This window comes from Candidatus Vogelbacteria bacterium, assembly GCA_021414225.1.
In the GTDB taxonomy this organism is placed as follows: domain Bacteria; phylum Patescibacteriota; class Minisyncoccia; order Phycocordibacterales; family XYD1-FULL-46-19; genus JAIOOX01.
On the sequence record JAIOOX010000004.1, the window covers coordinates 55,822 to 113,492 of the forward strand.

Genomic DNA, 57,671 nt, shown 5'->3' on the forward strand with positions numbered 1-57,671 from the left:
GAGTGTTTTTGACCGTGAGTTCGAGGGCCACCATGGAAACCATGACGCTTAACCACACCTTGGAAACCCTTACCTTTAGATATACCACTCACCTCTACCACGTCTCCTTCAGCAAAAACTGAAGCATCAATAGTTGTACCTAAAGTAGCATCGGTAGCCACCGCAAATTCTCGCAAATGAGCAAAACCAACTTCATTAGCTGAAGCTTTACTCACATGACCACGAACCGCCTTGGATACATTTTTACTTTTTTTAGAACCAAAGCCAACTTGAACACCATCATATCCATCAACTGCTTTGGTTTTAAGTTGAGTCACAACAATAGGACCAGCATTAACAATAGTTGCCGGAATAGCCCGACCTTTATCGTCGTATATCTGGATCATTGCTTCTTTTGTGCCGAGAATAAATTTCATAGTAGTAGTTACAGTAAGCTAGATCCTTACATCATTTTAACGTCAATATTAACACCTGACGGCAAGTTAAGATTGGTTAAACTCTCAATAATTTTTGGTGAAGGGTTCAAGATATCAATCAAACGCTTGTGAACTCTCATCTCAAATTGTTCTCGAGAATTTTTGTCGATAAAACTGGAACGATTAACGGTATATTTTTTGATCTCAGTCGGCAAAGGAATCGGACCATTAACCTTACCGTCATAGCGAATAGCAGTATCAACAATCTGCTTAACAGAAGCATCTAACACTTTGTTTTCATAAGCTGACACTCTAATACGAAGTTTTTGAATCTCCATAGAGGGTGTCTTGGCCTTAGCAGTTTTAGTTGTTGATCCAGTAGTAGTCATAGAGTTTTTAATATCCCGAGTGTTTTATTTAGGCTACGATTTTAGTTACCACACCAGCTCCAACTGTCTTACCACCTTCACGAATAGCAAAGCGGAATTGATCTTCCAAAGCAACCGGGGCTACCAATTTAACTTTGAATTTAACAGTGTCTCCAGGCATAACCATTTTCACATCGTCATCCAAAGTTACTTCACCAGTAACATCGGTAGTTCGAACGTAAAATTGAGGTTTGTAACCAGTAAAGAATGGAGTGTGACGACCACCTTCTTCCTTCTTTAAGATGTAAACTTCAGCTTCGAAATCAGTGTGAGGAGTAACTGAACCTGGTTTAGCTAGAACTTGACCACGAGTGATGTCATCTTTCTTAAGACCGCGAAGTAGGATACCAGCGTTGTCTCCAGCCATACCCTCATCAAGTTGTTTGTTGAACATTTCAATACCAGTCACAGTAGTCTTAACAGTATCTTTCAAACCGACAATTTCAATTTCTTCACCAACTTTGACCATACCGCGTTCGATACGACCAGTAACAACAGTACCACGACCTTCAATTGAGAAGATGTCTTCAACTGGCATCAAGAAAGGCTTTTCGATTTCTCGAACTGGTTGTGGGATATAAGAATCAACAGTATCCATCAATTCCAATACTTTCTTAGCCCATTCATCTGAACCATCCTTAGATTCAAGGGCTTTTAGACCTGAACCACGGATAATTGGAGTGCCTTTACCATCAAAACCATTCTTTTCCAACAAATCTCGAACTTCTTCTTCTACCAAGTCAATCATTTCAGCATCATCAACCATATCAACCTTGTTTAGGAAAACGATCAATTTAGGTACACCTACTTGGCGAGCCAAAAGAACGTGTTCACGAGTTTGAGGCATCAAACCATCAGTAGCAGCTACCACCAAGATAGCACCATCCATTTGAGCGGCACCAGTAATCATGTTCTTGATGTAGTCGGCGTGACCTGGAGCATCAATGTGAGCATAGTGACGATTAGCTGTCCAATATTCACTGTGGTGGAGAGCAATAGTGATCCCTCGGGCTTTTTCTTCAGGAGCGTTATCGATACCATCAACACCCTCAACTCGGGCGCCATAGCCTTTGTCTTTATTAAGGTCTAATACATGCAAAATAGAAGCTGTTAAAGTGGTCTTACCGTGGTCGACGTGACCAATAGTACCAATGTTAACGTGAGGCTTCGAACGATCAAATTTATCTGCGGCCATACGAAAATTATTATAATTTGTACCAGTTTTTACGCTTCCAATAAGCGCCCCACTGGCCTCCAGATCCTGCCGACTGACAGAATCCAAAGCTATTAATATAGTTGACTAAATAAAAAACACGCGGGATGCGTAACGACTATACTAAACAAAAAACGGCTAGCCGTCAACCCTAAACCACCCTATAAGGGTTTTCCTCTACAAACAGACCTAAAACTGAAGCAAATCTACCTCTTATTTTACACCCCAAACCCCGTTACTTAGCCCCTTAAACACAAACCTAATGAGGACTTTTTTACTTAGTTTTTACCGCTTTAACCTTAGGAGCGGCTGCGGCAATACATCTAGTTTTTATCCTATTTTCACAAGTGGTGTAGTTTGAGGTACAACGAGCAAGCAAAGTAGTCGTCTTAGTACTAAAAGCTGTCTCACAGGTAGCTTGTTTAGCTACCTGTTTCGCTAAACAAGTTTTAGCGGTATTAAGATCTCTCTCTTGAGAGACTTTGGCCGAAAGCTGACATAGACCAAATCTAGTCTGACAACGAAGGTTTTTAGCAGCAATATTGGTAGATAGACAAGTAGTTAAGTTTGTCTGACATTTAACCAAGTAGGTGGCACTTCTAGTCTCATAGCGCTTACAGTTAGCGGCAGCGGTATCAAATTTAGCCTGACAGGTGTTCACTAAGGCTTTAACCTTTCCAATACAAGTTGTTTCTTGATTATTACAGGTCACAATATTTTTTTCTACACAAGCGGTCACCTTAGGATCTGTTGGCACCACCACGACCGGTGGAGTACCGTCGCCAGTTGTCGAAGTAGCTGTATCATTAGAATCTGAAGTAGTTGTGCCGGTGGAATTGTCATTTGAATCAGTATTATCAGTACCATCATTGGTAGTAGTACCTGTATTACCATCCCCAGAACCAGTCGAGTCACCACCCGTGTCCCCAGTCGTGTCTGTGTTAGGGTCTTGATTGTCACCATTATCGCCAGTGTCATCGGTGGTTGGAGGAATAGTTACTGGTTGCAGAAGACCTCGTAAACGTAACAAGTCAGCAAAAGTACCTTGTAGTTCCAGTCTAGAAACCCCCAAGCTGGATGTGGCCTTATTCATCAAACCCTCTAAATACAAGGTAGTTAAGATGCTATTTTGTTTAGACCGAAAGGCTAAAATAGCGGCGGTTGTATAGTCCTCATTTTGGTAAGACTGCACCGCTCGATCAAGTAAAGCTTTGGAAACCTCCAACTTGCCCGAGATTTCACCTAAAGACACCTCCATTACTACGCCAGAATTAATTGGAAGAGAACCCTGTTGTTGGATCTCACTTAATTTCAAATCAATTAAAGTCATTGTGCTTTCAGCTTCTTTAATTAATTTGTAAGCTTGCTCACTAGCCAAAGTAGCCTGTTGAGCATAAACAACCACCTGACTCGGTATTAAAATCGACACAAAAACCAAACCGGCCATTAGAAAACTAGAGAAAATATGTTTCATCATAAAATTTAAAATATTAAAGAGTCTATCTCCATGTCTAAATTATAACACCGATTGGTCGCATAAAAAAATAAACCCCTGTGGAATAAGAACCACCGGGGTTTATTTAGTTAAGAAAAGATAATTCTAAATTATTTTCTACCTTCAATGATAGTCTGCGCTACGTTTGTTGGAATAATTGCGTATTCAGCAAATTCCATTGCAAAAGTACCACGACCTTCAGTCATAGAGCGTAAATTGGTCACATAACCAAACATTTCTGACATTGGTACTTTAGCTCGAATAACTTTTAAGTTACCTCGATCTTCCATACTTTCGATTTGGCCACGCTTAGATGATAAGTTTCCAGTAATATCTCCCATGAATTTTTCTGGGACCACCACTTCCACCTTCATGACTGGCTCTAGCAAAACTGGTTTAGCTCTTTTAGCGGCATCTTGTAGCGCCATCGAACCAGCCATTTTGAAGGCCATTTCTGAAGAGTCCACATCGTGATAAGAACCATCGTAAAGCTCAACGGAAACGTCCACCAACTTGAAGCCCGCTTGGACTCCCCGCTCCAAACCTTCACGAATACCTTTTTCTACCGGCGTAATAAATTCTTGAGGAATAGCACCACCTTTAATCGAGTTAATAAATTCAAAATCAGCCTCTCGAGTAGTGTTTTTAGGTGCATCTTCAATCTTCAAAGTCTTATCAAGTGGTTTAATTCGAATCCGAACGTGACCATATTGACCCTTACCTCCAGATTGTTTGATGTACTTACCTTCTGCTTCTGATTCACCAGTAATAGTCTCTTTGTAGGCTACTTGTGGTTTACCAACATTAGCTTCCACATTAAACTCTCGCTTCATACGATCAACGATAATTTCTAGGTGCAGTTCACCCATTCCAGCAATCAGAGTTTCCGCTGTTTCTTGATCAGTCTTCACTTTGAAAGTTGGATCCTCGTCAGATAGTTTCTTAAGAGCCATACCCATCTTTTCTTGATCGGCTTTAGTTTTTGGCTCAATCTTCATAGACACAACCGGTTCTGGGAACTCAATTTTATCCAAAATAATTGGACTGGTTTCATCACACAAAGTGTGAGAAGTTTTAGTATTTTTCAAACCAACAACAGCAGCAATTTCTCCAGCATAAACATTTTCTACTTCTTCTCGATGGTTAGCGTGCATTCTAACTACCCGACCGATTCGTTCTCTATCACCAGTCGTTGAATTGTAAACATAAGAGCCAGCCGACAAAACACCTGAATATACTCGGACGTAAGTTAACTGACCAACAAAGGGGTCACTTTGGAGTTTAAAAGCTAAAGCTGCCAATGGCTCTTGATCAGAAGAGTGACGAACAATTTCTTCGTCGGTTTTTGGATCAACTCCTTTAACTGGTGGAATATCTAATGGTGACGGTAAATAATCAACCACCCCATCGAGTACTAATTGCACTCCTTTGTTTCGGAGAGCGGAACCACAGAAAACTGGCACCAAAGCCACTTTCAAAGTAGCCTCACGTAAAACTCGTTTCAAATCATCAAAACTAATTTCCTTACCCTCTAGGTAGTCATTCATCAACTTTTCATCCTGTTCAGCGATTTTTTCTACCAAAATAGCTCGATATTTCTCAGCCTCAGCTTGAAACTCTGCCGGAATTTCGGCTTCAATAATTTTCATACCCATATCCCCTTCAAAGGTATATGATTTCATTCTAAGTAGATCAATCACTCCGTTATGAGCATCATCTTCACCCAAAGGAATTTGGACTCGAACAGCATTCTTGGTCAATCGGTCAATAATCGAATTGAAAGACTTAGTAAAAGAAGCACCCATACGATCCATCTTGTTTATAAAACAGATTCGAGGGACATTGTATTTATCAGCTTGACGCCAAACAGTTTCTGATTGTGGTTCTACTCCAGCCACTCCATCAAACACCACCACTCCGCCATCCAAAACTTTCAGACTTCTCTCTACTTCCGCTGTAAAATCCACGTGACCAGGAGTATCAATAATATTTACTCGGTGTTTTTTTGATTCATCACCAACGGCATAGGTTGGAGTCCAAAAAGCCGTAGTGGCAGCTGAAGTAATAGTAATACCTCTTTCTCGTTCTTGTTCCATCCAGTCCATAGTCGCTTCTCCTTCGTGTACTTCACCAATTTTGTGAGAAACACCTGTATAGTACAAAACACGCTCTGAAGTAGTAGTCTTACCAGCGTCAATGTGGGCAATAATTCCAATATTACGAACCTTCTCTAGTGGATAGTCGCGAGACATAAAAAATAAAATTAAAAACTAATATAACCAGACCAAAAAACTTAATAAAATTATAACACCAACCTAAGAGATTTAGCCTCGATTAGCCCAAGCAAAGTGAGCAAAAGCTCGGTTTGCTTCAGCCATCTTGTGAACATTCTCTCTCTTCTTCACCGCCTCACCTTCGTTGTTGAAAGCAGACACTAATTCGTTAGCTAGACGCTGACTCATTGGTGAACCTTTTTTAGTTTTAGCGGCTTCAATAATCCAACGTAAAGATAAAGCCAAGCGACGTTCTGGACGAACTTCGTGAGGCACTTGATAGTTAGCACCACCAATTCTCTTAGATCGAACTTCCATTTGTGGAGCAACATTCTTCAAAGCAGATTCAAAAATCTCCACTGGTGAAGTTTTTAGTTTTTCTTCTACATGTTTGAAAGCATCATAAACCACTTTGCGAGCGGTATTCTTTTTACCTTCTTGCATAATATAGTTAATCAGCTTCTCAACGTTAGTTGAGTTGTACATCAAATCTGGCTTTAAATCTCTTTTGTAGTTAACTTTACGTCTCATTTTATTAGAAAATATTATTTAGCCGCTTTTGGTCGCTTGTTACCATACAAACTACGACTTTGACGACGCTTGTCAACACCAGCCGCATCGAGAACACCACGAACAATGTGATAACGAACACCCGGCAAGTCTTTAACACGACCACCACGAATCATAACCACAGAGTGTTCTTGCAAATTGTGACCTTCACCAGGAATATAAGCAGTCACTTCCATACCATTAGTTAGGCGCACACGAGCAATTTTACGTAAAGCCGAGTTTGGTTTCTTAGGAGTAGTAGTTTTAACCAACAAACAAACCCCTCGCTTAAATGGTGATGGGTAAAAAACAGGCTTGTTTTTAAGCGTGTTAAAACCACGAGACATCGCGATTGATTTAGTCTTTCTTTTAACCTCTTTTCGAGGTTTTCGGATCAGCTGATTGATTGTTGGCATAACGGGAACACTTTAATACATTATCGCTCAAAATGCAACTTTATAGTGCCCAAGTAAGCACCCTAACCCAATAACCCGCCGGTCAACAGTTTGAATAACACCGAGACTAGGGGTGAAATAAGTGCACTAGCCCCAAATAAAACCACCAAAATGATCAAAATCTGATTGCTAGCCAATAAGTTTTCAATATAACGCCATTTGTAAGGCAAGATCGCAAATAGGATTTTGGAACCGTCTAGCGGTGGGACCGGGATTAAATTGAATAAAGCCAAGACAATGTTCATCATTACCACTGAACCAGAAATAGAAATAACCGCTGGAGACAACCCTAAAACAAGACTATTTTGAATAATTAAACCAAAAATAACCGCTATAAATAGATTGGAAGCTGGCCCCGCTGCCGCAACCAAGGCGGGGCCCCAGTTACCAGCTCGAAGATTATAAGGATTGAAAGGTACCGGCTTGGCCCAACCAAAAATGAGACCACCTGGTAATAAGCTTAGTAGTAAAGGTAATATAATAGAGCCCAAAGGATCAATATGAGGTATAGGGTTAAGAGTCAGACGACCAGCCAGTTTGGCTGTCTGGTCACCTAAAAACAAAGCCATATAACCATGAGCCACCTCGTGAATGACCACTGACATGATTAAAATCAGGACAAAAAAGATAGTATCAATAGACATGGTGAATTATTTACTTAGACTTAGGGTTTACAGATAAGCTCCTGCATGATAACATAACGGAGCGTTATTTTTAAACATTTTCACTATTATGAAAGCTTGCCCATTATGTAATAAAGGTACCCAGATGGTCGGAGGTTACTCCAACCGTATTCGTGCTACCAAATACAACCAAACTGGCAAAAACCGCAAGTATCCCAACCTCCAATGGGCGCCTCTAGCCGCTGGTGGACGTCTAAAAATCTGTACTTCTTGTCTTAAAAAAGGTAAACACTTAACTGACATTCAGACTGTAATTTAAAAACCAAATAAGCCTGTCCCCATAAAATCCCCGATCTAGGGGATTTTATTTTTGTAGTTTAAATCTTTTGTGTTAGCGTTTAATCAGTCCAGCTCTTTGACGTGATAATAAGAGCGGTTTACATATAAAACTCCAACCAAGAAAGGCGGAACGCCATGTCGCCAGCAGATAGCTTCAATGACCAGTTTCACCGAATCTTGGTGAAACTTCCCAATCCCCATCGAGTATTGGTCGTAATGTTCCTGGCCCGTAGTCAGGTCAATTTTACCATTGAAAATGAATGTCGCCTGATTGTTGATGTTTTCATCAACTTTTTAGTTGAAAACTACCCAACAAACCAGGACTTGGTCCAGACCTTACAAGAAGCCTGGCTCAAGTGGTGCAACAAACCTATTAACCCTAACGAAATAGTATTCCGACACACACCGGAACTCTGGGAGACTGACCATGATGAATAATCATAAAGCCATGGTCAGCCTAGGACCATCGCCAACCAGCGACTTAGTCGATAAAGCTATCGCTGATGTAGAAAAGTCTAAGCAGGCCAACCTCAACCTCGACCGTCACATCAAGCAAGGTTTGGGCAATCTAGGAACCCAGTCCAACACCTTGGCTTGGATAGACGTTCGGGGAGTAATTGTTTTCGACAACGAGACAGGTATTCTGACAATCCCGGTTAAAAATGACTTCTGTGCTAGATGGTGTCGGGAACACCGGGAGGTCCAAGGGGACATTACCCTTTGCCTGCCGGATGGATTCCAGTTCAAGAAAATGGAATTTGTGGAAACTGGAATACCAGACACTCCCGAACCAAACACCTCTTTAGAAGCGAGGTCAGAACCAGAACCAGGCGATCCGATCCAAGAAGTTTTTGACTTTGGCGCCAACAAGAGTACAGTCAAATTTAACCCGGGAAAGGAAAATTTAAAAACCTACGATTTAGTTAAGTGTATTCTAGACCGAGAAACCGACTTCCCCCTCATGGTCTTATGGGGTGAGAACGGCACCGGTAAAGAAACTCTAGCTAATCAGGTCTATCGCCGAGGCACCAGGTTGCTCGCCGGCCTGGCCCAAAAAAGAAAGACTCCCCAAACTGCGATAGTATCAGCCATTGGTTTCCAGGCCGAGTTTGTGGCTTGTTTTAGAGATGCAAAGGACGGCAAAAAAGCCCTCCAAGTCCTCCAAGACAGGCTACTAGTTCGACTATTGGTTATTACTGACTTGGACACGTTCTGTGGTCGAAACAACCAAGGAACAGCTGATGCCCTAAGCCAAGCTGTAACCAAGGTAATAGACTCTGGCGGTCGAGTTCTAGTAACCATGTCGGTACCCGAAGGTGGTACCTACGAGGAAACTTTAGGAAAAATCAACCCCACGATTGTCCAACTTTTGGGAACCAAGGGCTTCGCAGACTTCCTGATCAAACCGGCCAGTTTGGAAACCAGGGTTGAGATCCTGTCTCAGCTCCGGGGGCCAAACATGGAAACATTAAGCGAAGATTCCAGAAAAATTTTGGCTACCCAGTGGCCCACTGTAGCCAGTATGCTTACTCAAGGGAAAAAGTTCCTCCATGGAATCGTCGATGAAGAACCAAGAAAGGAGACACCATCCCCCCCGAAGATTATCGAGGCGATTGAATCCTGGAGCCAGCTACCTAAGGGTTCCCTGGTCGGACGAAGCAAAACCAGGCGAGTAGTCCAAGGTCGGCACCTGGCCATCTACCTGGTCGCGGAGCTGCACCCAAAAATGACAGCGGCCACGATTGGAAAGTTGTTTGGCAACAGAGACCACACAACCGTACTCTATGCCAAACAACAAGTCTCTATGAACATCGATCTTCAGGATTCTCTGGAAGCAGCCAGAAAGTTGTTTACGTAAGCTCTCTTATTATCACCCCGCGGGACCCAAAGGCACATCGGTGCTTGAGGGTCCCTTAACTTTGGGGAAATATCTTAAATGTAATTCTACCATCTTCAGCGGTTGATAAGATTTTAATATTTTTGTTTTCTAACTTCTCAACCACTTCTGGGTGGGGATGCCCATAGCGATTATTTTTACCAGCGGAAATCACTGCATAAACAGGATCAACAACTTCCAAAAAACTTTGACCAGTCGAGGTACGTGAGCCATGGTGTCCAACTTTAAGAACCGTCGACTGAATCTGACTACCATCTTTCTGAGTTAAATAATTTTCCACCTTCAGTGGCGAATCGCCGTTTAAATAAAAAGAAGTGCCTTTGTATTCCAATCGGCCGACAATGGAAGCGTCGTTCGTTTCCATTTTGGTCGTGTCTTGATCAGGATACAAAACAGTAAAAGTCACATCTTTGTCTAATATTACTTTCATCCCCCGGCGAGCCAATATTTGGGGCACCTGATTAGTAATAAGCTCAGATTCTAATCGTTTATAAATTTGAGTGTCCGCCGAAACTCCCGACTCTAATAGAGCACCTATTTGGAATCGATCTAAAACAAAATATAAACCGCCAATATGATCCGCGTCCGGGTGTGTAGCGACCACTAGGTCAATAAACCGATCGGACCAGGGTATGACTTGACCCAACTCCGATAAAACTACTTTTCCAGCACCACCATCAATCAACATTTGATTACCATTCGGCGCTTCAATAAAAATAGCATCGCCCTGACCTATGTTAAGAAAAGACACCCGCAACCCCCGATTAGTTGTTTGCCAAATGAATAACCAGACCAAACTCGTTATAATTATCAGAGTAGTTAATATCAGCCAGCGAGTTTTTTTCATAAACTAATTATAGCAAAAGAAAAAACCCGTCGAGCCATAGGCCCGACGGGTTTTTTCTTTAAAACTATTTCTTAGCTGGAGTTGAAGCTTGAGTAGTAGCTGGAGTGCTAGCTGCTGGCCCTACCGCCCCGTTAAGAAACTGTACAATTTGTTGAATTTGAGCGTTATTTTGGATAGTCAAAGATCTTACTTGATAAACCATATAAGCATGATAAACAAAGACTACAAAAATTGCTCCCAAAATAAACGCTACAACTATATTTTTATTATTTTTCATAAAAAATATTAAGACCTAATAATTCTGTAAAAACTACGTGCTACCTATTATAAATAATCTATAACTTCTTGCCTAGTGGATGAAGACTTTTAAAGCCCAACCAAAAATAGATTCCATACCAAACAACCACCACCACCAAAGGTAAGGTCGGCACCAAAAAAGCAGCAAAAGGTAAAAGCGACCACCATTTCACAATCATTAAAATATAAGACAGGGTCACCAAACTAAATCCGGCGAAAATAAAACTAAACCAATGACCAACAAAACCAATTAGACCAGTCAAAAAAACTACCAACATTGTTAGGGGTACCATTGGTAAAACCAACAAGTTAACTGGTAAGGCCACAATTGATAACTGTCCCACCTTATATAACAACCACGGTAAAACAAATAACTGAGTGGCTAAAGTAGAACCAACAATATCTCTCAAACCAAATCTTTCCGGCACTCTAGTTAAATAAGGTTCCAAAATAGTGGTGCCATAAATCAAACCAATAGTCGACAAAAAAGATAACTGAAAACCGACATCAAAACCTAAGACCAGTGGGTTATAAAAAATCATCCCAAAAGCCGCCAAGACGAGGGCCACTGTAATATCATAGTTTCGCCCTGTCGCCCTAGCCATCAACACCAAAAGAGCCATAACTGAAGCCCGGATCACCGTCGAACCACCACCAACCATGACCGCAAATAAAATTATACTAAAACCACCCACCGAGAGAGCCACCAACCGCGGTAAAAACAAACCAGCTAATTTCAAAATATTTTCCGCTACAATTGTAATATTGTAGCCAGACAAAACAACAATGTGGACTAGGCCCACCCGTCTGAAATCTTCTTGCCGGTCTTTACCTAACCCTTGCTTAGCACCAACCACTAGGCCACTAGCCAAAGAGACTGCCGGCTCGGGTATGTCACGCTCTAAGTTACTAATAAAACTTTGTTTAATTGTAAATAAAATTCGGACTGGCGACCACCACTGACCGGCTTTTATTTTCTTCACCTCTCCCCGACTGATTAGGTACTGGACTCCTTGAACTTTCAGATAATTAACATAATCAAATTCTCGACCAGTATCCGTTAGAAAATTTTTAGGTTTAGACAACTGCCCAACCACTTCTACTTTGTCACCGTACTCTACTTGGGAACCCAAAGGTACCACCACCAACACTGATTGATCCAAATTATTTGGCCTTACCAACAATCGTAGTCCAGTCTCACGTTCATCTGGTTCATCAACTATTTGGCCAGTTACAGAAATATTCTGACCAAGCTTTGACTCCAAACTGGCGACTGGTTGAATTTGGGTTTGATTAAATCTAAAACCACCCACACAAAAACCCAACAACAATAAACCAAGAAACACTAATTTGAAACTGGTTTGAAAATAAGACACTACTATCAACCCAAAACCAATCAGTAATATTAAGCCTAAATAATAGTTACCTACAAGCTGATAACTAGACCAAACAACCCCTAGGAAAAAACCACTAATTGTCAGTCCGACACTCCACCGTAAATCATTAATCGCCAGCCCCACCATTTTTAAATTCTAAAGTAAAAACTAACTATTTGTATCCATTGCCTCATTAGCTAGTCGATCCGCTTCTTTGTTTTCCTCTCTAGGTATTTCTACGACTGAAAAGTTTGGTATGTATTTTCCAAGTAAATCTTGAACCACCAACCATAAATCTTTCATCCGTGGTTCTTTTATTTTGTACTTTTTGGTAATCTGCCTAGCCACCAACTGAGAATCCATTCGCAACTCCACCTGAGCCAACTTTAACTCTTCCATTCCAACCACCTCTTTAATTTGCTCCAAGCCAAAAATCACCCCATGATACTCGGCTTCATTGTTGGTTGCCTCCCCAAGGGCCTTGGAGGCCTCGTGGATCATCTGTCCAACCTCATCTGTAATCACGATACCTACCCCTGCATTTCCAGGATTACCTCGTGCTCCTCCGTCAGTATATAAAATATATTTCTTCATCTTGTTATTTTAAACTACCGATCTAATATCAACAATCCGCAGTCTCAATTCAGGATAATTCTTAAAATTAGACTTCTCCAAGTTGGCCAATAGATCAATCCGGTGCCCAGAAATCAGGGCTACGTCCGGAAAATTATGTCCATTGTGACCATCAAACTCTTCACTTTCATCTAAAACCGGCGGACAACCAAAAAAGCCAATCGCTACCAACTTCTTACCGTTAACCTGAAACGATAATTCAATATGAATACCGCCATTGCCAAACGTTTTCACTCCCCCAATCTCAATATCTCGAAACAAAAAAACTGGTTTCGGATTATCAATCCCAAACGGCGACAATCTGTCCACTTCTTTAAAAGTGTCCCAGGTCACTTCACTCAAATCAAGCTCGCTGTCGATCATTTGCTCGATCACCACTTCTTCTTTCGGTAACTTGCCATAGGCCTCAATCAGTCGATTTTCTAATTCATCTTCTTTTTCTGGCGCCAGTGAGAAACCACCTGCATGAATATGTCCACCCATGTCATTAAAAAAATCTCGTCCTCCAGCCGCCATCATCAGCTCCACTAAATTAACCGAGCCATCCGACCGACAAGAACCTTTGATTAGACCATCGCCATTTTTACCCCAGACAAATGATACTCGATTGTATTTTTCGGTAATCCGAGCTGACGCCAAACCAAGTACTCCCAATCCCCAACTAGGGTCACCTACTACCACCACCGGTGCCACTTCCTTATGAGCAAAGTGATCAGTTACTGTTTGCATAATAGTTTCCACCAACACCTTTCGCTGTTTATTATTTTTCTCGAGATTGGTAGCAATCGTTCGAGCCACTGAATCACTGTCAGTCGTCAGAAGTTCATAAGCTTCCGAACCATGAGTCATTCGACTAGCCGAGTTGATCCGCGGACCAATCATAAAACCAATATCATCTTCCGCAATCACTCCTAATTTTAATTTAAGTACGTGAACCAAAGCCAAGAGTCCCGGTCGCCGGGTTTTATTGAGTACTCGCAAACCAAAGTTCACCAGCACTCGATTTTCTCCCACTAGCGGCACCATGTCCGACACGGTCGAGACAGCCACCAAATCCAGCAACCACTTCTCCCAACCAGGGACAATATCAAAACCACCTCGAGCGATCAGGCCTTGAACAAGTTTAAAAGCCACCCCCGCTCCACATAAGTTTTTGTTGGGATACACATCGCCCTCCCGTTTCGGATCAACAATTGCTAACGCTTCCGGCAAGATTTCGTGAGGTAAGTGGTGATCAGTAATAATCACATCAACACCAAGCTCTCGCGCTTTGACCGATTCCGCAAAAGCCGTAATTCCACAATCGATAGTAATGATTAATTTCACACCATCAGCGGCAAATTTATCAACTTGGATTAAATTAAGACCGTACGACTCTAAATGCCGATCAGGAATATAGGGTACAAAGTTTATAAAACCAACTTGTTTAAAAAATGTCGCCAAAATCGCTGTTCCCGGCACACCATCCGCATCGTAGTCACCAAAAATCACTATTTTTTCGTTGTTTTTGATCGCCAGCAAAATCCTCTCCACCGCTTTATCCATATCGGTCATCAGAAACGGGTCATGAATATGCTTCTCGTAATCTGGATTTAAAAAGGGGTCCGCTTCATCAATATCTGTAATCCCGCGGTTGTATAAAAGTTTGGCCACCAACTCCGGCAAGGGAGCAAGTTTTTTCTCAGCTTGTTTAGTAATAGCCGGTCTCAGTGACCATTTTTTTGCCATAGGACGTGATTATAGCATATACTTAGTTCATGACTGATTGTATATTTTGCAAAATAGTTGCCGGAGAAATCCCATCACACAAGGTTTACGAGAATGATAACTTCCTAGCCTTTTTGGATATTCATCCTCACTCCCCTGGTCATGTCCAAGTAATACCCAAGACTCACTACCGCTTCGTCTGGCAGGTACCAAATGCCGGCGACTATTTTGAAGTGGCTAAAAAGATAGCTTTAGCTCAACAAAAGGCTTTTAATACTGACTGGATCCTCAGCAAAATCGTTGGTGACGAAGTACCACACGCTCATATCTGGGTCTTCCCTAATGATAAAGTTAAAGGCGACAAAATGGATTTCGAAAACAATAAGCAAAATATTATAGCTAATTTATAATTATGACTAAAAAAATACTCTTGTTAATCAGTTTGATTGTGATCTTGGGTGGATCATATTTAATTTACAAAACGTCCATTCCTTTTAAGTCAGATGACCAAATTATTACTTATACAGACACATCTCTGCGGGAAATTATAATCCAAAATAAAAGTCTGGTATGTAATACGGGATACGCTTCCGGCCTTAGTGGTTTTAAAGCTACTATTTACATTAAAAATCAAACAGCGGAAATAGAGTATAAGGGTTCCGCTTTTAACCCAGAGACTGAATCAACAGAAATAACTCAAGAAAACTATTCCATCGACCTAAATAAACCAGACAACAAAAATTTATTTGATATAGACAATCAATATTTTACCTATAAGTGCACGAGGTGAGTATTTATATTTCACTTAATAAACTAGATTTTGAAAATAACAAACAAAAGATTGTAGGGAATCTATAAAAGTAATAAAGCCGGAAGAATATTTATTCTTCCGGCTTGGCGCTATCTATAGATTACTTACCTTCGAGATGACTCGGGGTATCACTCGAAACGGAATTAGGTTTCGGTCTGGGCACTAGCCGGCCTTTCGAGCCAGACACAATGCACAACCGCACTTTTTCTCCGCTAGGGCGAGGCACAATTCGCCCTTTGGAGCCCGACAAAACACCCATTACAACACCTCCCTTCTAGATGAGATCAAAAGCTACTTGGAATTCGACCCGCTCGTTACCTTTTCAGGTCGAGTGATCAAATTCGGCCGAGGAACCACTCGCCCTTTGGATCCTGAGACTGTCGGCATACTATCACCTCCTTTCTAATCTGATTCATTCACGAAAGTATACGCGACCAAACGCGCATCTCTTGGGTGAAAAGTTTGTTCACCGACTGACTATGCCCAGCAGGCATCATGGCCGGCTCGGCTTCGGTGCCCGTGCGACCATCAAGAGTTGGCAGGTAAAACTTCCCATCCCAACGCAGATTGAGCTCACCTGACCACATCAAGCTTTGCGGACGATATACCAACTGCGTCCCAGACGACAACTCTACTATCAAAGCATCGCCTTCTATCCTATCTGGTTTCCAAGGCAACGTCCGCAGGACTGGAATCAGATGTTCGATGTGAGCCAGGTCATACAGATTGATAATTTTCGGCACCCCATTAAGAAGAGTTTCAAAAGCCATCCGGCATGACTTCTCGTCTGAAAAGTCAGCAGTCTCTCGCTCCACCACCGCGTCAGCTGTTGAGATCATGGCTACTGACAACGGAACATCATTATCAGCGAGCATCACTTCAAACTCGGACCACCGACCCAGGTTAGTAGGAGAAAGGCAAGATGAGATGATCGGATCAAACCCTTGATCTTTCAGCTTGAGCACAGCGCCCCAAGCTTTATCGAAAGCCCCCTCTTTGTTTCTCTGGATATCGTGGTCCGCTCTCACTCCATCAACTGAGATGTTGATATAGTCGAGTTGCCGAAGTAGTTCTATAGGAGCGTTGAAAATAGTATATCCATGATCAACAATTCCTATTTTCTCTACCCCTGCTTCAAGACAAGCCTGGAGAAAAGCGAGACCTTTCGGGGTCAGCATTCTCCCGGCATAACCAACAGTGGCACCCCAACTAGCAATGAGCTTCGCCTGACGAGTCCAGTCATTAACTGTCTTTTCTTCCAAGTCGTGATGCCAAAAGCAATGACGACAAGACAGATTGCAAACCGCCACGATAGTAGCCACGACTCGAAGTGGGTTGATAGACCCGTCGAGTTTATTTTCCAACCACCGATCAATCAACATGACGTCTCTCCTCTAAAATAGTGTTGTTAATTGCAAAGATCCTTCTGGAAACATCATACATAAATCAACAAGTCAATACTGACAAATAACATAGCCCACCAAGAAATAGTCAAAATAACGTTATTTTACATTGTAAAATAACTAATCTATTTGACGAAAAAATCGTCACTTTGTATACTAAACTAATGTTTATTGAAGAAGAATCCAAGTTACTTGGTCTAACCTCTAAAGAAAAGAGGCTCTTAACCGGTCTTTCAGCTACTCCTATAAGTGTCTCAGCCTTAGCTAAACAGACCAAAATAAAACGCACCAGCCTCTATTCCCTACTAGACCATCTCTCTAGTAGAGGCTTAGTATCTAAAACCCTTCAGGGTAAGCGTTGGTATTGGTTTGCCACTCCAGCGAAACAGCTGCAAGAAAAGTTTTTTTCTTTGGCCGAAAATCACCGCACTACTAGTGAAGTTCGAGAACATGAGATTGGGATTATTGCCTCCCAAGACAGCGAGTATAAAATTTACCGAGGCAAGAATAAACTAATTACGATTTATACTGAATTAGCTAATTTACCAAGACATAGCCGCTTATATGGAATACAGCCAAACATTTCAGTCGGCAGTGTCTTGAAACACTTACCTGATGAAAATCTTATTACTATTAATGAGAGTTTTAAGAAACGTAATATTATTGTAGAAGCTCTTTTGCAGGAAGATTTTCTAACTGCCTACGCTGGCATACTTAAGCAAAAGAAACCCAAAAAAGAAATCTTACAATCATATGGAAATCGATTAGCAGTAACAACTTACATCCCTAAGGCTACCCTTAACTTTGATTCAGAAATAATTTTTTATGGAAATATTGTTTTATTCCTCAACTGGCAAGAGTTGGTTGCTATTGTTATTAAAAATAAAGATATCGTTGGTATTATGAAAGCCTTATTTGAGTTAGCAAAACTAAGCGGTGATCGTGTTGATCAAAACCCCCATGTAGAAAAACTGTTGGGCAAGTAAACTTTATTTCTTAAGCGCTTCCAGCCCAGGCAATGTTACCTCGGCTAAAAATTCGAGCATCGCACCACCACCAGTGGAGATAAAGTCTATTTGTTCATTAATATTCAAACCTTCTATCGCGGTCACCGTATCGCCTCCACCAATGATTGAGTAAGCCTTAGACTTAGCGATCGCTTTAGCAATAAGAGTTGTAGCTTGGCCGAAACCTACTTCAAAATTACCTTGAGGACCATTCCAGACCACTAGTTTAGCTTTACTAATTTTATCAGCCACAAAGGCTACCGACTGCGGACCAATATCAACGATCTTTTCTTGTTTACCGGTCGCTTCAGGCATTTTAATCGCATCACCCTTAGGACCACTAGTCACCACATCGATCGGCAACACCACATTTTTATATTTCAAAATCTCAGCCAAACCTTTAGCCTCGCGATCCACTACCGACTTCCCCACTTCATAGCCTTCTTTCAGAAAAAGAGCGTTGGCCAAAGCGCCACCAACAAACACAGTATCAGCTAATTTCGCAAAACGTTTGATCAAAGGCAATTTGGTCGAAAACTTTACCCCACCTAACACAAACACAAAGGGGTGTTGTGGTTTGAAAGCTTTAGATAATTCTTTAACTTCTTTTTCGACAAGGAGACCAGCATAAGCGGGCAACAACTTTGGCAGTGACACCACTGAAGCATGTTTACGGTGACAAACTGCAAAAGCTTCATTCACATAAATATCTGCCTCTTTGGCTAATTGCTTAGCAAAAGTTTTATCGTTTTTCTCTTCACCAGGATTGGAGCGAAGATTTGGGAGGAAAATTAAATTACCATAAGGCAACTTTTCACTCACGTATTCAACAATAGGTTCAATCGAGGCTTTCTCGTCACCAAGATGAGTCGCTAAGACAAGCGTCGCTCCACCGGCGACCAAATAAAGAAGAGTGGGAAAAGATTGATCAATCCGATAGGTATCCATAATTTTTCCATTCTTAATCGGCACATTCCAATCCACTCGGACAAACACTCGTTTACCAGCTAAATCTTTTTTCTTCAATTGTTTAATACTTCGTAGTTCCATTATTTTGTTTGAGTTTTAGCTACCACTTCACTGAGTCGTAAAATTTCACCAAAGTTTTTGGGATCAAGACAAGCCCTACCAACTAGCAAGCCGTCAGCTTTGCCAACACCCAAGAAACCCTCAGCATTTTTCGGACTAACTGAACCACCATATAAAACTTGAATAGTGTGAGCGGCTTCTTTACCAGCCAAACCACTAATCACTTTACGAATAAATAAGGCGTTGTGTAAAAAATTATCAGGTGTATCCACTCCAGTCGCATCTTTACCTATCGCCCAAACTGGTTCGTAGGCAATGACAATATCGGCAAATTGCGTTTTCTTTAATCCAGCCAAGCTAAGTTCCAATTGATTTTTTAAAATATTTAAATAGTCTCCATGAGTATCACGAACCTTTTCACCAATACACAAGATAACTGACAAACCAGCACTCAAAGCATTTTTAACTTTCACATTGATTTTCTCATCCGTGTCACCACTCGCCCGCTTTTCGGAATGGCCGACAATCGTGTATTCGGCGCCGGTGTATTTGATCTGACCAGCGGATAGCGAACCAGTGAAAGCGCCAACTCCTTTTTCCATTGATATATCTTGAACTCCTAAGTGAAAATTTTTACTGGAACGATGATTCAAAAAGCCCAAGAAGACCGCTGGCGGACAGATTACCGTCTCAGTATTAACCAGCTTTAGGGTTAATTTTTTAGTTTTTTGATACAAATCCTTCGCTTCCCGAGGAGTCTCAGGGTTCATCTTCCAATTCGCCACAATTAGTTTTTTTGCCTTAGCCATGTGGGTATTGTAGCACAACAGACCAATGGTCAAAACTGAGATTTTCAGAGACGAGCGAAACTAGTTCTGTAATAAACCCTTGCGTAACTGTCGGCTAGCCGGTTTTTGCCTCTAGTATTTAGACTGGTACTCCAGTAAGGCAAAATAGCCGACGTGGAGCAGAAGAAAACCACCCGCTGGGGTGGTTTTCTGTGGTTTGGAGCAGAAGCTAGTTGAGTGGTTTATTCAACCTCTTTCCACCCTGTAATATTCCACCCACCTGACGGACCACTAACAAAATTTTGATTGGCTAAACCAGAATCATAAACAATACTGGCATTATTAGAGAGAACAATTCGATTAGCTGTTGCTTCTTTGGCCCCAGAGTTATTAGAAAAAGTAATAGTGCCATTTTGCGCATTAAGAATCACCGTCCCAGCGTTGTTAGACACTGTAATAGCACTATCACTTGGGCTAGTGGTTAAGAGCATGATATAGCTCCCAGTCTGTCCAGAACCAGCAAAAGTGGCATTATTAGAAATCGAAATCGTGCCATCAACCACTATCACACCACTACCCGCACCATAACCAGATCCCAGACGAACACTGGTGTTATTAGAAACAGTAAAATTACCAGTCACCCACAATGTACCGTTAACCACCAAGGTTTTATTGTTAGACAAAGATAGATCACCCACAATCTTCCTAGAACCAAGATTAGTTGTCGATGTGGTAGCCGTAAAATTACCATTCCATACTCCTCCCGCCTGAGCTCCCGCCTTCCAAGCCTCAATATTAGCTTCGGATACGGGCCAGTTTTGGGCCACCGGATCAGCTTGTGAAGTGTTGCAAGCTTTATTATTACCAGAGCCAGTCTGACAATAAAGACTGCCAGCAATAGTAGAGTTGGTGACCGTATGAGCTTGGGCATTCCCCACTCCACTTTGGCCAACAGTAACCCCTGTAATAGTGGAGTATAAACCGCCTAGATATAATTTAAAGTAACCGTCTAGAGTGGCTGGACTAGTGGCTGACCAGGTACCACCATTTTGACCAATCTTAGATTGACCACCACTATAACCGTCATCATTAGCCCCAATAACATAATAAGCTGAGCTACTCTGAGTAGCATTATCAACCACCAACCAATAAGTGGTTCCGGGTACTAAGATCGGATTGGAGTTGAAGGTGGTGGTAATCCAGCCGTAATTAGTAGTCACCAAAGAAGAATTCAAAGTGCCTGTAGTAATAGAAGTAGATCCAGGTTTGCCAGCATTATCATTTCGAATATAAACGGTCGCACTAGCTGGGCTACCAACCTTTTTTAAATAAAGATCCACCTTGTTAACAGGTGAGGATGTGCTAACAATAAAACTTTGAGCGAAGTCTTGAGTCCCAGAAGTATTGCGGAAGTTGATACTGTTAGACGGACTAGTTGGAGTATCATTGCTTTGATCAGTCGAAAGAGCTGAGCTGTTAGCCGCAATTGCTGTTCCTCTAATATAGGAGCCGTTGGAACCGGTGATACTACTATTACTATAAACGTTACCGATTACCCCAGAGTTGTTAGACAAAACAAAACCACCCTGACCAACTTGCACCCCGTAATTGAAAGCAATTCCTGTACCTGTCACAGCTTGAGCTTGAATTTTACGAATATAATTAGTGATATTTCCTAAAGCGGTGATGGTTTTACTATTACCAGAGTCGGTCACCGCGGTATTGGTTTGGTTACCATCTAAAGACAGGACTTCGTTACTAGACACAGTTAGGCCATTCTTCAGTCGATACAAAACATCTTCTACTCCTGATTCAGCCAAATGAAAACTAGAGAGACTTGAGTTGATCGAAGTGGCATCTTTGGAACTTCTGACACCTGGATTGACAGAGCCAGTCATCAATAACATTCCCGCCAACAAAACAAAGAGTACCGAACCAATCATCGCTTGACCTGCTTGGTCTTTGTTGTTTTTCATATTGTTTTTATTATAGCAAAATTTTTTCTCAGACTAATATCCTCCACGCACCACGGCGGTGTCAGAAAAAGTACCAGTTGAGGAGGCCCGACCGCCAGCAGTCACTGTTAGATCAAAATTAATCCCCTCCGAACTAGCGGTTGAAAAACGAGTAGCCATAAATTTTGATATTTTAGTACTACTAGAGGTCAGGGCTTGAGCAGTGTTCACTCCAGTTTGGACAAACAAGGTACTAGTCGCGACAAAAAACTTAACAGTCGTTGGGCTACCGCCACTATCGTTTGTATTAAGTTGCAAAGTACTGAGATTAGCCCCTAAAACACTATTAGCCACATCAATAGAAGTAGCTTGCCTGGTTTCCAGGACCACTCTCATTAAAGTATTCTGCCCATCAGTCCCCGCCATGCGACGATTGTAAGCCAAAAGAAAAGCGTTGGTCGTAGACAGTAAAATTAAACTAACCACGAGCGAAACAATCACAAACAAAGCTAAATAAATTAAAGTTTCTAGTAGGGTAAAACCAGCCTGTTGATTAAGTTTATTGGCCATCTTAATTAGCAAAAAGATTAGTTAAATAACCACTAGTCACCACTGTGGAAGTAGCCAAGCGGTAAGGCCAAGCCACCGTGACTGTAATCAATTTAGTGTTAGTGTCCAATGTTCCAGACGGAGCAATCCGACTATTAACATCACGATAAACTGGCGCTAAAGAAATAGTTCTATAAAAGGGGCTATTGGTTTGAACGGTAGTGGTTGCCTGCCAAGCACCAGCATTAAAACGTAAATAATAATTTCTATTGGTAGTCAGCGGGGCCACGTTGGCAGTCCAACCACTATCACGTAAAACCCGAACCACCTCCAGACCCTGGTCAGCCAGTAAGCTAGCTTGTCGTTTTTTGAGCGTCTGACCTTCAAACACCACCATAGTTTGAATAGTCATCACAATTCCGCCCAGAATCAAAGAAATAATTGCAATCGCAATCACCGCTTCTACTAAAGAAAAGCCAGCTGATTGATTGAGATTAAGTCGATTACTTTTAAAAAAAAGAAGCATGATTTTATAATTGACCAGCTACTCCACTGGCCGAGATTGTAACCGTTGCTACTTTGGTCATATCAGATAACGACTTAATAGTAATATAACCAAACTGAGTCGTCTCGCCGGTTAGACGTTTAAAATAAACATTGGTCGCTCCGCCAACTAAATAGGGTTGAATTGTTAAATCACCAGACGAGGCAATGACTTGATTGTCACTAGCTGAAGAATTAAAGCTACTACCACTAAATAAAGTAATGGATGTGCTAGCAATATTGACCCCATAAGAGGTGTCATTATAGCCAGCGACCGTTTTGGTTCGAGCCTGACTAAGAGCGGAGATTACATTGGTCGCCATATCGCTAACCGCATGCCGGGAACGGTAAGCTGAGAGACTGACAAAAACAGTCACAGCCACTAAAGTTACAATCGTCATCGCGATTATTACTTCCAGCAACGAAAAACCTTTATTGTTAGTCATTTTTATAGTGCTTCGGTTAGTGAATACATTGGACCAATCATCGAAATAGCAAAGAAACCAACCGCACAACCAATCAAGACTAAAAGAACTGGCTCAACAATGGTTGAGAGATTCTTGGTCTTGTTATCGACTTCTCCTTCAAAAAAGATAGCCCCTCGTAATAACATAGCCGCCAACTCACCGGTCTCTTCCCCAACTTCCGCCATCTCACCAACCAATGGCGGAAAGAGATCTTCACGCGCTTTAAAAACCTGAGAGACCAAAACGCCCTTCTCAATCGCTTCAATTGAACCTAGTAATAAATTTTGATATTCCGTATTGTTAACCACCGATGAAGTGATTTTTAAACTCTCAGTTAGACTGACCCCAGCTGAAATCAAAGCTGATAAATTTCTCATCACCAAGGCTGAATTTAATTCTTGAACCATCACACCGATCACTGGCAATTTCAAAGCCAGCCGACTAATCATTATTTTACTAACTTTTGTTTTTCGCCAAAAAGAAAAACCAACCACTGAGGCTAAAGTCACAACAATGACAATCAAGTAATAATTAACAAAAAAGTTACTCAGACCAATGATTGCTCTAGTGGACAACGGTAAGTCTAATTTTAATTCTTGAAAAGTAGCAGTCAAAGCCGGTACCACAAAGATCATCATCAAGATCCCAATCAAGATAATGACCACAATAATAATGGCCGGATAAATCATCGCTCCGCGAATCTTGCGTTTCAATTCATAACTTTTGTCGAGCTGTTCGCCGATCAATTTGAGCGAACCAGGCAAAGTACCAGACTCCTCTCCCGCCGCGACCATGGCCGCAAAGACACTTGGAAAAACAGCTGGCTGTTCTAACAGGGCCATCGATAAGGACTTACCCGCGTTCACTTTGGCAATGATTTTGGCAATTGATTTTTTTAAAAATTTATTCCTAGTTTGTCGTTCAAACACAGATAAAGACCGAGCTAGGGCTAGTCCCGCCTCAAGCATAGCCGCTAGATTTTGGGCAAACATTATTTTTTCTCTTAAAGACACTCGCCCTATAGTTAAACCCCACCTCTGTAACAAACCAGACTCTGTTTGGTTAACTTCTGCTAATGAAGTAACAATATAACCTTCGTTACGAAGAGCTAGAGCGAGAGCTTGCCGGTCAAAAGCCTCTCGAGTCCCTTCGATACTCTGACCAGTCAAGTTTTTGGCTTTAAATTTAAATTCCATAATTACTCAGAGACCACTCGCAAAACTTCTTCTATGGTAGTTAGACCTTGAACTGATTTAAAAATCCCATCTTCAAGCATCGTCAACATCCCCTCAGCCTTACCTCTAGTTTCAATCGCTTCCGCTGTTTTACCCTGCATCACCAGTTCCTTAATAGTTAAGGTCATTGGTAATATCTCATGAATACCAACCCGACCAGAATAACCATCTTCCGATTCTTCGGTCGCTTTTGGTTTATAAAATGGAATACTCGCCCACTCATCTTTTGGACCAACAATATTTTCTTGTCTAAGGGCTTCTAAAACTCTAGTTAGATCCACCTTTTTACCTAGCGAATCAATCTCGGCCGAGCTCAAGTTATATTTTTCCTTTGATTCACACAATCGACGAACTAAACGCTGAGCAATAATGACATTGATAGTCGACACCACCAAAAAAGGCTCTGTCCCCATATCTAAGAGGCGTGGGATGGTGCCAGCAGCGGAGTTGGTGTGCAAGGTAGAGAGAACCAGGTGACCAGTCAATGACGCATTGATAGCTAAACTTGCTGTCTCGCCATCACGGATTTCCCCGACCATAATAATATCCGGGTCTTGGCGAACCAGAGAACGTAGGCCATTAGAAAAAGTTAGACCAATATCTGGCTTAACTTGAGTTTGATTAATACGAGCAATTTGGTATTCAATCGGGTCTTCAATGGTAGAAATATTAACATCGGGTGTATTTAACATCTGAAGCATGGTGTAGAGAGTGGTTGATTTACCAGAGCCGGTCGGTCCAGTCACCAAAATCATACCCGTACTAGCTCTCATTGCTTTATGGAGTCGCTCAAGACCCTCTCCATGAAACCCACTACCTTCTAGAGAAAAACCTTTAACCGAATCAGGTAACAGACGCATCACAATCTTCTCGCCAAAGTAAGTCGGTAAGGTAGAGACCCGGAGAGCAACATTTTGACCAGAGAGATCGGTTTTAAAACGCCCATCTTGTGGTAAGCGTTTTTCATCAAGGCGCAGATTGGCTAGCACTTTAACCCGAGCGGTTAGACCGGGAGCAGCCGACTTAGGCAAAATCATAGCGTCGTGCAGTAGACCATCAATACGGTAACGAATAACTAAATCTTTTTCGAATGGTTCAATATGAATATCAGAGGCTTTTTGTGACACCGCATGAGACAAAAGGGTGTCGACAATACGAACCACTGGCAAATCTTCAGCGATTTTTTTTAATTCTTCTGGTGAAGTCGGACCTAGGTCGCTAGTCGAGGATAAACTACTAGCTTCCTTTTGAATCAGGTCCCCAAACTCAGCTTTTAAACTTTTCTGATACTGAAGTAAGCTATGTTTGATAGATTCAGAATCAGTTAAACGAGGTAAAACCTTAACCCCTACTCCCTTGCGAATGAAATCAATCGCCTGTAAATCGCCCGGATCTAGCATGGCCACTTCGAGACCTTGGTCGGACTTAGAGTAAGCAATAATATTGTGACGGCGAGCAACTGGTTCGGGGATCAAAGTCAAAATAGTACGATCAATTTTATTTTTTTTCAAATCAACATACGGTATACCTAAAACATAAGCTTTAGCTTTTCGCCAATCGTCTTCGGAAATTTTACCATTACTAACCACTAGATCGGCGAACTTATTTTCATCCCCCCCTGCTTCAGTCCACAACAAATCAATATCAGCTTTACTGATCAAACGAGACTCGACTAAAAATTTTTTGAGTTCTAGCACGTCAGTGTGCATAATTATTTTCCATTATATCAAACAACCGTCATTCCCCCCAACAAAAAACTCCCTAATTGGGGAGTTTTTTGTTTTTAAAATTAATTATTTTTATTTAGCACAAACCAGACTAGCACCATTAGGCTGTGAAGACGTACTGCCAAACAAACTACTAGTCCTTCTACAGCTTATTTTCCATGAGTTAGCACTATTCGGCCTACTTTCTCTCAAAGCGTTCATTGACCCAAAAGATGAGTCACACCAAGCACCTCCACTAACTACTTTGTAAGTAGCCGGGCAAGTTAGAATATAGTTATCATTAGCATCACTTGAAGCAATAGAACCCGTACAACCTCCGCTTGCCACAAAATTTCCACTAGAATTTTTTGTCCATTCACAATAAATAGAAGCAATCTTAACATCATCCCAAATCGCCTGACCAGTACTATCTTTAGCTGTTAGAACTCGTCCCACTGCTGGAGCAGGATCTCCACCACTAGAGCCACTAGAGCCTTGCACTCTTAATCTATCAGTCAAGACGCCACCCATCACTCTTAATTTCTCATTAGTTGACTGTAAAGTAGCCAGCCCAGGAAGGTTAATACCTACTTTACCAGTCCCAGATTCCATAATTAAGTTAGATCCGCCTGCTACCCAAGATGTGCCATTTGATTTCAAAATCTGGTTAGCGTTAGTCGAGTTAGCTACTGGTAAACCACTTAGTGTTTCGTTGGAAGGCGCCCAAGCTGAACCATTCCATTTTAAAACTTGTCCGTTACTAGGAACAGTAGCAACTACTGAGCGACCTTGTAGTTGGTTGGCGTTCCATAGGGCTTGAGTATTTTGAGTGCTTAAAGTATTTCCAGAAATAACCAAACCTGTACCAGCTGAATATAAAGGTATACTATTCCCCCCAGAAATCGCTAAGGTGTTGTTACTAAATGATAAAGTCTGCTTATCATTATCAGTAACTGATGGAATAATAACTGATGCATTTTGCCAAGTAGCTAAACCATTAGCGTCAGATACTAGAATTTTATTAAGGCCCGGACTACCACCACGAATACGAATCTGACCATTTACGTCTAGTTTAGTTGTAGCTTGACCCAAAATACCGAGTCCAAGATTACCAAACACAGCCTGGTTACCAACCACCAATGAAGCCCCCATTACTTGAAGATCGGCTCCAGCGGTCACAACTCCTCCATCGGCAATCTTAAGACTATCAGTTCCAACCCAAGCACCATTATCATAGCGCAGAGTTTGATCAGCTTGTCCGCCAGGTAAACCACTACCACCACCTATTTCAGCCAAAGTTTTCCAAACTGCTTTTCCAGTTGAATCGGTAGCTGTCAAAACTTTATTTAGACCTGGAGTGCCACCACGAACAGTGATTTCTCCACCAATATCTAGTTTTGTACCAGTTTGAGTTGGAACTCTTCCTATACCGACGTTACCGTTAACTCCCTCAATCATAAAAGCTTCGGTCGGCCATTGGGCTTGATTGGTTCCCATGTTTGCTTGACGATAAATACGAAAACCCTTATCCAATCCACCGCCTGTGTAGTTATCTAAGTTCCAAACAGGAGTTTGGGTTGGGTCTGGATTTGTTGATTCAGAAGAAGCTAGGAATAATCGCGCTCCATTACCACGAATCAAAGCTTGGCCTGTTACTTCTAGGTTAGCCCCTGAAAATCCAGACTCAGAACTAACAATTAGTTTACCGTCTACATTAGTGTCTCCATTTACGTCCAATTTAGTTTTTGGCGCATTAGTACCAATACCAACGGAACCGCCTGATTTGATTCTCATATATTCACTAAAACTACCGCCAGAACCGGCCACTCCATTCCAACCACTGAAAACCAAGTCGGCGGAACCATTAACGTTAGTCAAGATCGATTTAATCTGAGAATTACCAGCATTACCATTATAGGTGCTTGGCTCTAGACCAAAATTCAAAGCCGCTTCGTTATTAACTTGAGGATTTGCCCCATTAACAATAGAAATCTCACCTCCACGACCACCAGCAACATTCTTTAATACAGTAAATAATGAAGTTGGAGCATTGGTACCAACACCAACATTACCAGTACCATTATCAATCCTTAAGCGTTCGATACTGTTTGTTCCACTTCCCCTTCCGGATTTAAATACTATATCTTTATCAGCATCAGCGTCTGAAATAACAACGGCTTGCGCAGGTCCATCATAAGCAAAGGAAGCTCTATTGTTTACAACAAATTCAGCCGATTCACCAATCAGTGGAGAAGCACTTGAATTCAAATTTAAAGTATGTGAAGGATTTCCAGCTGTAATAACAACTTTACCAGAATTGGTATTAAACAAATCATTACCAACCTTGGTCCAATTAGAATCACCACCAGAAATATTCAAAGTACTAGTTGCTTTCCAAGAAGCAAAACCGAGACTATTAGAAACAAGAACCTTTCCTTCACCTTGATTTCCGTCTCGTAGGATCAATTTACTTTGAGCATTTGAAGAATTGGTCTCATTTCCAATAGTAAGAATACCTGGAATATAAACCTCTCTGTTAGCCCCTCCACCATCTAGACTTAAAGCTGGGGTTGCATTGTTGTCTAAAGTGGTAGGCACTATCTTTATAGACGCAGTTTCTGTTTTCCCACCAATAACACCCAAGATATTAAAGACTCCATTTAGAAGGACGTTACTAGTTTGAGGACTAACATTCAAAACACTGTTCGGCTCCCACTTACTACCAGACCAGGCAAGAGTCTGACCAGTACTAATACCATTTGAGACATTATTTAGAGAATCATCTACAAAGACACAGAAACCGTCCTCCCCACCAACACAAGGACGATATTGAGTACTATTACGCATTTGAATGAGGCGTAAATTTTCAGATAAGCTTATTTTCCAATCCTGTGGTTCATAGTCAGCATCACTGGGGGTACAATTTGTACTACCAGAACCTGGGGCATAACCCGAACTAGTATTAGAGTCACAATGATAGGCGCCCGCATTATAAAAAGCTAAATAAGTATTGTACTCACCAGAACTAATCTTCCAATCTTTATTAGTGTCGGCTGAGTGATATTTTTCAGAAAAAGTTGAACAGTTAAGGGCGCCATTTTGACCTTGAATACAAAATTCTTTAGCGATAGCTGAATTAGAAACCTCTAAATTACCATTAACAGACACCTTGCCTGTTAACAAATTACCAGCGTCTGTCCTAATATCGAGAACTTTATTACCACTCTCATCAGCAAAGCTAAAACCTTGAGCGTTAGGGCTATCAGTTTTTAGCATTAAAGACTTATCTGTATCATTAATTATGTACCAATTTTGGCCACTAGCACCCTGAAGACGGAAAAGTCTAGCAAGGTCACCAACCACACCAGTCGCACTAACACTCAATTTGGAACCAAAAGCTGAATTAGAACCTATAGCTAAATTCCAATTATTTTTTCCATTTACTAGAGGGGCGTCAGTTTGGTCTATGGAAATAGAATTATACTCAGGCTTCTTTAACCAGTAGTTATCGCCGGTCATTTTCGTACAAACTCGACTAGCGCCAGTACCAACACAGTTATATAGGTCACCATCGTAAGTGATATCGCCACCAACATTAAGATCGTCGTAAACGTTAACCAATCTTTTACTACCAGCCAAACCGCCACCGTAAATATCAAGAGATCTAGGTGCGGTATTGTTGTATCTTATTTTTCCAGCATCAGTCGCCTTAGTACCTGGAAGAACGGTCCCAAATTCCAAAGAATTAGCACCAATAATTTCTGCCCCTTTACCCAAGATACTTGTTTCACTAACAGAGAATCTACCTGCAATACCTAGGTTAGCTTTAATCCCAACATTTCCATTAGGGTTTTTATTTACCAGTTGACCCACATCATTAACCTCCCAATTGCTATCACCACCACTAGTGGTACAAGCACCACTTTGAACACATTCATTATAGATAGTTTGAAAATCAGCCCAATCAGCACTACCAGAACTATCAGTTGAAATTAAAATTTTATTTTCACCAGCAGTCGAAGTGGCGTACTGGAAACTCTCACCGGCACCAAGCATTTTGGTCGCTAAAATACTTCTAGCAACCAAAAAATTGTCCACAACAAGACTGTCGTTACCACTAGTCAAATCACCAGTACCAATATTAACAACATTACCAAAAAGACACTTAAAACCGCCCAAAAGACCACTGCCAGGAATACAATCTGGAGCCTCTATATTTTTTACCACCAACTTACCACCTAGAGTTAAACCACCATCTTTTTTCTGACTAGTAGCAGTGACGTTAATCGGTTCTGGAGCATTATTATCTGGTGGGTTGGACGGAGCTGGTGTCCAGGCGGCTTGAGCGGTAACCACCAAGGTCAGGAGAAGGAGAACTGAAGTGAGAAATATTTTACTGGATTTCATATTAAATAAAGATTATTTAGTTTTTAATTGCTTCAACACTTCTTCAATTTCAGCTGGTGTTGGCTCCTTAGCACCAGCAGAGCCAGAAGCCTGAGCGGATGGTTTAGACAATTGCTCCAAAATTGCTTTAGTTTCAGCTGCAGTTGGTGGAGGAACAGGTTTACCATCAGCTCCAACTGGGGGTTTACTCAACTCTTTTAAGATCTGACTCACTTCTTCAGGAGACAGATCTTGCCCAGAGTTTATTGAACCATCTCCAGCTGTATTTTGGCTGTTGGACAACCAAACCAGACCAACTACTATAAGGACAATTACTACGACACCGATAATAGTAGAAATAATTTTACTGCTGGATGAATTCATAAAATAAGTTTTTAAAAATTAATAAGTATTAAATATCCAAAAAATATAAAATGTAGGAGAAACCCACTACACCACAATATTACATTAAACATAATACCAACAAACAAGTCTGCTCACAATAAAAAAGTTAACTCAATGTTGATAACCTGAATCAGATACGTGGCCACTTTTAATTCGTTTTATTAAAAAAATATCTATTTATTAACTTATTTTTTAAAATAAACTCAAATATTTATTCCACCCACCAAGCTTGCAAAGTAGACCTGGACGTGATATACTTAATCATAACGATATGAGACTGTCTGAATGTCCGCTCCGAGAGGAAACGGACATTTTTAGTTAAAATTTCGTTTAAAATAATTATTCATAGCTAAAATATTTATGATCGATTTAAAAGCACTCAAAGGAGCTCTTGATCAATTAGAAGAAGAGCGCAACATTCCTCAAGATAAAATAATCGAAGCGATTGCTGACTCTTTGGTGGCCGCTTACAAAAAAGATTACGGTAAGAAAGGACAGATTGTCCGGGCTCATTTTGATATGGATTCAGGTAAAATTGAGTTCCAGCAAATTAAAATTGCTGTCGACAACACCACTGTCCGCCTAGCTGAAGAAGAACCAACTGACGACTTGGATGAACGACCTCGTTTCAATGAAGAACACCATATCTGGCTAGAAGACGCCCAGAAGATTAAGCGTGACTGTCAATTGGGAGACGAATTAATCTTTCCGCTCGACACTCAGGAAGATTTTGGCCGAATAGCCGCTCAAACAGCCAAACAAGTAATCATCCAACGAATCCGAGAGGCAGAAAAAGTCTCTATTTTAGATGAATATGAGGGACGCGAAGGCGATATTATTAATGGAAAAGTCCAAAAACTAGATCGGGGCAACGTTTTCATCGACCTTGGTCGAACAACAGCCATCTTGCCTTACGAGGAACAAGTGCCAGGCGAATATTATCGTCAAGGTGAACGGATCCGCGCTTATTTGTTTAAAGTAGAAGACACTCCTCGTGGCATTGCTTTAAAACTGTCTCGTTCTCATCCTAAATTTGTTGAAAAACTATTTGCTGTAGAAGCACCCGAGATCGCCAATGGCACCGTAGAAGTCAAAGCGATCGCCCGAGAAGCTGGTTCGCGCACCAAAATAGCAGTTATTTCTCACGACCAAAACATCGACGCTGTCGGTTCTTGTGTCGGCCAAAAAGGCTCACGAGTAAACACCGTTATTACCGAACTAGGGGGTGAAAAAATCGACATTATTGAATGGTCAGACCGAACTGAAACTTTTATCGGCAGTGCTTTATCACCGGCCAAAATCAACGAAGTTAAGATAGACGAAGAAAACCGCTCCGCTACTATTAGTGTCGATCCTGACCAGTTTTCACTAGCAGTTGGTAAAGGTGGCCAAAACGTCCGCCTAGCAGCCAAGCTAACTGGTTGGAGAATTGATATTGTTACCCCTGAAGGGTCAAATAAAGACTTAGCTGAAGTAGTAGAAAAAGTGACCACCGAAGAGACTCCCACTGAACCAGTTTCTACCGAAGAGGCTACTGTTTAATTATTAATTTAATCTAAATATCTTATGAAAAATCTGTGGCACGACATTCCATTTGGAAAAAGTAACAATAAATTCAACGTCATTATCGAGATTCCAAAACTCTCTCGAGTCAAATATGAACTAGACAAAGAAACTGGATTAATTCATGTCGACCGTGTTTTGTATTCACCAATGCACTACCCGGCCAACTATGGTTTCGTACCTCAAACTTTATGGGATGACGGCGACCCGTTGGATGTTTTAGTTATGTCTCATGAACCATTTGTCCCAGGCTGCCTAGTCGAAGTTCGACCGATCGGTATTATGGAGATGCAGGACGATGGCGAAGGCGATGCTAAAGTTTTAGCAGTGCCAACCAAAGACCCTCGTTTTAACACTGTCACTGACATTAGAAATCTAGAACCACACACTTTGGACGAAATTTCTCACTTCTTCAAAGTTTACAAAGACTTACAAAAAAAAGAAGTGGTGGTGGGAGAGTGGCTTGGTCACGAAGAAGCCGAAAAAGCGGTAGACCACTCTATAGAAGTTTACAATCAAAAATATCCTCGTTCTTAAACCCTTTCTGGACAATCACAACAAATAGCTCCATATGGTATACTTAAAGTTACCCTATGGGCTTTTTGTTTAATGGTCTAAAAAGCCTGAGGGTTTAACAGATTTACTTAAAAACATATGAAATACTATAAAATTATTCCTTTAATAATCGCCATGGCTTTAGTGGTAGCTAGTCCAATCCCAGTATTAGCTGAGGACTCCCCCAGTATAACCAACACCCTAAAAGAACGAGCTCGTGAGGCTAGAGAAAAATTCCAAGCTGAACGTGAAGCGGTTAAAGAGCAAGGACTTAAGGACAGGGCTGAATTTAAAGGAGAAAGAGCGGAGATCAGGGGAGAACACCAGGATAAAATTAAAAGTATCTTAGATGATGATTCTGTCAGTACTAGCTCTAAAAGAGACCTTTTAAAAGATGAACGAGAGATGCGCCGAGGAAAGGTGGACGATTTAAAAAAAGATCGAATTGAAGCTTACGCTAGTCGTATCACTCGTCGACTAACCGCTGCTATTGAACGTATTAGCAGCCTAATTGATCGAGTAGAAGAAAGATTAACTAAAGCTGATGCCAAAGGAATAGATATCACCAAAGCTCAAGGTCTCATTAGCGAAGCGCGGACCAACCTTAGTGAAGCCAAAGTTGGTTTAGCTGACTTCCAGGCCAAGGTTAGTGATTTGGTAACTACTTCCACCCCAGGTGAATCATTTGTGAAGGCAAAAGAAGCAGCCGGCACAGTGATTACTAAAATCAAAACCGCTCATGCTAAAATAGTAGAAGCGATCACTTCTCTTAAAGCCGACCTGAAAGACAGTCCAGACGATCAATCAGATGATAGTAGTGCTTCAAATTAATTATTAGTTATTTTTTATTCATGGACACTCAAAACAAAAACCCAGAGTCAGTTGGACCAGTATTAGGTATCGTAATTATTATTGCTATTCTAGTAGTTGGTGGTATCTTCGCCTTTACCAATCGCTTAAGTATCAACAATAGTACTCAGTCAGCTGAAGAGATTGAAGTTTCACCTGATGAAACAACTATTAACCTAAGTACCCAGAGTACCTCCACCGATCTGACCACTATTGAAGCGGACGCTCAAGCCACCGACCTCAACAATCTCGATATCGAGCTTGAAGCGATGCAAAAGGAGTTAGAATAAAAGAGATTAATAAATTTCTCGTCACCAAAAAAACTGGCCCCTACGGCCAGTTTTTTTGGTGGCAAATCAAATTAAACCCCTAATTGCAATTCCTAAAAAATCCGCTATGCTAGAGGCCTATGACTAATATAAAAATCAATAAAATTAACGACAGTGAGGTAGAAATTATCGGTGAAGTTGAGTCGGTTGAGTTTATGAAACACTGGACTCCAGTCGTGAAAAAACTTAATGAGCAAGTCACTCTCGATGGTTTTCGCAAAGGCAACGCTCCTGAAAAAATCTTACTAGAAAAAATCGGTGAAGAAAAAGTTCTAATTGAGATGGCTGACACCGTCTTTGCTAAGCTTTACCCAGAAATCCTGACTGAGCACAAGATCGACGCCATCGGCCAACCGCAGGTTTCTATCACCAAACTCGCCAAGGATAATCCCCTCGGTTTCACTATTAAAACCGCTATTGTTCCAACTTTAAAACTACCCGATTATAAAAAGATTGCTAAAGAGACTGTGGCGAAAACCGAAAAACCAACCGAAGTAACCGACAAAGAAATAGAAGACGTCATCTTTGAATTACAAAAACAACGAGCCATGTCGTTGGAGGAAAATAAAGACCTCAAACCGGAAGATAAAGACAAGTTGGTCCTCCCGGAAATTACTGATGAGTTCGTGAAAACTCTCGGTAAATTTGAAAATGTGGCTGACTTTAAAGCCAAGATTAGAGAAAATTTAGGATCAGATAAAGAATTTAGAGCCAAGGAGAAAACTCGTCTCGCTATTATGGACGCTATTGCTGAGAAGATCGAAGTCACTATTCCTGACATCTTGGTTGAGAGCGAACTAAACAAAATGGTTCAAGAATTAAAATATGAAACCAATCGCATGGGCCTAAAGTTTGATGATTACCTGATTCACCTCAAGAAAACCGAAGACGAACTCAAACATAACTGGAAAGCTGACGCTGAAAAACGAGTAAAGTTAGGTTTAGTGGTCAACGCGATAATTGACGATGCTAAATTAGAAGCTACTAAGGAGGAATTGGAGCACGAAGTTAGTCACATGCTTGGTCATATGGGCGATCAACAGCCGAGCGATAAAGATTTACCTCGTGTCCATTCCTACGCCGAAAACACCATCCTCCACAAAAAAGTCTTCGAGCTATTAGAAAATAATAAATAATGATAAACTTTTTCTAATTACTAGTCTTCGTTAAAACACAAATTATATGTTAATACCAACCGTAATCGAAAAATCACCACTCGGCGAACGAGCCTACGATATTTACTCACGCCTATTAAAGGAACGAATTATTTTTTTGGGCGGCATTGTGGACGACTATGTGGCCAACCTAATCATCGCTCAATTATTGTTTTTGGAATCTGAAGATCCTAAAAAGGATGTCACTCTATATATCAACTCCCCTGGTGGCTCAGTCAGTGCCGGTCTCGCTATTTACGACACTATGAATCACATTAAACCAGACGTTTCGACTGTCTGTGTCGGCCTCGCCGCTTCCATGGGAGCTTTCTTGTTATCATCAGGAACCAAAGGCAAGCGCTTTATGCTTCCCAACGCTGAAGCCATGATTCACCAAGTCATGGGTGGGGCGGAAGGCCAAGCCTCTGATATTGCTATCAGCGCTAAACACATCCTTCGCACTAAGGACACTTTAAACAAAATCTTAGCTAAAAACACTGGTCAAAAGGTTGAGCAAGTTGAAAAGGACTCCGATCGCGACAACTACATGACGGCCGAAGAAGCCAAGAAATACGGTTTAGTCGATGACATTGTAAAACCAAAGAGTCGGTAAAACAAGAGACGGATACCAAAAAACTGGCCACACGGGCCAGTTTTTTGGTATCCAACCACACTAGACAAAGACAAAATAATTTGATATTGTAAAAAAGTCCTTATTATTAAATTTGATTTTACGACACCCTTACCTTTTCGAATTTTTAAGCCTATTTTTTCCGATTTCACTCTTATGTTCACTCAGATTCACTTCTATCAATCGCTAGTCATTCACAACCAAAGAGTATCTTAAAATATCAACCGCTAGTGGAGCGGTTGGCTTCGAAAATTGACAAGGAACATTGGTGTTGACCACAGCCATGTCACTAATTACATTCATCATTATCACCGGCGCCGCCGGTCTCGGTGGGATTGTGGTTGGTTACTTCCTGCGCTGGTTGGTCACCTTGGGCCAGAAGGGCTCAATGGAACTAACCATTAAACAGCAATTACTTGAAGCAAAAGAAGAAGCTCAAAAAATTGTTGCCAGCGCCGAAACAGAAGCAACCACCATCCTCCAAGAAGCTAAGGTTCAAGAAAAAGAAAAAGAAACCCAGCTCAAGAAATTAGAAGACCGTCTTATTAATAAAGATGAGATTCTTGATAAACGCCAAGTTGATATCGACAAAGAAGCTGAATCACTCAAACTACGTGCTGAGGAATTAAAGAAGATAAAAGAGAAGGTTGACGGTCTAGGAGCAGAAGCTCAAAAAGAACTAGAACGGGTATCTAGTATGTCAGCTGAAGAAGCCAAGCAAGAACTCCTAAACACTATTGAGAAAAACTATAGCGAGGATTTGTTGGTTCGGATGCATAAAATAGAAATGACTGGGGCAGAACGTCTAGAACAAAAAGCCAAAGACATTCTAGCTACTGTTATCCAACGGCTCTCTACTTCGACTGTCCCAGAAGTCATGTCCACCACCGTCGATATTCCTTCCGACGACATCAAAGGTAAGATCATTGGCAAAGAAGGTCGTAATATTCGAACCTTCGAAAAAGCGACTGGGGTGGAAGTTATCATAGATGACACTCCAGGTTCAATCGTTCTGTCTTCTTTTGATCCAGTCCGTCGACAAATCGCTCGGGTAGCTCTGGAAAACCTAATTCTCGATGGCCGCATTCAACCAGCCAAAATTGAAGAGATGGTAGAAAAAGCTAAAGAAGAAATTTCCAAAATTATTAAAGAAAAGGGCGAGCAAGCGGCTTATGAAGTTGGTGTCTTCAACCTCGACCCCCGTATTCTTCTAATCTTAGGCCGACTCCACTTCAGGACTAGTTATGGCCAAAACGTCCTTCAACACTCTATTGAAGCGGCTCATATTGCTAGTATGCTAGCTGAAGAGCTCGGTGGTGATGTTCAAGTAGCTAAGGCTGGAACCTTACTCCACGACATCGGAAAGGCTGTGGACCATGAAGTGGCAGGTACTCACGTGGAGATCGGCCGACGAATTCTCGACAAGTTCGGGGCTGGTGAAGCTATTATCAAAGCGATGCAGTCTCACCATGAGGAATATCCTTATGAAACCCTAGAATCTATCATTGTTAAGGTGGCGGATTCTATTTCCGGTGGTCGCCCAGGTGCCCGTCGTGACAGTATTGAAAACTATCTGAAACGACTTAAGGATCTGGAAGACATTGCCAACAGCTTTAAAGGTATTGAACGTAGTTATGCTATCCAGGCGGGACGAGAAATACGAGTTTTTGTTAAACCAGAAGAAATGAATGATTTTGAGTCCAAACAACTAGCTCGTGATATCGCCCTCCGGATCGAAAAAGAACTTAAATACCCAGGCGAAATCAAAGTAACAGTCATTCGTGAGGCAAGAGTAATAGAATACGCCAGATAATAAGACAATATTAAATAAAATCAGTCAAAAAGCCCGCTCTAAAACCTATGTATTGCGGGCTTTTTTGCCCCACGTTATAATAAAGAGGTGGAGAAACTAAGGTCGTCTTATTAACATAAGGTAATATTAGTATGAACAAACAAGCCCTTGTCGATGTCGTCCACGAAATAGTTGGCGGCACCAAAACAAATGCTGAAAAAGCAGTTGATGCTATCATTGAAAACATCACCAAAACATTGAAAAAGGGTGATGAAGTATCAATCGCTGGTCTTGGTATTTTTTCTTCTAAAGTTCGCGCTGCTCGAACAGCTCGAAATCCTCGAACTGGTGAAGCTGTATCTGTGCCAGCCATGCGGGTACCGAAGTTTCGTCCAGCCAAAGCCTTGAAGGACGCGGTGAAATAATAAGCGCAAATATTTAATATTTGCCACTACAACAAAAATTCCCACTTCGGTGGGAATTTTTGTTTCTGTTTTTTAAGTTAATTAAATATTGTTAACCATCTATGATGATCAACACTTTCCCCACGAAATATCTGCTCGTATTTATTTTTTATTTTCCCAGTCAGATGGCCAATTTTTTCTAAACCAATTGACCGACCATCAATTTCCACGATCGGAGCAATGAACGACGACGTCCCACAAGCAAAAACTTCATCGGCTATATAAACTTCCGTTAGATCAACCAGGCGTTCGACAGTTTTAATATTCATCTCCCCCGCTAACTCCAAAACTGTCTTGCGATTGATCCCCTCTAAGATATCACTACTTTGACTAGGAGTAATTAGAATCCCGTCGCGGACGATAAAAATATTAGCTGCACTTAACTCACACACGTGACCATTGGTGTCTAAAAACAAACAATCATCATAACCACTATCAAGCGCATCCTGCTTACCTAAAACAGAGTTCACGTAAGCCCCATTTACTTTAGCCCGAGACGGAATAGCGTAATCCGGCACCCGCCGCCACACACTAGTTTTCAAGCGTGCTCCAGTTTGGGAAATAATCGGTTTAGCTTCATAAATAAACATACTCAATATTGTTTCCAAGCCTCGAGAGCGAGTACCAGGCACCAACTCACTGACATGGACCGTTGCTCTAATAAACACATTTTCATGCAAATCATTAACTTTAACCAATTCTTTGACAGACTCTTCAAAGCGCTCAAAACTCCAGGCCGGCGCAAAAGTATCAAGACCAATAATCTTAGCTGAGTTAAGTAAACGCTCAAAGTGATCTTCTAAACGAAAGGCGGCTGGACCAGCTTTCGTTACTATCACCGGGAAAACCGTATAAACACTCAACCCATAAAGAACAGCTGAACTAGCAATACTAAGGTTGGCCTGTTCTAGAGAAACAATTTTATCACCTAAATAAGCCCGATTATAAATCTTAGTCATAACCTTAGAATATAGATTTATCCGTTCATTGTAAAACGGAGGTTTTGTGCTAGATTGCAGTCAGGTATATGGCTATTTACTCTAACCCCAACATCACTACTCAGGGAGAAAATCATATGCAACACAAAGTTGCTACTGTCGTTTTTCTCCAGAATGAGAAAGGCGAAATTTTTATGGGTCGGAAAACCCAAAAAATTGGGATCGGAATGTACACCGGCCCAGGAGGGAAAGTTGAGCCGGGTGAAGCAATAGAAACTTGCGCGCGCAGAGAGACTTTTGAAGAAATCCAAGTAAAACTAAAAGAGGCTAGTTTAAGAAAAATAGCCATCATCCAGTTTTACAATCACCACCAAGATCCTACAAAATCATTCCTAATGGAAGTCCACTTCTTTCTAGCTAATAATTGGGAAGGGACTCCCCGTGATACAGAGGAGTTGAAGGATGGTAGATGGTTTCCTCTTTGGCGCTTGCGTTGGTTCCCGTGGTCAGTAAAGATGATGGCGGCGGACAAAATCTTTCTGCCATACATTGCGGCAGGGCAAAAGATCAAAGCCAAGTTCCATTACGACGGCACTGATCAGAAAAAGTTAACGAAGTACGTAATCAACCAAGTCGAAAGATTTCTCTAGCACTAAATCGTCACGACGATTTAGTGCTTTTACTTTTAGGTGCGGGTAGGAGGAATCGGACCCCCAACTACAGTTTGGAAAACTGTCGTTTTACCACTAAACTATACCCGCTTCAATAACAGGATTATCGTAGCAAAAAAGCTTATCTAATTCAATCTAAAACCAAATTGCCAGAGTGCTGAGGAAAATAGAGAAGCACATCAGCGATGACAATAGACAAAGAGTGCACCATTCTCGCAAAATCTTTCCTTGGACATAAATCAAATAACCAGCGGTAAAAGTGGCCAACAAAGTTGGTAAGACCAACAGGGTGAGAAATAAATTAGTAGCCAAACCCGGAACAATAATCAAACCTAAGTAAGACACTGCCACTAAAGCATAATAAATTAAACCTAAATCTTCCCACGGTATCCCCTGCCAAGCCGAAAAGCGGCTATGAATCACCATTTCGCAATCAGACTCTGTTGGGCAAACAATTTTATGATTGTGACGTTTCGCCCAATCAATATGTAAACAAATACTAAAACCGATCACCGCACACACCACAATTAAGATGTAAAAAATTAACATATCCAAATATTATATACTCCCCACGACTGAGAGTCGAACTTGCTCACCTTCTAACCAAACACTTGTCTTTATTTTTTTACGTTGACACTACTATGACAAGGTTTATAGTGAATACAGGGGCTGAGGAACATTTTTAATACAACCGCTCTTTGAAAGGAGGTGAGAAAATGGGTATGCCAGATAGTTTCATTTGGGATCGAGTTAAGACTATCATTAGTCGAACCTTGGAAATGAAAGGACACCAAGCGATTATTGAAGTCGCAGACCATTTGCCAAACGAAAGGGTTCGAACCATGACCGTGTTGAGCGCTGATCGGACAGAGCATCCTGGTTCATTTATCTTGGTGGTTACTCATCGCAAAAGCGGTCGAATAATTGCCAGGGCTAGTGATTCAGTCGGCTGTTTCCGCCACTTCGGCAAAGAAATAGCCGACCGAATAGAAGCAGCGCTTAACAAGAAAGAAGCCCATGCATCACAACCAAAGTAGTTCCTCACCCCATCATGGGTCTATGTGCCAACTGACATAGACCCTCCTTATCCTCCAAAACAAAAAACCACTCCAGAAGAGTGGTTTTTTGTTTGATCAGGAATCTGATTATTATCGGTCGCCTCTAGGTTCCATAGGACGAGCCTCACTAACTGTGAGATTGCGTCCACCGAAATCCTTACCATTCCAAAGCTCAATACCCTTCTGAGCTTCTTCATCGGTAGCGAACTCAACGAAACCAAAACCTTTTGAGCGTCCAGTCATACGGTCTTTGATGACCATAGCTGAAGTTACCGTACCAGCTTGTGAAAACGCGTTCTTGAACTCGTCGTCAGTAGTTGAATAAGGTAGACCGCCTACATAAAGCTTGTTTGCCATTGTGTAACGTTCTTTTTTAATAAACGTGTAAGCTGACCTGCTTGTAGTCTCTACTTACCAAACGCACACTAAGCGCGAAGAAAACGTAGGAGCTAGAACGCAAACTTACAACTTCTCTATTATACCATGTGGATAAGTAAAGTCAAACACGGCGATAAAAACTATTTTTACCAAGATATTTTTTTGGTTTCAACAAAATACTGGAGATCTGTCTGGGTTTGCTCCACAATATTTATCTTATGAGAATCCAGTGCCTCAGCCAGATCAACCCAAGCATAACCAGCTCCCTCTGTAAGAACAATCTGACGACCATCTAAATCTGTTTCAATATAAAAAACGAAACGGTGCGCATTATTCTCTTGATCAAAATAGTCGTAAAGAGCAACAATTTCTGATGCAGAGAATAAGATGCCAACCTCCTCGTTCATTTCTCTAATTAAAGTTTTTACTGGATCCCCTTGGTCTTCTATCTCAGAACCACCACCAAACAAAGCCCAAATATTAGGGCTAACCGGAGCAAAAACATCTCTTTTGTGTAATAAAACCTGCTTAGTAGCCGGATTAAAGAAAATGGCAGTGGAACAAGATTTTTGCGACATTGAAGATATAATAACATGGAATCCCGCCGGGATTATCCTTCGACTCTCACCTCGTCGTCACTCGACTCGGTCTAGGCACCAGCTCACTTGTTTGGTGTACTCACCAAACACAGCTCCACTGTTCTAATCCCGGACGCAAGAGAAGCAGTTCTCTTGCTCGGCCCGAAATACTAAAAAATCCACTTTTGAGGTGGATTTTTTAGTATTTCGGGCCGCCGGGATTCGAACCCGGAGTCGCTCGGTCCCAAACCGAGAATGTTAGCCGTTACACCACGGCCCGTTGTCATTTAAGTCTTATTCTATCGCTTCAAAAGCCTAAATACCTGGTAATCGTACCACACCAAAACAAAATAGCCAACGCCAGATTAGGTTATATCCTCTAGATGTTCTATTTTAAACACCTTATCACTCCCCTGTTCTAAATACACAGTAATAGCATCTAACTGCCAATCTATGTCGTCTTCATCAATCTCGTTGTCCTCTAGGTAGCTATTTATCGCCCGATACAACCTTTTCAGTTTCCAAGGATGAATATTATCCTCTGGTTCATAACTATCTGTTTCATGAATAACATCCCCAAACACCCTACTAACAGTCTTAACTTCAACAAAATAGATAGTAGTTCCCTTTTTGGCGACAATGTCTATTTCACCCCAAGGTTTACGATAATTTCTAGCCAAAATATAAAAACCCTTCTTTTTCAACAGTCCCACAGCTTTATTTTCACCTAAAGCACCAATTACTTGTTTAGTGGTTTGCGACATCTTCTTTACTCTTTAGTATATCAAAACCACCACCAGGTTTCATGATTAACATCTTAATATATGTTTCATATGAAACATATATTACCAGTTACAACCAAATTACCTTAAAAGTCAGTCAAGGACTATAAAACCTATATTTTAAGCCATATAATTGGATTTAGACATTAAGGGTCAGGTTTATTTGTAATTTTTTTACTGTCTCTTATACACCATATCCCCATAGTTATCCACGTTTTTCCACTTTTTAGGCCAATTTAGGTCACTTAAGAGACTGTCTGAGATTGGTCTTTTAATGGTGATTAGAAGGAGAGAATCGACTACTAATGACTCTGAGAATCGGTCACAACTCTTCTGCCCCTAGATAAACTCAGGGTAATTCGACTATAAAGTCTTGTAATAGAACATAAACCAAGAAACTCTTAACAATAATGAAACCTTGTGTTTACACTGAGCTTGTCGAAGTGTGCGGGTAGGGAGAATCGAACTCCCGTCTCATCCTTGGCAAGGACGTGTTCTACCACTAAACCATACCCGCAAATATTTTTAAAAACAAAACTAGTATAGCAAAAACTTTGGATTATTCAATCACAATAGGTTGATTTTTGGCCTTATTTGTTGTATTTTTAGTAAGTTTATCAACGCTCTCGTGGTGAAATGGATATCACAACGGTCTTCGGAACCGTCGTTGGGGGTTCGAGTCCCTCCGGGAGCACCAAAATCTGAATCTAATAGGAGATTTCTTAATCTAAAATCACCTCAGTTTTAATGAAATGAAAATAGACCTAATTATTCCCAAAGAAGTTTCACGAATAACAAAAACCCTTGAAGAAGGGGGGTTTTCAGCTTATCTAGTTGGTGGTTGCGTTCGAGACTTGCTAATGAACCGACCACCCAAAGATTGGGATATCACCACCAACGCTACCCCTGACCAAATTGTTGGGCTTTTTCCTAAAACTGTCTACGAAAACACCTTTGGCACCGTTACTGTTATTAATGAAGATATTGAACCACTAGATTTACGTCATATTGAAGTGACCCCTTTTAGAACAGAGGGGGCTTATAGTGATAAGCGCCATCCCGACAAGGTAGAATTTGGCACAAGTCTAACTGAAGACCTTAAGCGTCGGGATTTCACTATCAACGCTTTGGCCTATAGTCCGTCTAATGGACAGCTAGTAGATGAGTTTGGGGGAGTAAAAGATATAAAGGACAAAATAATCAGAGCAGTCGGGGAAGCTGAGGTTAGATTGGGGGAAGATCCACTCAGAATCATGCGTGCCATTCGTTTAGAGGCTCAATTAGGTTTCACGATTAACCTCGAGACAAAAAAAGCCTTAAGAGGCCAGGCGGCTGACTTATCCAGCATCTCCACTGAGCGGATTAGGGATGAGTTTGAGAAACTAATCATGTCTGCCAACCCAATGTCCGGACTAGAGAGTATGAAAGACTGTGGTGTTTTATCTTATGTTATTCGTGAAACAGGGGAGATGGTTGGGGTAGAGCAAGGTGGCGCTCATATTTATGACGTTTGGGAACACTCTTTGCGAGCCTTGCAACACGCCGCTGCCAAAAACGGGAGCTTAGAGATTCGTTTAGCGGCTCTGTTTCACGACATAGGCAAACCAAAAACTAGACGTAGTTCTACAGTTGTTGGTAAGAAGGCCTACACTTTCTACGGTCACGAAGTGGTGGGAGCGAGAATGGTCAAAAAGATACTGACGGAACTAAAATTTCCCCAAAAAACAATTAATATTGTTGAAAGGTTAGTCAGAAACCATATGTTCTTTGCGGACACTGACCAAATAACCTTATCAGCCGTACGAAGGTTGGTGGCTAAGGTTGGACCCGACTTAGTTTGGGACCTTATGACCATTAGGGCCTGCGACCGGATTGGAATGGGCCGCCCGAAAGAAGATCCTTATAGACTACGTAAGTATGAGGCTATGATTGAGGAAGCCATGAGAGCCCCTACATCAGTCGGTATGTTGAAGTTAGATGGTAATGACCTAATAAAGCTCTCTCAAGAGAAACCAGGGCCTAAAATAGGCTTTATTTTACATGCCTTACTGGAGGAAGTCTTGGATAAACCAGAGTTAAATAATAGAAACTATCTAGAAAATAAAGCTTTGGACTTATTAAAATTACCTCTAGAGAAATTAAAAAAATTAGGAGAAGCCGGTAAAGAAAAGAAAGAAGAGACAGAGGAAGGGGAACTGGCTGAAATCCGTAAACGTCATCGAGTATAAAACTCAAATATTAATACCTCAGACCTGTAGATTAAAATAGTCAGAAACAAACAACGCCCCAGAGGGACAGTGCCTTGGGACGGTAAAGCGCTTCACACAGGTATAGACCTGAACAGGAAACGTTGGATTATAAAATTGTTTCCTAAAACTTACAAAATTTAGTGTGGAGAAGGACTAAACTCATAAGCCAGATCTTATCCTGGTTCATCACGACTTAGTGAAGACCAGATCATGTCTGATATGATTATACATGTGTCCTATATTAAAGGACAAACATTTTCTTGTGGATAACCGGTTCCACCTAAATAAATAAATTTGTCCTTTATTAAATTAGCGCCTCTTCCCATGAAATTTACTGTGGATATCTTTTAGTTGTCTATCGGTAACGTGGGTGTAAATCTGAGTAGTGGCCACGTTAGCATGCCCTAACATCACTTGAACTGAACGAATATCAGCTCCATTCTGTAGTAGGTCCGTCGCGAAAGAGTGACGAATAACGTGCGGGGTTACTTTCTTATTAGAAATACCGGCTTTGATAGCATAAAATTTTACAATTCTCTCTACACTACGCGGCGTTAATCGTTCCGGCTCCTTTTTACCTTTCCCTATATTAACAAACAGCGCCTCATGCATATCATCTCGTTTAGCTAAATAAGTCTTAAGGTTATCTTTGGCGGTAGGGGAGATAAAGACTAAACGGACCTTCTCACCCTTACCTCTAACCGAGAATTCATCACGAGACAAGTCGATTGAATCCTGATCTAAGTTACACAACTCCGAAACCCGCAAACCAGTTGAAAATAGCAGCTCTAAAATGGCCTTATCCCGCAAAGATTTTAAGTCAGAATCCTGTGGCCCAGCCATTAAACGCTCTAATTCCACGTCAGTAATCAGATCCAGCTCTCGACCCGGGGTTTTGGCTAATTCTATTCGTTCCGGGGCTAAGGAGCTAACCCCCCGACGAGCCAAGTATTTAAGGAACATCCGCAAAGCGATCAAATGGTAGTTTTGGGTGTTTTTCTTCAAAGTCGCCCCCCTGACAGTCGGGGAAGGTTGACGGTTAAGCCACAAACGAAAGGCTCGTAACGAATCGTCAGTAATATCAGCTGGTTTGGATATGCCCGTCTGGTTAATGAACTTTGTTAGATAACGGTCATAGTTTTCAACCGTTTTCAGACTACGACCCTTTTCAATCTCTTGGTATTCGAGAAATTCTCGTTTAATGCTTTGGATATCCATAAATATAGTGTCGCACAATATTATAACACTAAAATCAATACGTCAGCCATTCCTCTGGAGATTATCTGGGTGTATCTAGTGATTCTACTTGCAAAACAAAGGGTTTTATGCTATGATACCCCTCATGCTTACAACCAAGAAAAAGCAGGTAATCATTAAGAAAAGTAAAGTCCATGACACCGATACTGGATCCTCTAAGGTCCAGATCGCTCTTTTGACTGAAAGAATTAATGAATTAGCTGAACACCTCAAGAAAAACGCTAAAGATAACCACTCTCGTCGCGGTTTACTACAACTAGTAGCTAAACGCCGCTCTCACATCAAGTATATGGAGACTCAAACTAAGAAAGAGGAGAAAAAAGAAGCAGCTAAAGCTTCTAAGTAAACCATCCGTTTTTTGTGTTATACTTGGTTGGTAAGTAATTTTTAATAAAGTATTGGTGTTAGTCTTTTTTTATTGCTAATAAATTTGGTTAGATTTTTCTGTTTGTAGTAGCCAAAAGACCAGCCCCCTAATTTCATAATCTTAATGTCTATCATTAAACACAAAGGTCAGCGTGTCGGCGTTTTTATTGACACCCAAAACCTTTATCATAGTGCTAAAAATTTATACCATGCTCGAGTCAACTTTGGAGCTATTTTAAAAGATATTGTTGGTGCCCGCCAGTTAGTTCGGGCTTTAGCTTACGTTGTTAATACCGAAGCAGGGGACGAGAAAGCTTTTCTAGAGGCCTTGGGTAAAATTGGCATCGAAGTTCGATCTAAGGACTTGCAAATCTTTGCTGGTGGAGCTAAGAAAGCTGACTGGGACGTCGGTCTAGCCGTTGACGCTATTCAACTGGCCCCAAAACTTGATGTAGTGGTAATCGTTTCTGGTGACGGTGACTTTATTCCACTGGTAGAGCATTTGCAATCCCTTGGTTGCCAAGTCGAGGTTGTTTCTTTTGGTAAAAGTTCTTCAGGTAAGCTAAAAGAAGCGACCGATGATTTTCTAGACCTAGATCTGCAACCGCGTAAATATCTAATCTCTTCAAATAACTACAGAGGTAATGGGCGCAAAGAAAAAACTAAGGATGAATCAGCCAACGAACCAGTAGTTCATATCGGAGAATAAACAGAAAAATTAGTTTTTTGATGGCTCCAGTTTTTAAATAAAAACTTAATCGAGTTTCATAAACAGAAAAAGCTAGAATCCTGTTCGTGGTCATTGTATAATGATAAAACCTATGGCTGACGACTCTCAAATAAAAAATATTCAACCTTCAGAAAATTCTAGCGACGATTTTATTCCTTTACCAAAACAAGATCCTGTTAATATTGACCCCTCTGGTACTGTCACAGATTCTCCAAACCGATCAAACTTAACTGACAAATTGAAAGCGGCTCGTTTGGCTATGCAGGGACCAGAACGAACTATTCAACGTGAACGCAATGAACGCGAAAGACAGATCGATAAAGAAAAAAGTGAATTGGGACAATCCTTAAGTCTGATTACGAAAAAAAAAGAAGATATGGAGATCGGGTGGGTAGTACTCGACAATAAACGAGTTGATTTAAAAAAGATGCTCGCCCCGCTTTTGGATGAAGAAGAAAAATTAGAAACAGCTGAAGACGAACTCGAAGGCAGAGAACGAACAACAAGCTTACCAACTGATCGACAAAAAATAGAAAAAGAGCGTTGGGTTATTCAAGACAAACGAAAAGAACTTGAGAAACAGAAATGGGGATTTGAAGATAAGATCACCAAAGTTGAAACCCTAATCAAAGAGAGTACTGAAAAATATCAGACTCTTTTAGACGAAGAGGAGATCACTATTAAAAAATTAGACGACTTGGAAAGCGAGCTATCACTAATCGCTGAGCAAGCCAGACTTGAAGAAGAGGAGGCAATGAGGAAGGCAGAAATAGCTCACTCCGAGATAGAGAAAAAAAGACGTGAAGAAGTAGCTAAAAAAGAACAGGCTGAGCTAGAGGTCAAAAGAAAAGAAGAGTTAGAGAAAAAAATAGCTGAAGAAAAAAAGAAGAAGGAAGCTGAGGAGATTAAAAAGCAAGAAGAACTAAAAAAACAAGAACAAGCAGCCAAGGCCAACACGGCCGCTAATTTAGAATTGGAAAAAGCCAAAGCGGCAGCTCTCGCTCAAAAAGCTATCGATGAAACCAAGAAAAAAGTTATCGAGATGGCGCAACTGAAAGCTCGAGGGGAAACTGAACTACAACGACAACAAGCTAGTAAAATAAATACTCTTGGAGTTACTCCAAATAATTCCGTTCCCGCTATTGATATAGTAAAAGAGGAAATCAAAACCAAACTATCTCAAATAAACACTAAAACTGAAAATGGGGACATACCAGTTGCCACCACAGAAGAAGAAAATTTGTTACCCAAATTACGAACCCTAAAGAGTGACTTAGCAAAAATAAAAGGCATAGGTGGAAAAAATTAATTTTTTTCTTAACAAAAAAAGTCTCTACCAATTAGTCAGTTTAAGATTATTATGACCGAAGACAACCTACAAACAAAAATCCAAGCGGCTAAACAGGCCCTCACTGGAAATAAAAATCTAGGGTCTAATAATCTATTTGCGACTGAGTTGGTTTCACGACGTAAATCAACCTTGAGTTTAGTTGATGCCGATAGACAGACTCTAAAGACCAACCCAACTTTAACCCCGGAAGAGATAGCTAAAAGGCGGGAACAAGCCAAGAGGGCTATGGAGAGCTTTGAACATAAACAACGTCGTGAAACTAGAGAAAAAAGGGAGCTTGAGAGTAGAGCCCTAGCCCAAAAAATAGAAGAGATGAAAAAAGCCAGACTAGATCTTGAACGTAAAAAATCATCAGAAGAATTTAAAGAAAGCGCTAAGATGGAAGAGGATAAGCGCAAGCTAAGTGAGGGTTATCAAAAAAAAGTAGCTGAAGCTCGGGCTGAAGTAGAGGCTATTACAAAATCTCAGACCCAGAAGGTAAACACTTATCACACTCTTCAAACTGACATCAATGACCAAGTCACTTCTGGTGGCTTAACTTTGACCAAAATAGCTTTGGAAGATGAAGCAAGACATCGTTTAGAAACATTACCACGAGAACCAGTTGGGGTCAGTCGGGGTAAATTAATTTTAATCGGCAGTCTAGGTTTTATTATTTTAGGTATAGGATTTCTAACAATCAGTTTCGTAATAACAAGACCAGGTGTCTCTCAAGTACAACCAGTGGTTATTAACTCTATTGTTTTTGCTGAGGAGCACCAGGAGGTGGTCACCGACAATCAAACACCAAACCAAATCCAAGATTTAATTAAAACTAATTTAAAAAAATCTTACTCCGCCAGTAAAGTAATTGATCTATATCCAACCAAAACAATTACGACTGACAAAACCATCATCAAAAAAATATTATCTGGTCCAGAGATCTTAACCTTTTTTCAAATAGCTATTCCAATTAATTTTACTCATTTTTTACTTGACCCTTTTATGATGGGGGTAGTCTCAGATCCAACCGCGACCAGTAGTGCACCCTTTTTCATTTTTAAAACTCGCTCATTTGAAAACACTCTCGACAGTATGTTACGTGAGGAAAATATCATTGTCGCCAATATTTTTGGCCCTCTAACTGAGAACAAAAACTCTATCCAGATTGGAAACTTTACAGACAAAATTATAAATAATATCGACACTAGGATTTTGTCTGACACAGATAACAACTCTCTCGCTATTTACGGTTTTGTTGATCGCTCAACCTTAATTATGACTACAACGGAAGCGGCTTTCACTAAACTGTTAACGGCCTACCAAACTCCAAAACCCACTGTTAACTAGACTGATTGACCGACCCAATAGCTGTGTTAGACTATTTTTATGGAACAAAATATATCTCATTTTAAAAATCTTTTATTAACTGAAAAAGAACAATTAGAAGCTGGTTTAAATGAAGTAGGCTTACCAGACTCAGACCAGACTGGCGACTGGCACGCCGCACCAAGTGACCGCAGTGAAGTAGATATGCGTGACGATGTAGCGGACAGATTGGAGGACTTCGAAGAACAAGAAGCGACTGAGGTAAATCTTGAAAAACAATTACGTGATGTAACTTTAGCTTTAGAAAAAATAGAAGCTGGTACTTATGGTTTGTGTGAAATCGGAGGGGAGCCGATTGAAACAGATCGTTTAGAAGCAAACCCCGCTGCCCGTACTTGTAAAATTCACCTCAACGAAGAAGCCGATCTATCATAATTTAATTTTAAATTATGTTTGCCAAAATTCACTCCGTCCAAATAGTTGGTTTAAGACCAGACATTATTGATGTTGAAGTAGATATTGGTAAAGGTCTTCATTCTTTTGCTGTCGTCGGCTTGCCAGACAAAGCAGTTGAAGAGGCCAAGGATCGTATAAATGCGGCCATTAAAAATAGTGGCTTCAAAGCCCCTGCACGTGGTAATAAAAAAGTAATTATTTCTTTAGCCCCAGCTGACATTAAAAAAGAAGGTACCCATTTTGACCTACCAATCGCTCTTGGTTTTTTACTAGCTAATGGTGATATAAAATTTGACCCAACTGGTAAAATATTTATTGGCGAACTAGGCCTGTCTGGTGACTTGCGTCCAGGTAAAGGTATCTTACTTTTAGTAAAGAAGGCAAAAGAAGCAGGTTTCACAGAAATATTTGTTCCAAAAGCTAATAGTAAAGAGGCTGCCCTAATAAGGGGTATTTCTGTTTATGGGGTTGATCACTTGAAAACTTTAGTTTCACACTTATCTGGTCCACCCATCAGGGAAACATCTTCCCGGGTTGAAAAAATAAATCTAACAGCTGAACCTGTTACCGTTGTTGAGCCAACAGAAATTTTTACATTAATAGATTTTGCTGATATTAAAAGTCAAAGTACCACCAAAAGGGGATTAGAAATTGCTGCCGCAGGCGGACACAATGTTTCCATGTTTGGTCCACCAGGTACAGGTAAGACCATGTTAGCTAAAGCTTTTGCTGGTATCCTACCACCCTTATCATTTGAAGAAATTTTGGAAGTGACCGGCATCCATTCAGCCGCTGGAGTACTAGAAGAAGAACTTATTACCGCCCCACCATTTCGGGCCCCTCATCATACCGCTAGCTATGTTTCACTAGTTGGCGGTGGGACTTGGCCTAAACCAGGTGAGATCACTTTAGCTCATCGAGGAGTTTTATTTCTCGATGAATTTCCAGAGTTTGAAAAGAGAGTCATTGAAGCCCTACGACAACCTTTAGAAGATCGGGTGATCACAGTCGCTCGAGCCAAACACACAACCCGATTCCCAGCTCAAGTTATTTTGATCGCAGCTATGAATCCTTGTCCTTGTGGTAATAGAGGGACAAAAAATAAAGAGTGTGTCTGTTCCCAGCTAGATATCATGCGTTATGATCGAAAATTATCGGGTCCGATTATGGATCGAATTGATATCTGGCTTCAAGTACCACCAGTTGATTATATAAAACTATCTGACAACGCCAGCGAAGAGACTTCTCATAAAATAAAAACTCGAGTTTTAAGTGCTCGTCAAAAACAAATAAAAAGATTTGCTGGGACCAATCTAAAGAGCAACAGCGAGATGAATGTTAAGGATTTAAAAAAATTTGCTCCCCTTGGTGAAAACGAAACAAAACTCTTAAATAATTCAGCAGCTCGCTTGGACCTCTCGGCCAGAGCTTATCATCGAGTTATTAAACTAGCCCGAACTATAGCTGATCTGGCCAGTGCTGAAAATATTGAAGAAAGCCATCTTCTCGAAGCTCTCCAATACCGACCTAAAAGTTTAAACTAAAAAATACAAAAAAAAGCGCAAACCTGCGCTTTTTTGTTTGTTAAAAATAAATTTAAGCGTCAAACCGAACCGGAGCAATCTTGATTAATTCAACAATCGTTTCAGGGTCATCTAAAATAGTGTAGAGGTCCATATCTATTTCATCAATAGCCTGAAATTTTTCATAAATAGTTTTTTGAATAAACTCGTGCAATGGAGCCCAATATTCTTTACCCACCAAGATAACCGGCACGCGAGGAATTTTTTTAGTTTGAATTAAGGTGATTATTTCAAAAAATTCATCTAGCGTCCCGAAGCCGCCAGGAAAATAAACAAAGGCCTCGGCTGAAAAAGATAAGCACACCTTGCGAGTAAAAAAATAATGGAAACCAACATGTCCTGTAACATAAGGATTTGTAGCTTGTTCTTGAGGTAATTCAATTGTTAAACCCAACGAGGACCCTCCGGCTTCGTAGGCACCTCGGTTACCACCTTCCATAATACCTGGACCACCACCAGTTAATACCGCATAACCATTATCAGCTAGACGACGAGCTAAAATTCTCGCTTGTTCATAATAAGAATGATTTTCTTTAAAGCGAGCGGAGCCAAAGAAAGTAACTGATTTATGATATTTTCTAATAAAATCAAGGCCGTCCGTAAACTCTTTATTAATCTCTAGTAATCGCTCCTGAATTGCTTCGCCCAACATTTCCATTGTCATTGGCTTAATCGGTAATTCAGATTCTGGCACATTAACTTCGTCTTTAGTTGGGTCTGAAGTATGAATATTTGGTTGCATATGGAGGTTATATTAACACAAAAATGGAGTAACCAAAAAACCCACCCTGTCACTCAATAGAGTGACAGGGTGGGTTTTTTTATTCTTAATTAAAATGGATTTGGTGCCCCACGAATTTCAAAGTGGAGATGAGTACCAGTAGAACGACCAGAGGAACCCATTTGGCCAATAACCTCACCTTGAGAAACCGTCTGCCCGACGCCGACATTAACATTGAGTAAATGGGCGTACAAAGTTTGAGTATTATTTTTATGTTTAATGACAATATAATTACCATAGCCACCATTCCAACCACCGGTTTTAGCCACAATAACCGTTCCTGAAGCCGAAGCATAAATTTCTGAACCTAACTTATTAGCCAAGTCCACACCGTTTTGTCCGTGGATACCTTGTGTTTTTAAGCCACCACGAGTCGGCCTTAAGTAATAACCAGAATAAACCAATTTATTAGGACTAGGAATTCTAACTTCACCTCTGACTGGTTGTTTAACAACCGCCACAGGAGGGGCCACTTCTCCATTCGGTACGATTATTTCCATACCCACAGTCAGTTTTGTATCTACTTCTAAGTTATTAAATTGAGCAATTTCCCTAGCATCACCTTTATACTTTTTAGCAATCGAAGCAACCGTATCTCCTTTAACCACCAAGTGCTTTACTCCTGAAATAGGCAAAATAATCAAAACCTGACCTTCCTTTATTGGCTGATTCTTCTTTAAGTCATTGGCCCAGATTATAGTGTTAACAGATACCCCAAACATATTCGCAATAGCTGGCAAAGAATCTCCAGTATGAACCACATAAACACTAATATGATCAGCCTTACTAGGTAAGTCTTGGATGTCCACTGCTGTACCTAGTGGACCAGTCTCGGCCACTAAAGCACTATCATTAACAATCACTATTTCTGCATCAACTAAACCTTTCTTGTCAGCCCCTATGGACATATTACTATTCTCTAATAAAGGAATCGTCTGCGAGTTTAAAAGTGAAACACTGTCAAGAGTTTGATTTTTATTCACTATAGAAGACAAAACAGAAAGCACTCCAGCCTGAACACTGGTCGCCACACTCAAACAAATAATCACACCCAAAAAAAAGACCGTCCGACTAAAAATCGATGCCTTGAGTTTAAATATCAAGCCCTTTCTGGATAAACCAAGAACAGAACGTTTTAAGAATCGAGGTAAAATAAGTCCCTAAAATAAGCTTCTAATCAGCATCCCGACAAAATATGGCTCAACAAAGCCCTATTAAAAATCAAAGCCAATCTGATTAACTAAATAATTATACTAAATGAGGTCTTAAGAGCAATAACTCCAAGTATAAGACAGTGGATAGGAAAAACTGTCAAAACTAACCCCTGAGGCGGTCTAAGATCTCTCTTTCAATGTCAATCAGGTCACGCCCGTAGGTTAAACGGGATAGTTCTTTTAGTTTATCTTTAACCTCACTTGATCCTGATACTGCTCGATTGGTCTTAAAGTTAAAAGGTTTGGCCGGTTCTCCATTTAAGAGTAATTTAGCAAAGGCATTTTGATTTTCAATCGTAATTAAATCTCGTTCATTAAAGGTTGGCCCAAAATGTTTAACTAAGCTTTCCGCGTCAGCTGCACCCACCCGAAAGGCAGTCATTGACCCAACGTTACCAAAAACTGACTCCCTAATCTCATCTGTTAATTGAGCAATAAACTGATGGGCAATTACTAAGTTAAGGCGATATTTACGAGCCTCGGACAAAATGACTGAAATCGAGTCTGTCGTAAAATTTTGAAACTCATCAATATAGAGATAAAAGTCTCGTCGAGCTGATTCCTCAACATCGGTCCTTGATAAAGCTGCTAACAATATCCGACCGGTAATCACCATCCCTAAAAGACCAGCGTTAATATCACCGATTCGGCCTTTAGCTAAATTAACTAGCAAGATTTTTCCTTCGTCCATAACTTGGCGAAAATTAAAAGCAGATTGAGGTTGTCCAATAATCGGCCTCATATAGTCGTTAGCGATGAAGTTGCCAAATTTGGAAGTAATATAAGGGGTCATATTAGCCAATCCCTGTTCACCGGTTGTTTTACTAGCTTCTTTAGTCCAAAAATCAATCACCGTTGGATTAGTAATCCGTGCTAGTTTTTTATTACGAAATTCTGGATCAGTAAAAATCCGCGGCACTTCCATTAAGGTAGCTGGTTCATTTTTAGCATCCTCCATCAACAACAATAGCGAGTTACGCATATATTGTTCAAACATCGGCCCCATAGTCTCCTTATCAAATAGGCGATTGAAGATTGATTGTATTTCGTTAACAATAAAAGTCTTTTCTTCCGGTCGACTAAAATCGTACTCCAACATGTTTAAGCCAAGGGGACGAGATAAGTCACCTGGATCAAAAACTATCACATCATCAATCCTTTCAATTGGCACTCGAGCCAAAATATCGTCAATCAAGTCGCCATGGGGATCAATCACACATAAACCTTTACCAGCTTCCATATCTTGGACTGCCATATTAAGCATCATAAAAGATTTACCGGTTCCTGTTTGGCCGACAGTATAGAAGTGGCGACGACGATCCTTGTCTGTCATTCGGACCAATTTTTCCTCTCCTCTAAAAGTACTAGTACCAACAATTACCCCTTCATCTGGCAGATTATTCGGTGGCTCAGCTTCTCGAGCTTTAAGCCAATTAATGCGAGGAATGTTAATCGTCGCTGTTGGTAAATGGAAAATACTAGCCACTTCTTCAGTATTTAAAACCATCGCATTATGACTAACGAATTCTCGAAAAATATAATCAAACATTAATCTTTTCAAGGTCCTTGGTTTAACTACTTTAAAACCATTACGCAACGGCGCTGTGTATTGACTAAATGAACCAGCTAATGACAATAAAATATCCTCCGCTCGAGCCTGGGTTCCCGATGAGGTAACCAATCTAACATTAACCGCAAAAAGAGGTTTAGATATTTTTTGGCTCAAAGTTTTTACCATCTCTTCATCAACTACTCCCGAATTAGCCGGACTAGCTTCAGTAGTAACAGTCCCAGGGGCCATCATTTTACCAACAAACTCCAACTCTTTTGGCGGTTTTAAATCAAATAATGGTTTTTTTATAATATCTGCAAATTTTTTTCCTTGTTTTAGAGATTCAATCGCGTTATTTATTTTTTTATTTTCATCGCCATAAGCTGGCCGCAAAACTACTTGTAATGAAGCTCCGTCACCAGTTTCAGCCAACTTAGACAACGTAGTGACAATCCCAGCAAAAGTATCAATCCCACTTTCTCGGTAAGTTCTGATCGGCAAAAGCGGCGTTTTGTTTAAAGTTAGATAAGCACCAACGCTACCACCATCTGGATTAAAGATAGTGTAATCGTGAGCATCAGCCACTTGAGCATCAGGGAAAAAACCCCTAATTTGTTGTTTGACAAAATCACTGACTTCTCTAGGTACAGCAATGTAAAAATGAATATCGCCCAAACTATTGTGAACGGATGTTTCCAGGACACAAGGCTTGTTAATAGCCGCCAAAGCACTAATAAATTGTTCTGTTTTATTAATCTCGTCAGTAAAATCTTTCTGTTCTTCAAGTCTGGACTGAGGCAGCCGAACACTCATCACCTTTAAGTTAAGGGCATCGAAAGATGGCTTCCGTCTCAATAAAAAAATCCCCACCACTATAGTTGTTAGGACCAAGAGTGAACCAATGACTAAAGTAGGAGAAATTAACATAATCTCTAAGAAATTAAGCCTCTAGACTTTAACTCGTCATAAAGTTTGTCAACTAAAGCATCGTGGAAAGCATCCAAAATAAAAGGTGAGTGGGTGAGGGCTTGATTAATAACCTGCTTTATTCCCTTAACCGGAACCAGGGCAATTAAATTATTTATAACAGCCACCGATTGATCATCTAGAGTATCTAAATAACTCTGGTCGCCAACTACCGACTTGGCGACCACCGGCGTAACTCCCGCCGGGGCCAAATCTACCCCCACCTGCTCGGTTGAGGTAGTCTGTTCACTAGAGACAAAATTTTCTGTTATCGTCTCACTGATAACTTCGTGATCAGAAACCACCCCTCTTTCCGATTCTAGTTGTTTTCGTTTAACACTAATTTGACGAGACAACTCTGCTATTTCAGCTTCTAAATTATGAGAGTTGTTCCAAGTTATATTTTCAGGCATAATGACATTATACAATAAAAGAGACTAAACCCCAGACTTTGTAAATATAAATCTATGGAAAAAATAGACAGCTCAAACATTAATGAAGAAAATGGTCACCAATTGAATCCTGTTGATCAAAAAAAATACGACAGTCAAAATGAAAACCGTATTAACGAATTATGGGACGCCCTAAAAACAAAAGAGGCGACTAGACAACAAGAAAACCGACAAATAATAAAAGAGCAAGCTCCTGTTTTATCGGAAGAAAACTTTCTCACCAAATCAGGCGACTATGTAGATTTCAGTCAAGCCAAATCAATTCCTGAAATCATAGAACAACTAGCCGAACTCGGTGAAATACAACACGGCAATGGTGAAAATATCCAAACCATACCAGCTGAACAAATCATTACTTTAATCTATGACCGACTTTACAACCCTTACGCTGACTGGACCAAGATTACCTTACGCCACCGTTTACGAGAATCTATTTATAGACTAGCTGAAGATTTTAGAAAAACCCCAGACTATTTTAATAATTTAAACGCCAGCCAATACCTAAAGGCCACCAACCTTAATGAATTAAAATTATTTCTAGAAGATGAGGTGGCTATCCCAGCCACTAATGGTCAGATCATGACCGGTTCTCAGGCGATTGAAGCCATTGAATATGGCCGACTCGACCTCCTCCCAGCTCAATTGAGATTTAAAATCATCTCTTTAAACAAACTCTCCGCCACCCAATCAAACCAAACTGCGCCAGCTGTGAGTCCAGCCAAATCTCAAACTTGGCGCCAATCACTTACTAATACTTGGTCTTCAGTTAAGTCATTCTTCTCCAGGGGCTAGTTATCCTCAGACCAGATAACAGTGTGATATAGTAATCACA

At 40.8% G+C, this 57,671-nt stretch carries 58 protein-coding genes and 4 tRNA genes (1 of these 62 running past the window's edge); 25 read left to right on the forward strand and 37 right to left on the reverse strand.

Annotation, left to right across the window (positions count from 1 at the left end; translation table 11 throughout):
- From rplC to K8Q91_03245, 8 genes are all read right to left on the reverse strand, one after another.
- Positions 1 to 416: the 5' portion of a 50S ribosomal protein L3 gene (gene rplC / locus K8Q91_03210; protein MCE9628977.1), read on the reverse strand. It extends 202 nt beyond the left edge of the window; only the first 416 of its 618 coding nucleotides appear in the window; it begins with the start codon at positions 414 to 416; the stop codon falls past the left edge of the window.
- 26 nt (positions 417 to 442) lie between these two features.
- Complete coding sequence (gene rpsJ, locus K8Q91_03215; GenBank protein MCE9628978.1) at positions 443 to 754, reverse strand: 30S ribosomal protein S10; 312 nt, start codon at positions 752 to 754, stop codon at positions 443 to 445.
- Between the two features lie 79 nt (positions 755 to 833).
- A complete protein-coding gene (gene tuf / locus K8Q91_03220; protein MCE9628979.1) occupies positions 834 to 2,039 on the reverse strand; it encodes an elongation factor Tu in 1,206 nt (401 codons plus the stop codon).
- 292 nt (positions 2,040 to 2,331) lie between these two features.
- Positions 2,332 to 3,534, reverse strand: a complete 1,203-nt coding sequence (locus K8Q91_03225; GenBank protein ID MCE9628980.1) for a hypothetical protein — start codon at positions 3,532 to 3,534, stop codon at positions 2,332 to 2,334.
- A 128-nt stretch (positions 3,535 to 3,662) separates the two neighbouring features.
- Complete coding sequence (gene fusA, locus K8Q91_03230; GenBank protein MCE9628981.1) at positions 3,663 to 5,804, reverse strand: elongation factor G; 2,142 nt, start codon at positions 5,802 to 5,804, stop codon at positions 3,663 to 3,665.
- A 72-nt stretch (positions 5,805 to 5,876) separates the two neighbouring features.
- Positions 5,877 to 6,356, reverse strand: coding sequence for a 30S ribosomal protein S7 (gene rpsG, locus K8Q91_03235; protein ID MCE9628982.1), 480 nt, complete (start codon positions 6,354 to 6,356; stop codon positions 5,877 to 5,879).
- Between the two features lie 14 nt (positions 6,357 to 6,370).
- Positions 6,371 to 6,790 (reverse strand): 30S ribosomal protein S12, encoded by a 420-nt coding sequence (gene rpsL / locus K8Q91_03240; protein MCE9628983.1) that lies wholly within the window; start codon positions 6,788 to 6,790, stop codon positions 6,371 to 6,373.
- 62 nt (positions 6,791 to 6,852) lie between these two features.
- Positions 6,853 to 7,473, reverse strand: coding sequence for a site-2 protease family protein (locus K8Q91_03245; GenBank protein MCE9628984.1), 621 nt, complete (start codon positions 7,471 to 7,473; stop codon positions 6,853 to 6,855).
- A gap of 88 nt (positions 7,474 to 7,561) precedes the next feature.
- Between K8Q91_03245 and K8Q91_03250 the strand changes: the two genes are divergently transcribed.
- From K8Q91_03250 to K8Q91_03260, 3 genes are all read left to right on the forward strand, one after another.
- Positions 7,562 to 7,771 carry a 50S ribosomal protein L28 gene (locus tag K8Q91_03250; protein ID MCE9628985.1) on the forward strand — a complete coding sequence of 70 codons (210 nt, stop codon included), beginning with the start codon at positions 7,562 to 7,564 and terminating at the stop codon, positions 7,769 to 7,771.
- Between the two features lie 155 nt (positions 7,772 to 7,926).
- On the forward strand, positions 7,927 to 8,229 hold the full coding sequence (locus K8Q91_03255) for a hypothetical protein (protein MCE9628986.1): 303 nt from the start codon (positions 7,927 to 7,929) through the stop codon (positions 8,227 to 8,229).
- Entirely contained in the window at positions 8,219 to 9,649 is a 1,431-nt protein-coding gene (locus tag K8Q91_03260; GenBank protein MCE9628987.1) for a hypothetical protein, read from the forward strand. Before K8Q91_03255 ends, K8Q91_03260 begins: the two co-directional genes overlap by 11 nt.
- A 55-nt stretch (positions 9,650 to 9,704) precedes the next feature.
- On the opposite strand, the gene K8Q91_03265 is transcribed toward K8Q91_03260, so the two are convergent.
- From K8Q91_03265 to recJ, 5 genes are all read right to left on the reverse strand, one after another.
- Entirely contained in the window at positions 9,705 to 10,535 is an 831-nt protein-coding gene (locus K8Q91_03265; GenBank protein MCE9628988.1) for an MBL fold metallo-hydrolase, read from the reverse strand.
- 64 nt (positions 10,536 to 10,599) lie between these two features.
- Positions 10,600 to 10,812, reverse strand: a complete 213-nt coding sequence (locus tag K8Q91_03270; protein ID MCE9628989.1) for a hypothetical protein — start codon at positions 10,810 to 10,812, stop codon at positions 10,600 to 10,602.
- A gap of 58 nt (positions 10,813 to 10,870) precedes the next feature.
- Positions 10,871 to 12,355 (reverse strand): ComEC family competence protein, encoded by a 1,485-nt coding sequence (locus K8Q91_03275; protein MCE9628990.1) that lies wholly within the window; start codon positions 12,353 to 12,355, stop codon positions 10,871 to 10,873.
- Positions 12,356 to 12,376: 21 nt separating this feature from the next.
- A complete protein-coding gene (locus K8Q91_03280; GenBank protein ID MCE9628991.1) occupies positions 12,377 to 12,802 on the reverse strand; it encodes a ribonuclease HI family protein in 426 nt (141 codons plus the stop codon).
- Positions 12,803 to 12,811: 9 nt separating this feature from the next.
- Positions 12,812 to 14,569, reverse strand: coding sequence for a single-stranded-DNA-specific exonuclease RecJ (gene recJ, locus K8Q91_03285; protein ID MCE9628992.1), 1,758 nt, complete (start codon positions 14,567 to 14,569; stop codon positions 12,812 to 12,814).
- 29 nt (positions 14,570 to 14,598) lie between these two features.
- Between recJ and K8Q91_03290 the strand changes: the two genes are divergently transcribed.
- Together K8Q91_03290 and K8Q91_03295 are read left to right on the forward strand one after the other, a co-directional pair.
- Positions 14,599 to 14,958, forward strand: coding sequence for an HIT domain-containing protein (locus K8Q91_03290; protein MCE9628993.1), 360 nt, complete (start codon positions 14,599 to 14,601; stop codon positions 14,956 to 14,958).
- A gap of 2 nt (positions 14,959 to 14,960) precedes the next feature.
- Complete coding sequence (locus tag K8Q91_03295) at positions 14,961 to 15,338, forward strand: hypothetical protein (GenBank protein ID MCE9628994.1); 378 nt, start codon at positions 14,961 to 14,963, stop codon at positions 15,336 to 15,338.
- Positions 15,339 to 15,775: 437 nt separating this feature from the next.
- On the opposite strand, the gene K8Q91_03300 is transcribed toward K8Q91_03295, so the two are convergent.
- Complete coding sequence (locus K8Q91_03300; GenBank protein ID MCE9628995.1) at positions 15,776 to 16,741, reverse strand: hypothetical protein; 966 nt, start codon at positions 16,739 to 16,741, stop codon at positions 15,776 to 15,778.
- A gap of 185 nt (positions 16,742 to 16,926) precedes the next feature.
- Here K8Q91_03300 and K8Q91_03305 point away from each other — a divergent pair, with 185 nt between their 5' ends.
- Entirely contained in the window at positions 16,927 to 17,748 is an 822-nt protein-coding gene (locus tag K8Q91_03305; GenBank protein ID MCE9628996.1) for a hypothetical protein, read from the forward strand.
- Positions 17,749 to 17,751: 3 nt separating this feature from the next.
- Here K8Q91_03305 and pgk read toward each other — a convergent pair whose 3' ends face one another.
- The 10 genes from pgk to K8Q91_03355 all read right to left on the reverse strand — a co-directional run bounded on the left by pgk (position 17,752) and on the right by K8Q91_03355 (position 30,811).
- Positions 17,752 to 18,819, reverse strand: coding sequence for a phosphoglycerate kinase (pgk, locus tag K8Q91_03310; GenBank protein ID MCE9628997.1), 1,068 nt, complete (start codon positions 18,817 to 18,819; stop codon positions 17,752 to 17,754).
- Positions 18,819 to 19,607, reverse strand: a complete 789-nt coding sequence (locus tag K8Q91_03315; GenBank protein MCE9628998.1) for a triose-phosphate isomerase — start codon at positions 19,605 to 19,607, stop codon at positions 18,819 to 18,821. Before K8Q91_03315 ends, pgk begins: the two co-directional genes overlap by 1 nt.
- A 221-nt stretch (positions 19,608 to 19,828) precedes the next feature.
- Complete coding sequence (locus K8Q91_03320; protein ID MCE9628999.1) at positions 19,829 to 21,562, reverse strand: hypothetical protein; 1,734 nt, start codon at positions 21,560 to 21,562, stop codon at positions 19,829 to 19,831.
- A gap of 33 nt (positions 21,563 to 21,595) precedes the next feature.
- Positions 21,596 to 22,111 (reverse strand): prepilin-type N-terminal cleavage/methylation domain-containing protein, encoded by a 516-nt coding sequence (locus tag K8Q91_03325; GenBank protein MCE9629000.1) that lies wholly within the window; start codon positions 22,109 to 22,111, stop codon positions 21,596 to 21,598.
- Position 22,112: 1 nt separating this feature from the next.
- Positions 22,113 to 22,616: a prepilin-type N-terminal cleavage/methylation domain-containing protein gene (locus K8Q91_03330; GenBank protein ID MCE9629001.1), complete on the reverse strand. Its 504-nt coding sequence runs from the start codon at positions 22,614 to 22,616 to the stop codon at positions 22,113 to 22,115.
- 4 nt (positions 22,617 to 22,620) lie between these two features.
- Entirely contained in the window at positions 22,621 to 23,079 is a 459-nt protein-coding gene (locus tag K8Q91_03335; protein MCE9629002.1) for a prepilin-type N-terminal cleavage/methylation domain-containing protein, read from the reverse strand.
- A 2-nt stretch (positions 23,080 to 23,081) separates the two neighbouring features.
- The gene (locus K8Q91_03340) at positions 23,082 to 24,296 is read right to left on the reverse strand and encodes a type II secretion system F family protein (GenBank protein MCE9629003.1); all 1,215 of its coding nucleotides are present in this window, start codon (positions 24,294 to 24,296) and stop codon (positions 23,082 to 23,084) included.
- A 2-nt stretch (positions 24,297 to 24,298) separates the two neighbouring features.
- Positions 24,299 to 26,044, reverse strand: a complete 1,746-nt coding sequence (locus K8Q91_03345) for a GspE/PulE family protein (protein ID MCE9629004.1) — start codon at positions 26,042 to 26,044, stop codon at positions 24,299 to 24,301.
- Positions 26,045 to 26,134: 90 nt separating this feature from the next.
- Positions 26,135 to 30,448 (reverse strand): hypothetical protein, encoded by a 4,314-nt coding sequence (locus K8Q91_03350; protein MCE9629005.1) that lies wholly within the window; start codon positions 30,446 to 30,448, stop codon positions 26,135 to 26,137.
- Between the two features lie 12 nt (positions 30,449 to 30,460).
- Entirely contained in the window at positions 30,461 to 30,811 is a 351-nt protein-coding gene (locus tag K8Q91_03355; GenBank protein MCE9629006.1) for a hypothetical protein, read from the reverse strand.
- Positions 30,812 to 31,195: 384 nt separating this feature from the next.
- On the opposite strand from K8Q91_03355, the gene nusA reads away from it, so the two are divergent.
- From nusA to K8Q91_03395, 8 genes are all read left to right on the forward strand, one after another.
- Positions 31,196 to 32,374, forward strand: coding sequence for a transcription termination factor NusA (gene nusA, locus K8Q91_03360; GenBank protein MCE9629007.1), 1,179 nt, complete (start codon positions 31,196 to 31,198; stop codon positions 32,372 to 32,374).
- A 24-nt stretch (positions 32,375 to 32,398) separates the two neighbouring features.
- Positions 32,399 to 32,932: an inorganic diphosphatase gene (locus K8Q91_03365; protein MCE9629008.1), complete on the forward strand. Its 534-nt coding sequence runs from the start codon at positions 32,399 to 32,401 to the stop codon at positions 32,930 to 32,932.
- A gap of 117 nt (positions 32,933 to 33,049) precedes the next feature.
- Positions 33,050 to 33,781 carry a hypothetical protein gene (locus tag K8Q91_03370; GenBank protein MCE9629009.1) on the forward strand — a complete coding sequence of 244 codons (732 nt, stop codon included), beginning with the start codon at positions 33,050 to 33,052 and terminating at the stop codon, positions 33,779 to 33,781.
- Between the two features lie 20 nt (positions 33,782 to 33,801).
- Positions 33,802 to 34,089, forward strand: coding sequence for a hypothetical protein (locus K8Q91_03375; protein MCE9629010.1), 288 nt, complete (start codon positions 33,802 to 33,804; stop codon positions 34,087 to 34,089).
- A gap of 119 nt (positions 34,090 to 34,208) precedes the next feature.
- The gene (locus K8Q91_03380) at positions 34,209 to 35,264 is read left to right on the forward strand and encodes a hypothetical protein (GenBank protein MCE9629011.1); all 1,056 of its coding nucleotides are present in this window, start codon (positions 34,209 to 34,211) and stop codon (positions 35,262 to 35,264) included.
- 46 nt (positions 35,265 to 35,310) lie between these two features.
- Positions 35,311 to 35,895 carry an ATP-dependent Clp endopeptidase proteolytic subunit ClpP gene (clpP, locus tag K8Q91_03385; protein ID MCE9629012.1) on the forward strand — a complete coding sequence of 195 codons (585 nt, stop codon included), beginning with the start codon at positions 35,311 to 35,313 and terminating at the stop codon, positions 35,893 to 35,895.
- 301 nt (positions 35,896 to 36,196) lie between these two features.
- On the forward strand, positions 36,197 to 37,726 hold the full coding sequence (gene rny / locus K8Q91_03390; GenBank protein ID MCE9629013.1) for a ribonuclease Y: 1,530 nt from the start codon (positions 36,197 to 36,199) through the stop codon (positions 37,724 to 37,726).
- A gap of 131 nt (positions 37,727 to 37,857) precedes the next feature.
- The gene (locus tag K8Q91_03395; GenBank protein MCE9629014.1) at positions 37,858 to 38,130 is read left to right on the forward strand and encodes an HU family DNA-binding protein; all 273 of its coding nucleotides are present in this window, start codon (positions 37,858 to 37,860) and stop codon (positions 38,128 to 38,130) included.
- Between the two features lie 77 nt (positions 38,131 to 38,207).
- Here K8Q91_03395 and K8Q91_03400 read toward each other — a convergent pair whose 3' ends face one another.
- On the reverse strand, positions 38,208 to 39,128 hold the full coding sequence (locus tag K8Q91_03400) for an aminotransferase class IV (GenBank protein MCE9629015.1): 921 nt from the start codon (positions 39,126 to 39,128) through the stop codon (positions 38,208 to 38,210).
- Between the two features lie 68 nt (positions 39,129 to 39,196).
- Between K8Q91_03400 and K8Q91_03405 the strand changes: the two genes are divergently transcribed.
- Positions 39,197 to 39,757, forward strand: a complete 561-nt coding sequence (locus K8Q91_03405; GenBank protein MCE9629016.1) for an NUDIX domain-containing protein — start codon at positions 39,197 to 39,199, stop codon at positions 39,755 to 39,757.
- Between the two features lie 40 nt (positions 39,758 to 39,797).
- Here K8Q91_03405 and K8Q91_03410 read toward each other — a convergent pair.
- Positions 39,798 to 39,868, reverse strand: a tRNA-Gly gene (locus K8Q91_03410).
- A gap of 45 nt (positions 39,869 to 39,913) precedes the next feature.
- Entirely contained in the window at positions 39,914 to 40,327 is a 414-nt protein-coding gene (locus tag K8Q91_03415) for a hypothetical protein (GenBank protein MCE9629017.1), read from the reverse strand.
- 173 nt (positions 40,328 to 40,500) lie between these two features.
- Between K8Q91_03415 and K8Q91_03420 the strand changes: the two genes are divergently transcribed.
- Complete coding sequence (locus K8Q91_03420; protein ID MCE9629018.1) at positions 40,501 to 40,815, forward strand: hypothetical protein; 315 nt, start codon at positions 40,501 to 40,503, stop codon at positions 40,813 to 40,815.
- A gap of 111 nt (positions 40,816 to 40,926) precedes the next feature.
- Here K8Q91_03420 and K8Q91_03425 read toward each other — a convergent pair whose 3' ends face one another.
- The 5 genes from K8Q91_03425 to K8Q91_03445 form a co-directional block, all read right to left on the reverse strand.
- Positions 40,927 to 41,193, reverse strand: a complete 267-nt coding sequence (locus tag K8Q91_03425; GenBank protein MCE9629019.1) for an RNA-binding protein — start codon at positions 41,191 to 41,193, stop codon at positions 40,927 to 40,929.
- Between the two features lie 167 nt (positions 41,194 to 41,360).
- Positions 41,361 to 41,792: an NUDIX hydrolase gene (locus tag K8Q91_03430; GenBank protein MCE9629020.1), complete on the reverse strand. Its 432-nt coding sequence runs from the start codon at positions 41,790 to 41,792 to the stop codon at positions 41,361 to 41,363.
- A gap of 207 nt (positions 41,793 to 41,999) precedes the next feature.
- Positions 42,000 to 42,072 (reverse strand) — tRNA-Pro (locus K8Q91_03435).
- A gap of 85 nt (positions 42,073 to 42,157) precedes the next feature.
- Positions 42,158 to 42,556 carry a YraN family protein gene (locus K8Q91_03440; protein MCE9629021.1) on the reverse strand — a complete coding sequence of 133 codons (399 nt, stop codon included), beginning with the start codon at positions 42,554 to 42,556 and terminating at the stop codon, positions 42,158 to 42,160.
- 464 nt (positions 42,557 to 43,020) lie between these two features.
- A tRNA-Gly gene (locus tag K8Q91_03445) sits at positions 43,021 to 43,091 on the reverse strand.
- A 105-nt stretch (positions 43,092 to 43,196) separates the two neighbouring features.
- Between K8Q91_03445 and K8Q91_03450 the strand changes: the two genes are divergently transcribed.
- Together K8Q91_03450 and K8Q91_03455 are read left to right on the forward strand one after the other, a co-directional pair.
- Positions 43,197 to 43,271 (forward strand) — tRNA-Arg (locus K8Q91_03450).
- A 55-nt stretch (positions 43,272 to 43,326) separates the two neighbouring features.
- Positions 43,327 to 44,802 (forward strand): HD domain-containing protein, encoded by a 1,476-nt coding sequence (locus K8Q91_03455; protein MCE9629022.1) that lies wholly within the window; start codon positions 43,327 to 43,329, stop codon positions 44,800 to 44,802.
- Positions 44,803 to 45,132: 330 nt separating this feature from the next.
- On the opposite strand, the gene K8Q91_03460 is transcribed toward K8Q91_03455, so the two are convergent.
- Complete coding sequence (locus tag K8Q91_03460) at positions 45,133 to 46,041, reverse strand: tyrosine-type recombinase/integrase (protein ID MCE9629023.1); 909 nt, start codon at positions 46,039 to 46,041, stop codon at positions 45,133 to 45,135.
- A 124-nt stretch (positions 46,042 to 46,165) separates the two neighbouring features.
- On the opposite strand from K8Q91_03460, the gene rpsO reads away from it, so the two are divergent.
- From rpsO to K8Q91_03490, 6 genes are all read left to right on the forward strand, one after another.
- On the forward strand, positions 46,166 to 46,426 hold the full coding sequence (gene rpsO, locus K8Q91_03465; protein MCE9629024.1) for a 30S ribosomal protein S15: 261 nt from the start codon (positions 46,166 to 46,168) through the stop codon (positions 46,424 to 46,426).
- A gap of 144 nt (positions 46,427 to 46,570) precedes the next feature.
- The gene (locus K8Q91_03470; protein MCE9629025.1) at positions 46,571 to 47,155 is read left to right on the forward strand and encodes an NYN domain-containing protein; all 585 of its coding nucleotides are present in this window, start codon (positions 46,571 to 46,573) and stop codon (positions 47,153 to 47,155) included.
- A 112-nt stretch (positions 47,156 to 47,267) separates the two neighbouring features.
- Positions 47,268 to 48,485, forward strand: coding sequence for a hypothetical protein (locus tag K8Q91_03475; protein ID MCE9629026.1), 1,218 nt, complete (start codon positions 47,268 to 47,270; stop codon positions 48,483 to 48,485).
- Between the two features lie 51 nt (positions 48,486 to 48,536).
- Positions 48,537 to 49,856 carry a hypothetical protein gene (locus K8Q91_03480; protein ID MCE9629027.1) on the forward strand — a complete coding sequence of 440 codons (1,320 nt, stop codon included), beginning with the start codon at positions 48,537 to 48,539 and terminating at the stop codon, positions 49,854 to 49,856.
- Positions 49,857 to 49,895: 39 nt separating this feature from the next.
- On the forward strand, positions 49,896 to 50,270 hold the full coding sequence (locus K8Q91_03485) for a hypothetical protein (GenBank protein ID MCE9629028.1): 375 nt from the start codon (positions 49,896 to 49,898) through the stop codon (positions 50,268 to 50,270).
- 14 nt (positions 50,271 to 50,284) lie between these two features.
- Positions 50,285 to 51,835 carry a YifB family Mg chelatase-like AAA ATPase gene (locus tag K8Q91_03490; GenBank protein ID MCE9629029.1) on the forward strand — a complete coding sequence of 517 codons (1,551 nt, stop codon included), beginning with the start codon at positions 50,285 to 50,287 and terminating at the stop codon, positions 51,833 to 51,835.
- Positions 51,836 to 51,887: 52 nt separating this feature from the next.
- On the opposite strand, the gene K8Q91_03495 is transcribed toward K8Q91_03490, so the two are convergent.
- The 4 genes from K8Q91_03495 to K8Q91_03510 form a co-directional block, all read right to left on the reverse strand.
- A complete protein-coding gene (locus K8Q91_03495) occupies positions 51,888 to 52,538 on the reverse strand; it encodes a TIGR00730 family Rossman fold protein (GenBank protein MCE9629030.1) in 651 nt (216 codons plus the stop codon).
- Positions 52,539 to 52,705: 167 nt separating this feature from the next.
- Complete coding sequence (locus K8Q91_03500; GenBank protein ID MCE9629031.1) at positions 52,706 to 53,563, reverse strand: peptidoglycan DD-metalloendopeptidase family protein; 858 nt, start codon at positions 53,561 to 53,563, stop codon at positions 52,706 to 52,708.
- A gap of 409 nt (positions 53,564 to 53,972) precedes the next feature.
- Positions 53,973 to 56,348: a type IV secretion system DNA-binding domain-containing protein gene (locus K8Q91_03505; GenBank protein ID MCE9629032.1), complete on the reverse strand. Its 2,376-nt coding sequence runs from the start codon at positions 56,346 to 56,348 to the stop codon at positions 53,973 to 53,975.
- Positions 56,349 to 56,353: 5 nt separating this feature from the next.
- Positions 56,354 to 56,800, reverse strand: a complete 447-nt coding sequence (locus K8Q91_03510) for a hypothetical protein (GenBank protein ID MCE9629033.1) — start codon at positions 56,798 to 56,800, stop codon at positions 56,354 to 56,356.
- Between the two features lie 54 nt (positions 56,801 to 56,854).
- Between K8Q91_03510 and K8Q91_03515 the strand changes: the two genes are divergently transcribed.
- Complete coding sequence (locus K8Q91_03515) at positions 56,855 to 57,631, forward strand: hypothetical protein (protein ID MCE9629034.1); 777 nt, start codon at positions 56,855 to 56,857, stop codon at positions 57,629 to 57,631.
- The last annotated feature ends 40 nt before the right edge of the window (positions 57,632 to 57,671 follow it).

Bases quoted from the DNA above. Each gene is read 5' to 3' on its own strand.
- rpsJ (MCE9628978.1), bottom strand. From the start codon at position 754: ATGGAGATTCAAAAACTTCGTATTAGAGTGTCAGCTTATGAAAACAAA.
- tuf (MCE9628979.1), bottom strand. From the start codon at position 2,039: ATGGCCGCAGATAAATTTGATCGTTCGAAGCCTCACGTTAACATTGGT.
- K8Q91_03225 (MCE9628980.1), bottom strand. From the start codon at position 3,534: ATGATGAAACATATTTTCTCTAGTTTTCTAATGGCCGGTTTGGTTTTT.
- fusA (MCE9628981.1), bottom strand. From the start codon at position 5,804: ATGTCTCGCGACTATCCACTAGAGAAGGTTCGTAATATTGGAATTATT.
- rpsG (MCE9628982.1), bottom strand. From the start codon at position 6,356: ATGAGACGTAAAGTTAACTACAAAAGAGATTTAAAGCCAGATTTGATG.
- rpsL (MCE9628983.1), bottom strand. From the start codon at position 6,790: ATGCCAACAATCAATCAGCTGATCCGAAAACCTCGAAAAGAGGTTAAA.
- K8Q91_03245 (MCE9628984.1), bottom strand. From the start codon at position 7,473: ATGTCTATTGATACTATCTTTTTTGTCCTGATTTTAATCATGTCAGTG.
- K8Q91_03250 (MCE9628985.1), top strand. From the start codon at position 7,562: ATGAAAGCTTGCCCATTATGTAATAAAGGTACCCAGATGGTCGGAGGT.
- K8Q91_03255 (MCE9628986.1), top strand. From the start codon at position 7,927: ATGTCGCCAGCAGATAGCTTCAATGACCAGTTTCACCGAATCTTGGTG.
- K8Q91_03260 (MCE9628987.1), top strand. From the start codon at position 8,219: ATGATGAATAATCATAAAGCCATGGTCAGCCTAGGACCATCGCCAACC.
- K8Q91_03265 (MCE9628988.1), bottom strand. From the start codon at position 10,535: ATGAAAAAAACTCGCTGGCTGATATTAACTACTCTGATAATTATAACG.
- K8Q91_03270 (MCE9628989.1), bottom strand. From the start codon at position 10,812: ATGAAAAATAATAAAAATATAGTTGTAGCGTTTATTTTGGGAGCAATT.
- K8Q91_03275 (MCE9628990.1), bottom strand. From the start codon at position 12,355: ATGGTGGGGCTGGCGATTAATGATTTACGGTGGAGTGTCGGACTGACA.
- K8Q91_03280 (MCE9628991.1), bottom strand. From the start codon at position 12,802: ATGAAGAAATATATTTTATATACTGACGGAGGAGCACGAGGTAATCCT.
- recJ (MCE9628992.1), bottom strand. From the start codon at position 14,569: ATGGCAAAAAAATGGTCACTGAGACCGGCTATTACTAAACAAGCTGAG.
- K8Q91_03290 (MCE9628993.1), top strand. From the start codon at position 14,599: ATGACTGATTGTATATTTTGCAAAATAGTTGCCGGAGAAATCCCATCA.
- K8Q91_03295 (MCE9628994.1), top strand. From the start codon at position 14,961: ATGACTAAAAAAATACTCTTGTTAATCAGTTTGATTGTGATCTTGGGT.
- K8Q91_03300 (MCE9628995.1), bottom strand. From the start codon at position 16,741: ATGTTGATTGATCGGTGGTTGGAAAATAAACTCGACGGGTCTATCAAC.
- K8Q91_03305 (MCE9628996.1), top strand. From the start codon at position 16,927: ATGTTTATTGAAGAAGAATCCAAGTTACTTGGTCTAACCTCTAAAGAA.
- pgk (MCE9628997.1), bottom strand. From the start codon at position 18,819: ATGGAACTACGAAGTATTAAACAATTGAAGAAAAAAGATTTAGCTGGT.
- K8Q91_03315 (MCE9628998.1), bottom strand. From the start codon at position 19,607: ATGGCTAAGGCAAAAAAACTAATTGTGGCGAATTGGAAGATGAACCCT.
- K8Q91_03320 (MCE9628999.1), bottom strand. From the start codon at position 21,562: ATGAAAAACAACAAAGACCAAGCAGGTCAAGCGATGATTGGTTCGGTA.
- K8Q91_03325 (MCE9629000.1), bottom strand. From the start codon at position 22,111: ATGGCCAATAAACTTAATCAACAGGCTGGTTTTACCCTACTAGAAACT.
- K8Q91_03330 (MCE9629001.1), bottom strand. From the start codon at position 22,616: ATGCTTCTTTTTTTTAAAAGTAATCGACTTAATCTCAATCAATCAGCT.
- K8Q91_03335 (MCE9629002.1), bottom strand. From the start codon at position 23,079: ATGACTAACAATAAAGGTTTTTCGTTGCTGGAAGTAATAATCGCGATG.
- K8Q91_03340 (MCE9629003.1), bottom strand. From the start codon at position 24,296: ATGGAATTTAAATTTAAAGCCAAAAACTTGACTGGTCAGAGTATCGAA.
- K8Q91_03345 (MCE9629004.1), bottom strand. From the start codon at position 26,044: ATGCACACTGACGTGCTAGAACTCAAAAAATTTTTAGTCGAGTCTCGT.
- K8Q91_03350 (MCE9629005.1), bottom strand. From the start codon at position 30,448: ATGAAATCCAGTAAAATATTTCTCACTTCAGTTCTCCTTCTCCTGACC.
- K8Q91_03355 (MCE9629006.1), bottom strand. From the start codon at position 30,811: ATGAATTCATCCAGCAGTAAAATTATTTCTACTATTATCGGTGTCGTA.
- K8Q91_03365 (MCE9629008.1), top strand. From the start codon at position 32,399: ATGAAAAATCTGTGGCACGACATTCCATTTGGAAAAAGTAACAATAAA.
- K8Q91_03370 (MCE9629009.1), top strand. From the start codon at position 33,050: ATGAAATACTATAAAATTATTCCTTTAATAATCGCCATGGCTTTAGTG.
- K8Q91_03375 (MCE9629010.1), top strand. From the start codon at position 33,802: ATGGACACTCAAAACAAAAACCCAGAGTCAGTTGGACCAGTATTAGGT.
- K8Q91_03380 (MCE9629011.1), top strand. From the start codon at position 34,209: ATGACTAATATAAAAATCAATAAAATTAACGACAGTGAGGTAGAAATT.
- clpP (MCE9629012.1), top strand. From the start codon at position 35,311: ATGTTAATACCAACCGTAATCGAAAAATCACCACTCGGCGAACGAGCC.
- rny (MCE9629013.1), top strand. From the start codon at position 36,197: ATGTCACTAATTACATTCATCATTATCACCGGCGCCGCCGGTCTCGGT.
- K8Q91_03395 (MCE9629014.1), top strand. From the start codon at position 37,858: ATGAACAAACAAGCCCTTGTCGATGTCGTCCACGAAATAGTTGGCGGC.
- K8Q91_03400 (MCE9629015.1), bottom strand. From the start codon at position 39,128: ATGACTAAGATTTATAATCGGGCTTATTTAGGTGATAAAATTGTTTCT.
- K8Q91_03405 (MCE9629016.1), top strand. From the start codon at position 39,197: ATGGCTATTTACTCTAACCCCAACATCACTACTCAGGGAGAAAATCAT.
- K8Q91_03415 (MCE9629017.1), bottom strand. From the start codon at position 40,327: ATGTTAATTTTTTACATCTTAATTGTGGTGTGTGCGGTGATCGGTTTT.
- K8Q91_03420 (MCE9629018.1), top strand. From the start codon at position 40,501: ATGCCAGATAGTTTCATTTGGGATCGAGTTAAGACTATCATTAGTCGA.
- K8Q91_03425 (MCE9629019.1), bottom strand. From the start codon at position 41,193: ATGGCAAACAAGCTTTATGTAGGCGGTCTACCTTATTCAACTACTGAC.
- K8Q91_03430 (MCE9629020.1), bottom strand. From the start codon at position 41,792: ATGTCGCAAAAATCTTGTTCCACTGCCATTTTCTTTAATCCGGCTACT.
- K8Q91_03440 (MCE9629021.1), bottom strand. From the start codon at position 42,556: ATGTCGCAAACCACTAAACAAGTAATTGGTGCTTTAGGTGAAAATAAA.
- K8Q91_03455 (MCE9629022.1), top strand. From the start codon at position 43,327: ATGAAAATAGACCTAATTATTCCCAAAGAAGTTTCACGAATAACAAAA.
- K8Q91_03460 (MCE9629023.1), bottom strand. From the start codon at position 46,041: ATGGATATCCAAAGCATTAAACGAGAATTTCTCGAATACCAAGAGATT.
- rpsO (MCE9629024.1), top strand. From the start codon at position 46,166: ATGCTTACAACCAAGAAAAAGCAGGTAATCATTAAGAAAAGTAAAGTC.
- K8Q91_03470 (MCE9629025.1), top strand. From the start codon at position 46,571: ATGTCTATCATTAAACACAAAGGTCAGCGTGTCGGCGTTTTTATTGAC.
- K8Q91_03475 (MCE9629026.1), top strand. From the start codon at position 47,268: ATGGCTGACGACTCTCAAATAAAAAATATTCAACCTTCAGAAAATTCT.
- K8Q91_03480 (MCE9629027.1), top strand. From the start codon at position 48,537: ATGACCGAAGACAACCTACAAACAAAAATCCAAGCGGCTAAACAGGCC.
- K8Q91_03485 (MCE9629028.1), top strand. From the start codon at position 49,896: ATGGAACAAAATATATCTCATTTTAAAAATCTTTTATTAACTGAAAAA.
- K8Q91_03490 (MCE9629029.1), top strand. From the start codon at position 50,285: ATGTTTGCCAAAATTCACTCCGTCCAAATAGTTGGTTTAAGACCAGAC.
- K8Q91_03495 (MCE9629030.1), bottom strand. From the start codon at position 52,538: ATGACAATGGAAATGTTGGGCGAAGCAATTCAGGAGCGATTACTAGAG.
- K8Q91_03500 (MCE9629031.1), bottom strand. From the start codon at position 53,563: ATGTCCATAGGGGCTGACAAGAAAGGTTTAGTTGATGCAGAAATAGTG.
- K8Q91_03505 (MCE9629032.1), bottom strand. From the start codon at position 56,348: ATGTTAATTTCTCCTACTTTAGTCATTGGTTCACTCTTGGTCCTAACA.
- K8Q91_03510 (MCE9629033.1), bottom strand. From the start codon at position 56,800: ATGCCTGAAAATATAACTTGGAACAACTCTCATAATTTAGAAGCTGAA.
- K8Q91_03515 (MCE9629034.1), top strand. From the start codon at position 56,855: ATGGAAAAAATAGACAGCTCAAACATTAATGAAGAAAATGGTCACCAA.